Annotated in this window: 76 protein-coding genes and 3 pseudogenes (1 of these 79 running past the window's edge); 69 read left to right on the forward strand and 10 right to left on the reverse strand. The window is 47.4% G+C overall.

The genetic code is table 11. The features are described 5' to 3' along the window. Positions 1-247 precede the first annotated feature (247 nt). The 60 genes from SBI19_RS21270 to sigK all read left to right on the forward strand — a co-directional run bounded on the left by SBI19_RS21270 (position 248) and on the right by sigK (position 36079). Positions 248-721 (forward strand): nucleotidyltransferase domain-containing protein, encoded by a 474-nt coding sequence (locus tag SBI19_RS21270; RefSeq protein ID WP_317971529.1) that lies wholly within the window; start codon positions 248-250, stop codon positions 719-721. Positions 722-918: 197 nt separating this feature from the next. Further along, positions 919-1083: a hypothetical protein gene (locus SBI19_RS21275; protein ID WP_317971530.1), complete on the forward strand. Its 165-nt coding sequence runs from the start codon at positions 919-921 to the stop codon at positions 1081-1083. A gap of 168 nt (positions 1084-1251) precedes the next feature. Then, a complete protein-coding gene (locus SBI19_RS21280) occupies positions 1252-1740 on the forward strand; it encodes an NUDIX domain-containing protein (protein WP_317971531.1) in 489 nt (162 codons plus the stop codon). A 22-nt stretch (positions 1741-1762) separates the two neighbouring features. Then, a complete protein-coding gene (locus SBI19_RS21285) occupies positions 1763-2404 on the forward strand; it encodes a hypothetical protein (protein WP_317971532.1) in 642 nt (213 codons plus the stop codon). A 33-nt stretch (positions 2405-2437) separates the two neighbouring features. Next, a complete protein-coding gene (locus tag SBI19_RS21290) occupies positions 2438-3199 on the forward strand; it encodes a Nif3-like dinuclear metal center hexameric protein (protein ID WP_317971533.1) in 762 nt (253 codons plus the stop codon). 13 nt (positions 3200-3212) lie between these two features. Next, a complete protein-coding gene (locus SBI19_RS21295) occupies positions 3213-3860 on the forward strand; it encodes a hypothetical protein (RefSeq protein ID WP_317971534.1) in 648 nt (215 codons plus the stop codon). A gap of 34 nt (positions 3861-3894) precedes the next feature. Next, positions 3895-4353 (forward strand): signal peptidase II, encoded by a 459-nt coding sequence (lspA, locus tag SBI19_RS21300; protein ID WP_317971535.1) that lies wholly within the window; start codon positions 3895-3897, stop codon positions 4351-4353. A 20-nt stretch (positions 4354-4373) separates the two neighbouring features. Further along, the gene (locus tag SBI19_RS21305; protein WP_317971536.1) at positions 4374-5180 is read left to right on the forward strand and encodes a DUF4184 family protein; all 807 of its coding nucleotides are present in this window, start codon (positions 4374-4376) and stop codon (positions 5178-5180) included. Positions 5181-5210: 30 nt separating this feature from the next. Beyond that, positions 5211-5729, forward strand: a complete 519-nt coding sequence (locus SBI19_RS21310) for a DUF4259 domain-containing protein (RefSeq protein WP_317971537.1) — start codon at positions 5211-5213, stop codon at positions 5727-5729. A gap of 4 nt (positions 5730-5733) precedes the next feature. Further along, positions 5734-6399: a ribose-5-phosphate isomerase RpiA gene (gene rpiA / locus SBI19_RS21315; RefSeq protein ID WP_317971538.1), complete on the forward strand. Its 666-nt coding sequence runs from the start codon at positions 5734-5736 to the stop codon at positions 6397-6399. A gap of 41 nt (positions 6400-6440) precedes the next feature. Further along, entirely contained in the window at positions 6441-6869 is a 429-nt protein-coding gene (locus tag SBI19_RS21320) for a GNAT family N-acetyltransferase (RefSeq protein WP_317971539.1), read from the forward strand. Between the two features lie 20 nt (positions 6870-6889). Then, positions 6890-7342: a macro domain-containing protein gene (locus SBI19_RS21325; protein WP_317971540.1), complete on the forward strand. Its 453-nt coding sequence runs from the start codon at positions 6890-6892 to the stop codon at positions 7340-7342. 615 nt (positions 7343-7957) lie between these two features. Further along, positions 7958-8347 (forward strand): hypothetical protein, encoded by a 390-nt coding sequence (locus SBI19_RS21330; protein ID WP_317971541.1) that lies wholly within the window; start codon positions 7958-7960, stop codon positions 8345-8347. A gap of 39 nt (positions 8348-8386) precedes the next feature. Then, the gene (locus SBI19_RS21335; RefSeq protein ID WP_317971542.1) at positions 8387-9118 is read left to right on the forward strand and encodes a metallophosphoesterase family protein; all 732 of its coding nucleotides are present in this window, start codon (positions 8387-8389) and stop codon (positions 9116-9118) included. Positions 9119-9177: 59 nt separating this feature from the next. Further along, entirely contained in the window at positions 9178-9507 is a 330-nt protein-coding gene (locus SBI19_RS21340; protein WP_317971543.1) for a DUF3024 domain-containing protein, read from the forward strand. Positions 9508-9533: 26 nt separating this feature from the next. Continuing rightward, positions 9534-9989: a GNAT family N-acetyltransferase gene (locus tag SBI19_RS21345; RefSeq protein WP_317971544.1), complete on the forward strand. Its 456-nt coding sequence runs from the start codon at positions 9534-9536 to the stop codon at positions 9987-9989. Beyond that, positions 9990-10439 (forward strand): HD domain-containing protein, encoded by a 450-nt coding sequence (locus SBI19_RS21350; protein ID WP_317971545.1) that lies wholly within the window; start codon positions 9990-9992, stop codon positions 10437-10439. It begins immediately after the preceding gene. Between the two features lie 121 nt (positions 10440-10560). Continuing rightward, positions 10561-11067, forward strand: coding sequence for a GNAT family N-acetyltransferase (locus SBI19_RS21355; RefSeq protein WP_317971546.1), 507 nt, complete (start codon positions 10561-10563; stop codon positions 11065-11067). 36 nt (positions 11068-11103) lie between these two features. Continuing rightward, positions 11104-11796 carry an HAD family hydrolase gene (locus SBI19_RS21360; RefSeq protein ID WP_317971547.1) on the forward strand — a complete coding sequence of 231 codons (693 nt, stop codon included), beginning with the start codon at positions 11104-11106 and terminating at the stop codon, positions 11794-11796. Positions 11797-11838: 42 nt separating this feature from the next. Continuing rightward, entirely contained in the window at positions 11839-12429 is a 591-nt protein-coding gene (locus SBI19_RS21365) for a DinB family protein (RefSeq protein ID WP_317971548.1), read from the forward strand. A gap of 39 nt (positions 12430-12468) precedes the next feature. Beyond that, entirely contained in the window at positions 12469-12990 is a 522-nt protein-coding gene (locus SBI19_RS21370; RefSeq protein ID WP_317971549.1) for a GNAT family N-acetyltransferase, read from the forward strand. A gap of 37 nt (positions 12991-13027) precedes the next feature. Further along, the gene (locus tag SBI19_RS21375; RefSeq protein WP_317971550.1) at positions 13028-13495 is read left to right on the forward strand and encodes a GNAT family N-acetyltransferase; all 468 of its coding nucleotides are present in this window, start codon (positions 13028-13030) and stop codon (positions 13493-13495) included. A gap of 17 nt (positions 13496-13512) precedes the next feature. Continuing rightward, positions 13513-14070 carry a GNAT family N-acetyltransferase gene (locus tag SBI19_RS21380; RefSeq protein WP_317971551.1) on the forward strand — a complete coding sequence of 186 codons (558 nt, stop codon included), beginning with the start codon at positions 13513-13515 and terminating at the stop codon, positions 14068-14070. Between the two features lie 90 nt (positions 14071-14160). Further along, positions 14161-14826: a hypothetical protein gene (locus tag SBI19_RS21385; RefSeq protein ID WP_317971552.1), complete on the forward strand. Its 666-nt coding sequence runs from the start codon at positions 14161-14163 to the stop codon at positions 14824-14826. Positions 14827-14953: 127 nt separating this feature from the next. Next, positions 14954-15565, forward strand: a complete 612-nt coding sequence (locus tag SBI19_RS21390; RefSeq protein ID WP_317971553.1) for a hypothetical protein — start codon at positions 14954-14956, stop codon at positions 15563-15565. 30 nt (positions 15566-15595) lie between these two features. Continuing rightward, a complete protein-coding gene (locus SBI19_RS21395; RefSeq protein ID WP_317971554.1) occupies positions 15596-16081 on the forward strand; it encodes a GyrI-like domain-containing protein in 486 nt (161 codons plus the stop codon). 147 nt (positions 16082-16228) lie between these two features. After that, the gene (locus SBI19_RS21400; protein ID WP_317971555.1) at positions 16229-17005 is read left to right on the forward strand and encodes a GNAT family N-acetyltransferase; all 777 of its coding nucleotides are present in this window, start codon (positions 16229-16231) and stop codon (positions 17003-17005) included. A 38-nt stretch (positions 17006-17043) separates the two neighbouring features. Then, positions 17044-17502: a hypothetical protein gene (locus SBI19_RS21405; RefSeq protein WP_317971556.1), complete on the forward strand. Its 459-nt coding sequence runs from the start codon at positions 17044-17046 to the stop codon at positions 17500-17502. 53 nt (positions 17503-17555) lie between these two features. Then, entirely contained in the window at positions 17556-18023 is a 468-nt protein-coding gene (locus SBI19_RS21410; protein ID WP_317971557.1) for a GNAT family N-acetyltransferase, read from the forward strand. A 15-nt stretch (positions 18024-18038) separates the two neighbouring features. Beyond that, on the forward strand, positions 18039-18605 hold the full coding sequence (locus SBI19_RS21415) for a nucleoside/nucleotide kinase family protein (protein ID WP_317971558.1): 567 nt from the start codon (positions 18039-18041) through the stop codon (positions 18603-18605). A gap of 13 nt (positions 18606-18618) precedes the next feature. Next, positions 18619-19050, forward strand: coding sequence for a GNAT family N-acetyltransferase (locus SBI19_RS21420; RefSeq protein WP_317971559.1), 432 nt, complete (start codon positions 18619-18621; stop codon positions 19048-19050). A gap of 505 nt (positions 19051-19555) precedes the next feature. Further along, the gene (locus tag SBI19_RS21425) at positions 19556-19984 is read left to right on the forward strand and encodes a hypothetical protein (protein ID WP_317971560.1); all 429 of its coding nucleotides are present in this window, start codon (positions 19556-19558) and stop codon (positions 19982-19984) included. Beyond that, entirely contained in the window at positions 19981-20406 is a 426-nt protein-coding gene (locus SBI19_RS21430; RefSeq protein WP_317971561.1) for a hypothetical protein, read from the forward strand. The genes SBI19_RS21425 and SBI19_RS21430 overlap by 4 nt, the downstream gene beginning before the upstream one ends. Before the next feature lie 34 nt (positions 20407-20440). Further along, positions 20441-21004, forward strand: coding sequence for an NUDIX hydrolase (locus SBI19_RS21435; RefSeq protein WP_317971562.1), 564 nt, complete (start codon positions 20441-20443; stop codon positions 21002-21004). Positions 21005-21135: 131 nt separating this feature from the next. Continuing rightward, a complete protein-coding gene (locus SBI19_RS21440) occupies positions 21136-21720 on the forward strand; it encodes a DJ-1/PfpI family protein (RefSeq protein WP_317971563.1) in 585 nt (194 codons plus the stop codon). Between the two features lie 98 nt (positions 21721-21818). Continuing rightward, a complete protein-coding gene (locus SBI19_RS21445) occupies positions 21819-22421 on the forward strand; it encodes a hypothetical protein (RefSeq protein WP_317971564.1) in 603 nt (200 codons plus the stop codon). A 12-nt stretch (positions 22422-22433) separates the two neighbouring features. Then, complete coding sequence (locus SBI19_RS21450) at positions 22434-23246, forward strand: aminoglycoside adenylyltransferase domain-containing protein (RefSeq protein WP_317971565.1); 813 nt, start codon at positions 22434-22436, stop codon at positions 23244-23246. Between the two features lie 23 nt (positions 23247-23269). Beyond that, positions 23270-23830 (forward strand): AAA family ATPase, encoded by a 561-nt coding sequence (locus SBI19_RS21455; protein WP_317971566.1) that lies wholly within the window; start codon positions 23270-23272, stop codon positions 23828-23830. A gap of 70 nt (positions 23831-23900) precedes the next feature. Continuing rightward, positions 23901-24215 carry a hypothetical protein gene (locus tag SBI19_RS21460; RefSeq protein WP_317971567.1) on the forward strand — a complete coding sequence of 105 codons (315 nt, stop codon included), beginning with the start codon at positions 23901-23903 and terminating at the stop codon, positions 24213-24215. Between the two features lie 37 nt (positions 24216-24252). Next, entirely contained in the window at positions 24253-24789 is a 537-nt protein-coding gene (locus SBI19_RS21465; RefSeq protein WP_317971568.1) for a YfiT family bacillithiol transferase, read from the forward strand. A gap of 63 nt (positions 24790-24852) precedes the next feature. Further along, a complete protein-coding gene (gene purN / locus SBI19_RS21470) occupies positions 24853-25455 on the forward strand; it encodes a phosphoribosylglycinamide formyltransferase (RefSeq protein ID WP_317971569.1) in 603 nt (200 codons plus the stop codon). A 33-nt stretch (positions 25456-25488) separates the two neighbouring features. Continuing rightward, positions 25489-26148, forward strand: a complete 660-nt coding sequence (locus SBI19_RS21475) for a hypothetical protein (RefSeq protein ID WP_317971570.1) — start codon at positions 25489-25491, stop codon at positions 26146-26148. A gap of 66 nt (positions 26149-26214) precedes the next feature. Beyond that, positions 26215-26595, forward strand: coding sequence for a hypothetical protein (locus SBI19_RS21480; RefSeq protein WP_317971571.1), 381 nt, complete (start codon positions 26215-26217; stop codon positions 26593-26595). Between the two features lie 58 nt (positions 26596-26653). After that, on the forward strand, positions 26654-27040 hold the full coding sequence (locus SBI19_RS21485; RefSeq protein WP_317971572.1) for an HIT family protein: 387 nt from the start codon (positions 26654-26656) through the stop codon (positions 27038-27040). Positions 27041-27330: 290 nt separating this feature from the next. Continuing rightward, entirely contained in the window at positions 27331-28044 is a 714-nt protein-coding gene (locus SBI19_RS21490) for a class I SAM-dependent methyltransferase (protein WP_317971573.1), read from the forward strand. A 26-nt stretch (positions 28045-28070) separates the two neighbouring features. Next, the gene (locus tag SBI19_RS21495) at positions 28071-28787 is read left to right on the forward strand and encodes a GH25 family lysozyme (protein ID WP_317971574.1); all 717 of its coding nucleotides are present in this window, start codon (positions 28071-28073) and stop codon (positions 28785-28787) included. Positions 28788-28816: 29 nt separating this feature from the next. Beyond that, positions 28817-29356 carry an NUDIX hydrolase gene (locus tag SBI19_RS21500; RefSeq protein ID WP_317971575.1) on the forward strand — a complete coding sequence of 180 codons (540 nt, stop codon included), beginning with the start codon at positions 28817-28819 and terminating at the stop codon, positions 29354-29356. A gap of 126 nt (positions 29357-29482) precedes the next feature. Next, positions 29483-29761 (forward strand): DUF4269 domain-containing protein, encoded by a 279-nt coding sequence (locus tag SBI19_RS21505; RefSeq protein WP_317971609.1) that lies wholly within the window; start codon positions 29483-29485, stop codon positions 29759-29761. Beyond that, positions 29754-29843: an avidin-fold protein gene (locus SBI19_RS29675; protein WP_483312320.1), complete on the forward strand. Its 90-nt coding sequence runs from the start codon at positions 29754-29756 to the stop codon at positions 29841-29843. The genes SBI19_RS21505 and SBI19_RS29675 overlap by 8 nt, the downstream gene beginning before the upstream one ends. 40 nt (positions 29844-29883) lie before the next feature. Continuing rightward, positions 29884-30408 carry a hypothetical protein gene (locus SBI19_RS21510; RefSeq protein ID WP_317971576.1) on the forward strand — a complete coding sequence of 175 codons (525 nt, stop codon included), beginning with the start codon at positions 29884-29886 and terminating at the stop codon, positions 30406-30408. 26 nt (positions 30409-30434) lie between these two features. Further along, positions 30435-30869, forward strand: coding sequence for a GNAT family N-acetyltransferase (locus tag SBI19_RS21515; protein ID WP_317971577.1), 435 nt, complete (start codon positions 30435-30437; stop codon positions 30867-30869). Between the two features lie 83 nt (positions 30870-30952). Then, positions 30953-31321 carry a glyoxalase superfamily protein gene (locus SBI19_RS21520; RefSeq protein WP_317971578.1) on the forward strand — a complete coding sequence of 123 codons (369 nt, stop codon included), beginning with the start codon at positions 30953-30955 and terminating at the stop codon, positions 31319-31321. 6 nt (positions 31322-31327) lie between these two features. Next, positions 31328-31870: a GNAT family N-acetyltransferase gene (locus tag SBI19_RS21525; RefSeq protein ID WP_317971579.1), complete on the forward strand. Its 543-nt coding sequence runs from the start codon at positions 31328-31330 to the stop codon at positions 31868-31870. A 58-nt stretch (positions 31871-31928) separates the two neighbouring features. Next, the gene (locus SBI19_RS21530; RefSeq protein ID WP_317971580.1) at positions 31929-32123 is read left to right on the forward strand and encodes a hypothetical protein; all 195 of its coding nucleotides are present in this window, start codon (positions 31929-31931) and stop codon (positions 32121-32123) included. A gap of 11 nt (positions 32124-32134) precedes the next feature. Next, positions 32135-32374 carry a hypothetical protein gene (locus SBI19_RS21535; protein ID WP_317971581.1) on the forward strand — a complete coding sequence of 80 codons (240 nt, stop codon included), beginning with the start codon at positions 32135-32137 and terminating at the stop codon, positions 32372-32374. Positions 32375-32390: 16 nt separating this feature from the next. Further along, positions 32391-32870, forward strand: coding sequence for a DUF1572 family protein (locus SBI19_RS21540; protein ID WP_317971582.1), 480 nt, complete (start codon positions 32391-32393; stop codon positions 32868-32870). A 413-nt stretch (positions 32871-33283) separates the two neighbouring features. Then, the gene (locus SBI19_RS21545; protein WP_317971583.1) at positions 33284-33472 is read left to right on the forward strand and encodes a PLD nuclease N-terminal domain-containing protein; all 189 of its coding nucleotides are present in this window, start codon (positions 33284-33286) and stop codon (positions 33470-33472) included. Positions 33473-33512: 40 nt separating this feature from the next. Further along, complete coding sequence (locus SBI19_RS21550; RefSeq protein WP_317971584.1) at positions 33513-34430, forward strand: ABC transporter ATP-binding protein; 918 nt, start codon at positions 33513-33515, stop codon at positions 34428-34430. Next, positions 34427-35200, forward strand: coding sequence for an ABC transporter permease subunit (locus tag SBI19_RS21555; protein ID WP_317971585.1), 774 nt, complete (start codon positions 34427-34429; stop codon positions 35198-35200). Before SBI19_RS21550 ends, SBI19_RS21555 begins: the two co-directional genes overlap by 4 nt. Before the next feature lie 180 nt (positions 35201-35380). Next, positions 35381-36079 carry an RNA polymerase sporulation sigma factor SigK gene (gene sigK, locus SBI19_RS21560; RefSeq protein ID WP_191206655.1) on the forward strand — a complete coding sequence of 233 codons (699 nt, stop codon included), beginning with the start codon at positions 35381-35383 and terminating at the stop codon, positions 36077-36079. Between the two features lie 194 nt (positions 36080-36273). Here the strand turns inward: sigK and SBI19_RS21565 are convergent, their stop codons facing one another. Both SBI19_RS21565 and SBI19_RS21570 read right to left on the reverse strand, forming a co-directional pair. Next, positions 36274-37086, reverse strand: coding sequence for a rhodanese-like domain-containing protein (locus SBI19_RS21565; protein ID WP_317971586.1), 813 nt, complete (start codon positions 37084-37086; stop codon positions 36274-36276). Between the two features lie 35 nt (positions 37087-37121). Then, positions 37122-38936, reverse strand: coding sequence for a glycoside hydrolase family 27 protein (locus SBI19_RS21570; protein WP_317971587.1), 1815 nt, complete (start codon positions 38934-38936; stop codon positions 37122-37124). Positions 38937-39061: 125 nt separating this feature from the next. Here SBI19_RS21570 and SBI19_RS21575 point away from each other — a divergent pair, with 125 nt between their 5' ends. Together SBI19_RS21575 and SBI19_RS21580 are read left to right on the forward strand one after the other, a co-directional pair. After that, the gene (locus SBI19_RS21575) at positions 39062-39886 is read left to right on the forward strand and encodes an AraC family transcriptional regulator (protein ID WP_317971588.1); all 825 of its coding nucleotides are present in this window, start codon (positions 39062-39064) and stop codon (positions 39884-39886) included. A 73-nt stretch (positions 39887-39959) separates the two neighbouring features. Continuing rightward, a pseudogene (locus tag SBI19_RS21580) lies at positions 39960-40178 on the forward strand (sigma factor-like helix-turn-helix DNA-binding protein); the annotation flags it as partial. An 85-nt stretch (positions 40179-40263) separates the two neighbouring features. Here SBI19_RS21580 and SBI19_RS21585 read toward each other — a convergent pair. After that, positions 40264-41166 (reverse strand): NAD-dependent epimerase/dehydratase family protein, encoded by a 903-nt coding sequence (locus SBI19_RS21585; protein ID WP_317971589.1) that lies wholly within the window; start codon positions 41164-41166, stop codon positions 40264-40266. A 3-nt stretch (positions 41167-41169) separates the two neighbouring features. Further along, positions 41170-42405: a class I SAM-dependent methyltransferase gene (locus SBI19_RS21590; protein WP_317971590.1), complete on the reverse strand. Its 1236-nt coding sequence runs from the start codon at positions 42403-42405 to the stop codon at positions 41170-41172. A gap of 146 nt (positions 42406-42551) precedes the next feature. On the opposite strand from SBI19_RS21590, the gene SBI19_RS21595 reads away from it, so the two are divergent. Next, positions 42552-42725, forward strand: coding sequence for a hypothetical protein (locus SBI19_RS21595; protein ID WP_317971591.1), 174 nt, complete (start codon positions 42552-42554; stop codon positions 42723-42725). Positions 42726-42804: 79 nt separating this feature from the next. On the opposite strand, the gene rfbF is transcribed toward SBI19_RS21595, so the two are convergent. After that, positions 42805-43572 (reverse strand): glucose-1-phosphate cytidylyltransferase, encoded by a 768-nt coding sequence (gene rfbF, locus SBI19_RS21600; RefSeq protein ID WP_317971592.1) that lies wholly within the window; start codon positions 43570-43572, stop codon positions 42805-42807. Beyond that, a complete protein-coding gene (locus SBI19_RS21605; RefSeq protein WP_317971593.1) occupies positions 43569-44342 on the reverse strand; it encodes a glycosyltransferase family 2 protein in 774 nt (257 codons plus the stop codon). The genes rfbF and SBI19_RS21605 overlap by 4 nt, the downstream gene beginning before the upstream one ends. Positions 44343-44697: 355 nt before the next feature. On the opposite strand from SBI19_RS21605, the pseudogene SBI19_RS21610 reads away from it, so the two are divergent. Beyond that, positions 44698-44813, forward strand: a pseudogene (locus SBI19_RS21610) (sigma factor-like helix-turn-helix DNA-binding protein); the annotation flags it as partial. A 104-nt stretch (positions 44814-44917) separates the two neighbouring features. On the opposite strand, the gene SBI19_RS21615 reads toward SBI19_RS21610, so the two are convergent. After that, entirely contained in the window at positions 44918-46996 is a 2079-nt protein-coding gene (locus SBI19_RS21615; RefSeq protein WP_317971594.1) for a sugar-binding protein, read from the reverse strand. A gap of 210 nt (positions 46997-47206) precedes the next feature. After that, positions 47207-48457 carry an MFS transporter gene (locus tag SBI19_RS21620; RefSeq protein WP_317971595.1) on the reverse strand — a complete coding sequence of 417 codons (1251 nt, stop codon included), beginning with the start codon at positions 48455-48457 and terminating at the stop codon, positions 47207-47209. A 196-nt stretch (positions 48458-48653) separates the two neighbouring features. Here SBI19_RS21620 and SBI19_RS21625 point away from each other — a divergent pair, with 196 nt between their 5' ends. From SBI19_RS21625 to SBI19_RS21640, 5 genes and pseudogenes are all read left to right on the forward strand, one after another. Next, entirely contained in the window at positions 48654-49682 is a 1029-nt protein-coding gene (locus SBI19_RS21625; protein ID WP_317971596.1) for a LacI family DNA-binding transcriptional regulator, read from the forward strand. Positions 49683-50178: 496 nt separating this feature from the next. Next, a pseudogene (locus SBI19_RS29680) lies at positions 50179-51135 on the forward strand (endo-1,4-beta-xylanase); the annotation flags it as partial. A 45-nt stretch (positions 51136-51180) separates the two neighbouring features. Then, positions 51181-51909, forward strand: a complete 729-nt coding sequence (locus SBI19_RS29685; RefSeq protein WP_483312321.1) for a cellulose binding domain-containing protein — start codon at positions 51181-51183, stop codon at positions 51907-51909. A 259-nt stretch (positions 51910-52168) separates the two neighbouring features. Continuing rightward, the gene (locus SBI19_RS21635; protein WP_317971598.1) at positions 52169-53212 is read left to right on the forward strand and encodes a glycosyltransferase family 4 protein; all 1044 of its coding nucleotides are present in this window, start codon (positions 52169-52171) and stop codon (positions 53210-53212) included. Next, positions 53209-53955 (forward strand): YheC/YheD family protein, encoded by a 747-nt coding sequence (locus SBI19_RS21640; RefSeq protein ID WP_317971599.1) that lies wholly within the window; start codon positions 53209-53211, stop codon positions 53953-53955. The genes SBI19_RS21635 and SBI19_RS21640 overlap by 4 nt, the downstream gene beginning before the upstream one ends. 102 nt (positions 53956-54057) lie before the next feature. Here the strand turns inward: SBI19_RS21640 and SBI19_RS21645 are convergent, their stop codons facing one another. Further along, on the reverse strand, positions 54058-54816 hold the full coding sequence (locus SBI19_RS21645) for a glycosyltransferase (protein WP_317971600.1): 759 nt from the start codon (positions 54814-54816) through the stop codon (positions 54058-54060). A 151-nt stretch (positions 54817-54967) separates the two neighbouring features. Next, on the reverse strand, positions 54968-55595 hold the end of the coding sequence (locus tag SBI19_RS21650) for a UDP-glucose dehydrogenase family protein (RefSeq protein WP_317971601.1). The gene runs 668 nt beyond the window's last position; only the last 628 of its 1296 coding nucleotides appear in the window; its start codon lies off the right edge, out of view; its stop codon occupies positions 54968-54970.

The raw sequence follows: 55595 nt of genomic DNA on the forward strand, positions 1-55595 counted from the left end.
GTTGGTAGAGCAACTGACTTGTAATCAGTAGGTCGTGGGTTCGACTCCTATCGCCGGCACCATCTTTTACAACGGATATCCCGTTCTAAGACTTTAAGTCTTGGATCGGGATTTTTTGTTTTCTGTTTATGATTATGGAATATGATGGTAATATTGTAGTGGGTAAGTGATTGATAAACTGACCGAAACCAGGGAGTTGGGAAAGATAGATAACAGAATCTTACATGCGTTTGAAAGAGTGTATTCGATGTTGAAGGACAAAGAAGTGGATTGGGTTCTGACAGGAAGTTTGAGCTTCTTTATACAGAGCATCGAAACCGACGTGAATGATATCGATATTCAATCCGACAAGGATAGCATTTTGAAAATCCAAAATGTTCTGGATGACTATATTACTCGAGAGGTCGTTTATAGTGAGTCGACTAATATTCGCTCTTACTTCGGTAAAGCTATGATCGATGATGTAATGATTGAACTCATGGGGGATATCGAGCGTTGTAAGGATGGAGTGAATTGGACCGCGCCATTGAATATAAAGGAAAATCGTATCTGGGTGCGATACATGAATATGGACATTCCAGTATTGGATTTGATGTATGAATATGAGGTTTACATCGAATTTGGAAGATATGAGAAGGCGAGAATGATTTTGAGTCATATGGAGAAACAACGAATGGATGACAACCTAATAGGGAGAAGGGGAAGTGTAAGTCGTCGATGAATAGAAAAAGAAAGCCATTTGTTGCGGGACTTCTATCATTGATTGTTCCAGGTCTGGGACAGATGTACAATGGACAGTAGTAGAAAGCAAGTTTACTCTATCTTATGTTAGGAGTTGCGGTGAGTTACAGTCCTGATGAGTTTGTGAAATTTAGAATCAGGGCGGATAACGATGCAACCAAAGAAGAGGCCAAAAGCATGGTAGAAGGCTTTATTAAAGAACTCGAGAGTCAGATCGTTCCTCATCTCGAGGAATTCTATGCAACACATAGCGTTCAATTCGATATTAAGTCGAACGAGAATGGAGCAATTCTATATAAGGGCAAAAAGGAAGACGAGACAGATATTTGGTGGCAGTTCTAATGTACGGTATGTTAGTGCATTGCATTGTATTACCAAAGACTTTCGTATATCTATTAAACTATGTATAATAATGGAATACTTGTCATACGAAACACGACGAGGCCTATGATACGAACTATCTATGCCGAATCGTGTTTCTTTGTTTTCGAAGAAGATGGGAGTCGTACAATGAAACCTAAGATGGATCAATGGTATGAACTAGAAGATATTGATCACGAACTTATGAAGTTCGCAGTTATTATTGCTACTTTCCATAACCAGTTCATCATCATTCATAACAAGAAACGTGGAGGCTGGGAGATACCGGGAGGCAGCAGAGAAGAAGGCGAACCTATTATACATACGGCAAGTCGAGAATTGTTCGAGGAAACAGGGGCTGTAAGGTTTGAGTTAACACCATTCGGAATTTATGAGTGGAGAGGCAGCTACGGGATGGTTTTCTGCGCAGAAGTAGAGGAGCTGCAGCCATTGCCTGCTTTTGAGATCGAAGAGATTAAGTTTGAAGACGAACTGCCTGAAGGAATGAATTTCGGAGAGATGTTCTATTTATTCCATGACAAATGGTTGGAACGTAAAAATTGGAGGCTCACGACTCACAGCATTGCTATCAAGGGAAATTCGAATCAGGAGATGAGTACATTTGAATCAAGAAGCTAAACCGAGTATGAAGGGGCTGTAAATGAAAGTTCAAGACCAAGAAGTTCCTACTATAAATGAATTCATGCAGGCCTTTTTTCAAGATTTCAAAGATGCATTGGTGAAATGGGATCTTGTTATCCGAGACAATTTCATGAGCTCTGATCATAAAGATACGTTCTATTCGAATTATGGAAAAGGACTAGACACCTGGTCAATTACCGAACCGATCATTAAGTTTCTCGCCTATACTGAATTATGCAAGGTGTACAAAATTCGGCCTGAGGATCATGCGTATAACGACGGTCGGATGCTGGATTACTCCGTGTACATACAATCTGATGATCATGATACTATCAGCGAGATCGGAATCGAATTGAAATGGGGTGCCTTTACTCGAAAAGGATTACAGAAATCATCCTCGATAAGGTCGTTAATCAATGATTTTGTGAAGATGAAAGAACTGCAAAATGACCACAAGTATTTCATCCAGCATTCCATCTCTTCTCTTGAGCTCGAGTTGCAAATAGAAGCATTAAACAATCAAATTACAGACGAAGTGGATGGACGTCTGATTCGAAAATGGATACCTCGATTAATCGATATAAAATCTTTCGAAATCGTTGGTGCCATGAATGAGGCTAAGAGATTCAATTTGCTGTTATGGTCGGTTGAGAAGAGGTAGATGAATGCATCACTAGGGATAGGAGGAATGAGGATGAACATCCAACAGTTCAAATCGTGTATAGGTGAGTTATTCGGACAGCTGCTTCTTGATTTTCAGGAGGATGAGGAATATGGTTACAGCAACTTCACAGCGGCTGATTATCGAACAATAGGATATGCGACTAACCTTACACCTGAGATCGTCCAACAGGCAGCCCAGCATAAGGTTGATCTGATTATAACCCATCATGATGCGTGGGGTTTTGTATATGGGATGAAAGAGCGCTGCATGGCCTTGCTGGAAGAGCATCATATTGCGCATTTCTATATTCACCTGCCGCTCGACTATGCGGAGTTCGGTACTTGTCATTCTCTGCTTCGGCTATTAGGCGCGAATGTAGTTCAACAATCGCAGCACGTCAATGGCGATAGCAGTATCGGAATTGGGGAGCTCGAGCGTTCAATTACGCTGGAACAATTGGCTGAGACGATGAGAGAGCTATTAGGCGAGAATATTTTTGTTCAACCAAACAGTAACCGGGACGTAAGACGAATAGGGATGGTAACTGGGGCAGGGAATAGCACGAATCAGTTGAAGGAAGCAATGGAGAGCCAATGCGATGTATATATTACTGGCGAGAAAACGTTGTATACCGTTCAATATGCGAAGTTTATCCAAATGAACCTCATTGTTGGAAGCCATACCTTTACCGAAATATTCGGAGTAAGGTCGCTTGCCTGCAAGATTCAAGAGAAATTTCCGGACGTCGAAGTGATACAATTATTAGAAGAACATAACGAAGTGATGTCATAGCCCGAGACTTCAGATGGGAGTGATCATAATCAAGAAAGGTTATTATTTCATCATCGTCATCCTTGCAGCCATGCTGTTAATATCCCAAACGCATTTGAAGGAATCTTTTGGAGACCAGATATTCGAAGGAATAGGCATTTCACCTTGGAGCAAGAGCAATCAGAATGGTATGCATTTGCCGGTCATCCTTGCCCTTTTTCTTCTCTGTATCGGGGTAGCTGGGGCTCAAAGAACGCTTCGGGATCGTCATCCTAGAATAACAAGATCTATACTGATTGGTTGTATTGCTTTCTTTGTTGTTTTTCCTTGGGCGACGGAAGGGTATATGTTCGTAGTGAAGTACAATGCTTCTGATATTGCTTCCACCGAAGTATCTAACGGTAAATGTAACTTCGTTTCGAATGAGAATAACGTCAATGCGGATTGTTCATTCAAGATTTATAATTACGGCAAAGCGGACGAAGTCGTCATCAGACCGATACTCCCAACGAACTGGAATCGAAATGTAGATATCGTTTTTGAAGCTAACACATTATCGCTTGATCAACATAGCAAACAGAATATTACGATGCGTTTCAATGGCATTCAGAACAATGGAAGCGGATTTAACGGCTGGGGTCAAGATATTGACCTGGAAGTGATTTCGACGAACAAACGCTAAACAAGACAACAAGAAAAAAGTCCGAGGTGATCCTATGTTTTATATGATTCTGCTGCTTGTCGTCCTTATTGATCAGAGCGCAAAAATATGGGTTCGACTTCATATGGAGCTTGGACAATCAACTCCGGTGTGGGATGGATTTCAACTGACGTATTTTGAGAATACCGGTGCTATGGGGAGCAGCTTTGAGGGGTATGGGCGGTATTTTGTCATTCCTGCTGTTCTTGTTGCGGTGTGGGCAATTCGTCTTTATCGCCAAGGTAGACTAGATGGATGGATGTTGAAGTGTGGTGCGGGAATCTTCGTTGGCGGTGCAATCGGTAATGCGATTGATCGTGTTCTGTATGGACGTGTCACCGATTTCTTGGATTTCGGCCGTGGCATATCGAATCTGGCGGATCATGCGATCAGCTTAGGGATGGTATGTATCCTGATCCATACTTTAATCATAAGCCCAATAAGTCGAAGAAGATCAAAGAGGGTAACCACGTAGCGAACTTTTCCAAGCAATGAATGGAGCAAGCATGCTTCATATCTGGTAGACATAAGGGAGGGATCGATACGCCGTTTACTTTCGCGCATCCTTTGTACGCCTTACCGGTGAAAGCGGTCAGGCCGCGATATTTGACTGTGTCCGGCTTGATTCTTGGCAGCATGTCTCCTGATTTTGAGTATTTTCTAGCGCTCGAGCCTCACCAGACGATCGGTCATACCATTGAAGGGCTGTTTATTCAAGCGATCCCATTGTGTGTCTTATTCCTAATCCTCACTCACCTTTGTATCAGATCATTCAGTTCTCATCTTCCTTCGATCGCTCATCTCGACGTCAGAGCTTACCAGCGAATTCGATTAATCGACCTACGCAACTACAGAAACTGGTTGGTGTTCTTACTATCCGTTATCGTAGGATTTTATAGTCACCTATTCGTAGACGCATTCACACACGAGAGCGGTTATTTCGTACTGCGGCATTCATCGCTTCAGTCTGAAATTGGTGCAATTCCGTTGTACCAACTGCTCCAGTATGCATTGTCACTCATCGGGCTGGCGGTCGAGTTTATTTGGGTAACATGGATGCTGTTTAGAACGCCGGTACCAACACACGCGGGCAGCGTGAAGAAGATCCCTTGGATGAGTAAAATAACTTACTGGGCGATTGTTCTCCTCATCGCATTGGGGATCGTTGCTGCTAAGCTCGCTTGGACAACGAGCACGAATACGATCGGAATTATTGTCGTTGCTCCAATATCAGGCGTGCTGGCGGGCATCGTTGTAGCGAGTTTAATTCATAGGAAAGAGATTCGGATTCGGAGTACATAGCCATTCATCTACAATTCTAGGAGGGTTACATTGGGAGCCTGGGGAGTCAAAACATTTGAAAATGACAGCGCGCTGGATTGGATCTCTGAATTGGAAGATGACAAGGATTTAAGCATAGTCGTGTATAAGTTCTCAGAGTTCAATCATGAGTATCAGGATAGCCCGGCTGAGACTCTGGACAGTGATTTATCTTCTGAAGTATTAGCGGCTGTTGAGATCGTTGCTGTGTTACGTGGTGCACCAGGAGGGGATATCCCCCCAGCTATCGAGAGATGGCTGAAGAAGAAGAGCTATGACAGAAATTTAGTATCGGTTTTCAATGAGATGATGAAAAGTGATGCGGTCGATGATGAGACCAAATTGCAGTGGAAGGCGTTCAGCAAAGAAGAAAAGTGGAAATATATCGTCAGCGCATTAGCCGATGATGCGGTAAAACTGATTGAGATCATTCTTAGCCAGTCCGAACTAAAGGATTTATGGGAAGAAAGCGACAAGTACGAAGACTGGTTGTCAGAAGTTAATTATCTCAAATCCAGATGTGGAGGTTGATCGAATGAATGCGAAGAAAGCAGCAGCGGATAAAGCGGTTGAGCTTATACAGAACGGTATGACTGTTGGATTGGGGACGGGCTCTACCGCGTATTGGGCGATCCATCGAATTGCAGAGCGAATCAAGGAAGAGGGACTGCAATTAAAAGCTGTTTCAAGCTCGAAGAACTCGGAGGAGCTGGCGCTGCAGTTAGGCATACCGATCATCCCGTTCGCTGAAGTGGAATCAATCGATATGACGATTGATGGTGCGGATGAAGTCGATCGGGACAATCATTTGATCAAAGGCGGCGGAGGCGCACTGCTGCGGGAGAAGATTATCGCATCGAACAGCAAGCGATTTGTCGTCATTGTCGACGAGTCCAAGCTGGTCAAGACGTTAGGCAAGTTCCCGCTGCCGATCGAGATCGTTCCATTCGCAGCGGAGTTGACCATTCGACGGCTGGAGCAGCTTGGCTGCAAGCCTGTTATACGAAAGGCTGAACAATCGACTTTCGTTACGGACAATGGGAATTGGATTGTCGATTGTCATTTTGATGAGATCGCAAGTCCCGGTGCGCTAGGTGATCGGATCAAAACAATCCCCGGTGTCGTCGAGCATGGTTTGTTTATTCAGATGGCACACACGGTCGTGGTTGGACATGCGGATGGAACGACGAGCGTTATATAAGCGACATATTCGGCGCCTATGCGACGATAGGAGGTTCCGTGATGGAAGTGATATACAATGATTATCTTATCAGTGATGATAAGTCGAAGATTAACACTGAGGCGGTCATCGCATTTTTGACGAGAAGTTATTGGGCCAATACAAGACCTCCTGAACGGACGATCCGAGCGATTGAAAATTCGTATTGCATCGGCGTATCCTATGGCGATCAGCAAGTTGGATTTGCGCGCGTTGTGACGGACTGGGCGACATTCTTCTATCTTTGTGATGTGTATGTGGATGAGGAGCATCGTGGCAAGGGGATAGGCAAGAAGCTAGTCCAGTCGGTCATGAATGTGGCGGAATTAGAAGGACTGACAGGGCTTCTAGGTACCAAGGATGCACATGGACTCTACGAGAAATACGGGTTTGTTCGGGACAGTGAACGGTTTATGAGACGTCCCCCGCAATGGACCATGCATTCGAAATAACGTAATAGGGAGAGCGGTTAATGCCAGTCACAATTGTTAACGGCGATTTGTTGAATGCGACGGAAGACATCATCGGGCATCAGGTTAACTGCCAAGGTGTAATGGGGTCCGGCGTGGCCCGAGCATTGCGGGATCGATACGTGAATTTGTATCCATCGTATAAGCGGTTTTGCAATCAATACGAATCACATGAGCTGCTTGGCAAATGCCAACTCGTTCAAACAGGTTCTAAATTTACGGCTAATTTATTCGGACAACTGAATTACGGAAGGCAGAATGTACTCTATACGAATTATGAGGCTTTGAAGCAAAGTCTTACTGTACTGAAGGAAGAAGCTAAGAAGAGTGGACATTCGATCGCATTGCCATATAACATCGGCTGCGGGTTGGCTAATGGAGATTGGAATGTCGTTGAGCCGATGCTGCAGGAAGTGTTTGCGGATTATGAGGTTACGTTGTATAGGTTGGGATAGATCGTTTGTGGCTTTGTCATTGTGAAGGGAGTAATCGGTTGGAACATAATAAGGATTCTATTTATTTAGATCCATGGGAGCCTGCTCAATCCGAGACATATGTGCAAGAGCTGTATAGAGAGCTTGGTAAAGATCATGTTCTATTTGGTATACCTCTACAAATCGTTGCAAGAAGATTCGATTGTGATGATGTCTTGTTTAAGTATCTGCATGAGGCTAAGTATGCTCAAGTGCATCTGACGTGGCGTGGTAGCACGGAGAAAGATCCTAAGTGGCCTATCACAATGGTTTATGATTCGTTCGAGAAATGGAGATCGGAATCTATGCTCCCTGACCATGTTAGTTGGATTGGTTAGATAAACAAGGAATTATGAAGCTGAACATTGAATTAGATGAGTTCAAGGTCATTGTCGAGCAAGTGATCGGAAGAAGTGACTGACCTCTATTTTGACATAAAGGACTATCCCTATGACCTTCAAACTATATCATTATTATGATAGAGAAATAGGACCGTTCCGAAACTTATCTAAGCTTCCACAGGAACAATCAGAAGAGATATCCAGACAGATTCGTGCGAATGGAACGACCTTTGCCAGTCGCCGTTCGGAAGAATATATGAGGATAAGACGAGAACTGGAGGCTGCTGCACGAGAACAGTTTGTCATGAAGGGTGGGAAACCGCGCAACACATACCCTCATTACATGACACTCGGAGCTTGCTATTGGCTGAAGTCGTGGTATCCGAATTCTGACGTACTGGAGATTCCTTGGGATCATTTTGCGGAGGAATCGGTTAGTTTTACATACGGTGATTTATTTCCCACCATGCGTTATCGAGATGACAGGCCTTATCGGCAGCAGATGTATACGAAGACAGGAATTGTTGAGCTCATTGAGAGGTACGGTTTTCCGCAGGATTGGAACCGGGACGGGGACAAGGGGCCAGAACGATACATTGAAGCTCAGATTTGGGATGAGGAAGTCATTGGGCGGTATTTATACTAGAAGAACATGCAAGTCGTTTGTTGAGTAGGAGGTAATCGGATGGATCGAATTGCTGTCATATCAGATATTCATGGGAACTTGCCGGCTTTGCAGGCTGTGCTGGAAGATATTAATGCGCGTCATGTTGCGATGGTTTATTGTCTTGGCGATCTGATCGGCAAAGGGCCGAGTTCGGATCTTGTGGTGGATCTTGTTCAGCGGACATGCGATAAGGTAATTAAGGGCAATTGGGATGATTTCGTATCCAAACCGAGTGAGTTCGAAGCCGTGCATTGGCATCAGGCTAAGCTTGGTCCGGAGAGATTGACTTTCTTAAGTCAATTGCCATTCGGCATTGAATGGTATATGAGCGGGCGGCTTATTCGGTTGTTTCATGCTTCGCCTCGCAGCGAATACGAGCGCATTCAACCGTGGGATCCAGAGGAACGGAGGATGTCTCTATTCGAAAGTTCAGAGCACTACGAGCAGCAAGCACCAGCAGACGTAGCCGGTTATGGCGATGTACATAATGCATATGTGCAAAATTTTGCCGGCAGGACATTGTTTAATGCGGGCAGCGTAGGAAATCCATTGGAAATCCCTCAAGCTTCGTACGCCATCCTTGAAGGCCGATTGAATAGTAAGGAGCTTGCAGCCTTCAGCATTCAGTTGGTGAGAGTTCATTACGACATTGAACTAGCCATCAAACAAGCAGTGGATGAGGGAATGCCCGATCTTGAAGCGTATGTACAGGAGTTAAGAACGGCGCAGTATCGCGGGAAAAAGGGCTAGTCGCTCACAGTAACAGTAACGGCATTAATTCAACATACATCATATAGAGGTGCATCAGCTTGGACGATTTTACAAAGAAACGTATTGAAAAAATTATGAATGTGTATATCGAACAGAAGGTCCCAAAACATATTCGAAATGAAATTAGGCTGAATTATAAGATAAGAGGAAATAATGTAACGCTAGTTGAAGAGCGGCCAGCTTTCATGAGCAAAGAGTGGGTGGAGTTAACCGTGGCTCAGTTCCGATTGGAACAGAACCAATGGAAAGTGTATTGGAGAGATAGCAAGAAAAAGTGGCACTTCGTGGAGGACATCACTCCTGCAGATAATTTCGAAACACAGCTGCTGATCGTAGATGAAGATAAGAGAAACATGTTTTGGAGTTAAATGCCTAAGGAAAGGAACTGGGGTTAATGGACTTTCGCGTCGTAAAAGTGGAGCCAGACCAGATCCCCATGGATTTGCTGTTGTTAGCTGACCCTTCTCAAATCCAAATCGAAAGTTATATCCGTCGAGGCCATTGTTACTTGGCGTATGATCATGAGCAGATCGTTGGCGAGTTTGTACTGCTGCCCACTTCTCCGCATACCATTGAGATTGTGAATGTTGCAGTGGACGAGCATTGTCAAGGCAGAGGAATTGGCAAAGCGCTTGTAAGCAAGGCGATACAGGAAGCAAAAGAATTGGGCTATCCAACCATCGAGATTGGGACAGGCAATTCGAGCATTCACCAATTAAAGCTTTACCAGCGATGTGGATTTAGAATTGTCGGCGTCGATGTGGATTATTTCATACGTAACTATGAGGAAGAGATCTATGAAGACGGCATTCCATGTCGAGATATGATACGGCTTAGACTGGAGCTTTAAATGGATCATCCTGTGCGGGATTTGGAGGTGGACGTATTGCATATTGAGTTGGCGATTGCTATTGCGCTGGAAGCGCATAAAGATCAAGTGGACAAAGGCGGAGCCCCTTATATCCTGCATCCGTTAGCGGTAATGAATCGGGTTGAGACGTTAGAGGAGAAAATCGCAGCGGTTCTTCATGATGTTGTGGAGGATAGTTCCGTTACGCTTGAGCAGTTGAGAGCGCATGGGTTCTCTGATGAGATCATCGATGCGATCGGCCGGCTGACCAGATCCCAAGAAGATAGTTATGAAGCATTCATCGAGAAGACGAAAGGAAACTGGATCGCTAGAAACGTCAAAATCGCGGATATCAAAGAGAACATGAACTTGTCTCGGATTAACAATCCGACCGAAAGCGACTATAACCGTTTAGAAAAGTATAAGAATGCACTTGCAAGACTCGAGTAACGGATTTGCGTGATTGTATTCATGGAGAGGACTGTCGGCTGCGTCGGCAGTCTTTCCTATAGGTTCGGTTGTAATAGGTGGATGAGCGGGGCTTTTCAATTATGTAAAGCGGGTGACGACAGTGGAACAATTGGAACAGCAGCTTAAGATTAGACATGCAACTAGCGACGAAGCGGCTGATGTATTGGAGCTGTGGCTGATGTCCGCTAGATGGTTAAATGCGAAGGGGATTTACCAATGGAGACCGGAGCACTTTAGGCTTGAGCACGTCGTGGAGTTTATGAACGATGGGGCGGATGTCTACGTTGCGGAATACCAGGGTGCTATTGTGGGCACGTATGTGTTGACCTGGTCGGATCCTTTGATCTGGAACGAGTTGGACCATAACGGTGCAGGCTACATTCATCGGTTTGCTGTGAACAGAGATTACAAGGGACTAGGGATTGGAGAGCAGCTCATTCAATCCGCGATCGGAGAGATCAGACAACGGGGCAAAACGGTCGTACGGCTGGACTGCATGGCGGAGAATCCAAGATTGAATCAATATTATCGGGATCTTGGCTTCGGATTCGTTCGCAGATTGGAATTTGATAATTGGGCCGCGAATTTGTATGAGATTGTGTTGTGAGTAAAATGGTACCAATTCAGTTGGTGAGGAGCTAATATGAGGATACAAGCGATATTCTTCGATTTGTTCGAAACGCTGATCACTGAATTTGCTGACGGTAAGCGAATCTCGAATCGCCAGTATGATTATATGCAGCTGCTAGGTCTATCTGCTGAGGCATTCAAGCAGGAGTGGCGCAAACATCAGGATGCTCGAATGAGAGGGAAGCTTGCTTTGTTCGATGAAGTGATCCGCACGATAGTAGCATCACACAACCTAATAGTGAATGAAGGGAATATCGAGTTCCTCTACCAAGAGAGAGTGAAGGAGAAGCACATTCCTTTTAAGCGGGTCCATACGGAAGTGTTGGAACTCTTGCACTACTTGAAGCAGAACGGAATAAAGATTGGCCTCATCAGCAATTGTACGGAAGAAGAAGTCAGAGGCTGGCACGATTCGGTGTTTAGCGAATACTTCGACGATACAGTCTTCTCCTATCAAACAGGGTGGTGTAAGCCGGATAAGGAGATCTATATGCTGGCTTGCACACGAATGAATGTTCAGCCGGAAGCCAGCGTCTTCGTCGGAGATGGCGGCTCGAATGAGCTATCCGGCGCAGCGGATGCGGGGCTTAACGTATTCCATGCAATCTGGTTCCAATCTTGGATAAAGAGTGACTTTGCTGAGCTTAGAAGTCCGGGAGAGTTGATTGTTGCGCTTGAGCGCTTGCAGCAGCAACCGGTCGAGTGACTTAATTCCATCAACACGGTGTGAAGGAAGGGAAGACACGACATGTTTGCTTTTGACAAGCTGGAAGTCATGACGGTTCAACAAACTATTCAGTTTATCGATCAGGCACTGTCAGATACTCTTAATCTATATCAGGAGTGGTATCGAATAGACTCGGAAATGCTTGGTTTCCAACCGGCAGCGGGCTGGCGTATTGAGCAAATCTTGGAGCATGTGACGCTGACCAATTATTATTTGCTCATACTGATCCGGAAGGGCCGGAGGAGAGCGCTGGAGCTTGCAAGCAAGGTTGATCTGGAACAAGAGGTTGCGAGTTATGAGAACAATCTCGGTGCGCTCGATCGTATTGCGCAAGATCAGTCGTTGAAGTGGATTCGACCCGATCATATGGAACCGACAGGCGATAAATCACTTGCTGAGATACAATCGCTGATGATCGAGCAGATCAACGAATGCAGACAGATACTTGCTGAAATCCCGAACGGTGAAGGAATATTGGCGAAGACAACGATGACTGTGGCTGACCTCGGCAAAATTGATGTCTATCAATATATTTATTTCTTATGCCAACATGCTAGAAGGCATATCTCGCAGATGGAGCTAGTGAGAGAGGCGTACTGGAATCGATTGTAAGGTTTGGTTCTAAGAGCGACATAGCACAGAGGTGACAATATGACAGTCCGTATTCGAACGGAAAACGAACGCGATTACGATCAAGTCTACCAAGTAAATTGCACAGCTTTCGGAAATCGCGAGGATGAAGCGAAGTTAGTTGAACGGATTAGATCCACTTCTTATTGGGTGCCGGAGCTATCCCTTATTGCGGAGCAAGATGATGAAATAGTAGGACACTTATTGCTGAGCAAAGCCGCAGTGGTAGATGGCGAAACGCAGCACGAGGTCATCGTCCTTGCTCCGATTGCGGTTAAACCCGAGTATCAGAAGCACGGTATAGGCAAGCAGTTGATCCGGGAAGGGTTGGAGCGCTGTCGGCAGCTTGGTTATTACATCGTATTGTTGATCGGCCATCCGTCATATTATCCCCAATTCGGATTCCAGCCGGCTCGTTCGTATGGACTAGAGCTGAAGCAATTCGAAGTGCCTGACGATGTGTTCATGGTATGTGAGCTGAAAGAGAATGAATTGCTTCATCTCCGGGGCGAATTGAAGTATCCGGCCGCTTTCTTTGGTTAAGTTAACCGATTGTAATGCATGAGAGGGAGATCGCTGTATGGAATACGTAGAGATAACGAGCGACTGGTCGGAGGAAATCACTGCTATCAGAGGCGATAGAATTGTCTCAAGAGGAAAGGTGCATATGGTGCAGCATTTGGCCGGATATGCAGCTAGAGAAGAGGACCGCATTCTAGGACTCATTCTATATGACATCCGCAATAACGAATGTGAAATTGTTGCTTTGAACAGCTACAGCGAGAATTGCGGCATAGGGACGAGACTTATTGAATTGGTGAAAAATAAAGCGATATCGCAGCATCTTAACAGGCTGTGGCTTATTACGACTAACGATAACATTAAAGCTATCCGGTTCTATCAGATGAGAGGATTCGATATGAAATGCATTCATCCGAATGCAGTAGACGAAGCAAGAATGATTAAACCGACAATCCCTTTGATTAGTTCGGAAGGAATCCCGATTAAACATGAAATCGAATTCGAAATCAAACTAGCAGCGATGTAGGAAGGATGGCATCCATCATGTTCAACTATCGAATCGACGATTCATTGTGTCTTACCCTATTAGAAACAGGAGATGCGGATGCCTTATATGCACTGATCGATCGGAACCGTGACTATATTGGGCAGTGGCTGAAGTTTCCGAGTATGACGTTGTCTGTGGATGATTCTGGAGCGTTCATCGAGCGGACGCGTCTGCGTTACGCGAAGGATGACGGATATTGGATCGGCATATGGGAAGGCAGTCAGCTCGTTGGTTCTATTGGTTACTTGTATATGGATCAAGATAATCGGAAGACAGAGATCGGTTACTGGCTGGGGCGTGAATTCGAAGGTAGAGGCATTATCACAAGAGCTATTCAAGCACTGATCCAATTCGCGTTCTCTCGCCTTCACATGAACAAAATTGAAATCGGAGCAGCGTCCAGCAATGCGAGGAGCCGTGCGATTCCCGAACGGTTAGGTTTCCAGCGTGAAGGCGAAATAAGAGATTACGAGTTTATCAATGGTCATTATCTGAATCGTGTTATCTATGGTCTGACAGCCAGCGAATGGGACGCTCGTACAGACAGTAATTAAGCGGAAGAGGTATGGAGATGGAACATTTACTAGCCGTGCTCAATCAACATGAAGTTGATGCTGTGTTACGGAATAATGGAGGATACGCGTTTGCCTTGGCCGATGGTACATTTCGCTATATCCGATCAGCTTCATAACGGGACACCTGCGCCGGAGTTGTTAATTGGCAGTATAGGTCCAGACGCAATCCATGCGAGAGGCAGCATTTCGCGAGAAGAGAAAGGCCTTACGCATCTCGTGTATCAGGGGATTATGCCGACGAAGGAAATGATTGGGGACAAGTACGATTCCTACGTTTCGATGAATACGACGAAGGAGTGGCGCGACTTTGTCCTGGGCTATTTCTCGCATATTTACACCGACCTCAGATGGACAGAAACGTTATATAGCGATTTCGAGCTGGCGTATGGCGGCGAACCGAATGCACAGCGCGGGACCTACAATTCCGAAGTAAGCCAGGTGGAATTCGATCTGATCCGATCGACGGACCGTTTGGACAAATGGATTAAGCTTCTTAAGGGGACGGAAGGCTATTCGATCGACCCTTATGTAACCGGGCAGGAAGTCCGCCAATATCGGGATGAGAAAATAGCTTGGCTGCTGGAAGCGGGTAATGAGCCGCGGATCACGCCGGTTTATTTTACATTGGAGCGAGTGCTGCAGTTCATTGATCAGACAGCGATGGAAATTCGGGAGCTTTTGAGCGAACGATTGCCTGCCATTGAAGAGTTCATTGAGGAGAGACGAGTGAAATGAAAGAATTTCCCAGTTAGCAGCGGATAGATTGGCGCTCCGTCAGTTGAAGCGCGATGATGCTGTAGATGTGGTTCTTGCATATGGATTCGAGCATATGAAGTTGACCTAAGGTAAGGAGGCTATCGCTGTGGGAACGAGCTTCGGCAACATGCATGTCATGACAGATAACCTTGATGATGTTCTTGAGGCATTAACAAGTTTGTTAGAGGATAAGGAGCAGCCCGTTATTCCTGCAGGTAATCTGGATGGATTCGAATCGTTGCTGGCAGTGGCGTATCGCGGAAGAAATATCTTCTACCTTGGCCAATTGCAGCGGGGTTTCGTAAGCATTCTCAACGATTACTTCGATTGGGGAGAGGTTGAAGCGGTTGGTGAAGAGTTATCCAGTTATATACAAGCTCCTGTTATGACGATTTCATACTTTGATGACGGTGTGTTCACGATGACAATCTACTCCAATGGTGAGGAAGTAACCGGTCAAGTATGGTGTACAGAAGGAGCTAGATTTGATTATGAACTAGAGGACAAGAAGGCGGACATTAGCGTGCTTACGGAGTACTTGGGACACCAGCACTTCGACCGATTGAATGAGATTATGGCTATGAGCGATTGCGAGAAGGCTGTAGAAGCGCTGCAGGAGCTGCTTCAAATACCGTTGTGGATCAAGTCGGATTGGTTCGACGATATTCAGGACCCAGAGCTTGAAGGCAAATATGCGAAGTATGATTTGAATCGTTAATGATCTGACCATGATGCGGAGGCGAATGTAGTGGAAAGCAAAATCATGCAGAGAGATGGTTTGTTATTGGCAGGACTGGCGGTTAATGTGACGCTTGGAGATGTGGAGAGTGGGTTGACCATTCGGCTTGGCGAACAATTCCTTGCAAGAAGACACGAAATTAGGAATGAAATTAACGCTAGAGAAGTATTCGGCCTGTCTACCGATCCAGACGATTACAATCCCGAGACGGATCCGTTCGAATTCTTCATCGGTGTGGAGGTATCTTCTGTCGATAATTTGCCGGACGGCATGGTTTATCGGGAGGTGCCCAAGAATGAATATGTCATATTCTCGTTCGAAGGTCCGGCTGAGAACGCCGGCCCCGTCCATCACTATCTGTATTCCACATGGCTGAACAACAACGATTACAAACTGGCGTCCCCCTATAATATTGAAGTATATGATGAACGGAACAAAGGACCGAAAGCAGTAGAATCGGTAACGGATATTTATTTTCCCGTTGTGAAGAAGTAACAGGGGAGAGATGAATAGCTTCGTACTATAGCGTCAGCCAACTGGCGCTTTTTTGGTTTGACAAGAAAATAGTGCCAATAGATCGGGGATGGGATACAATACCAATATGTGTAAGGCGTATATCACAGCATGCAAGGAGTTTATTGGATGAAAGAAGTTCTAGTGGTCATAAGTGCGCTCATTATAACGATGGGTAGTTTCGTAGGCTTCGCAGATGACAGTTTACTCATTATTACAATCAGCGTAGTTGGAGGCTTCATTCTGTTCGCATTAGCCTTCATTATTGAACGGCTCGATCATTTGAAGCCAATGACAGCTTCATCGTCGGTTCCACTTGCTCATTCCGCATCTCAACCAACAGCCGAAGTAGATCGGACGCCTGTGAAGATGAAAGCGAGTGGTGAGAACGATGCAGTCGAGGTGGTCCAGGTGACGGAGGACCAGAAGACGATCCTGCGTCAGCTGATCGAACTCTATGAATATGATTTTAGCGAGTTTAATGATGCAGATGTTAATGCGTCCGGGCATTACGGATACACGTACTTGGATCACTACTGGACGGAAGAGAAGAGACGCGCTTATTTTGTCAAAGTAGATGGCCGGTACGCGGGGTTCGTGTTAGTGAATGATTATGTTAATAACCTAGTAGATGAAGACGCTAGGTCAATCGCAGAGTTCTTCATTATGCGCAAATACAGACGACAAGGGATCGGGAAGTTGGTCGCTGCCAGAGTGTTCGATACATTCAAAGGTACGTGGGTTGTGCTGCAGCATGGCAATAATGTGGCTTCCCAGCAGTTCTGGACTCGAACGATCCATGATTATACAAATGGCAGCTATAGCGAACACGATGTAACGACAGAGCATTGGACGGGTAAGGGAATTGTGTTTCGAAACGGGGCTGCGGACAACGCAGTAGATTGAATTGATTCTATTAGCAATGTGCCGGAAGGATCAATGACATGAGAGATAAAATTTTATTTATCATGACGCATATCGTCGGATCAGCTATACATAAAATCGGTCGAGCCGGCGAAATGGTCTGGCTCTCGATCGGTGAACCGACAACAACCAAAGGGCTGCTCAGTAGAAGAACGTCTTACCCCTATGCGATCCATCTGCAGTGTCCATGGGTATTCACCTACGAGGGCAATGTATGGATGGAAGACGACGATTTATTTGATATGAATGGGCAATCGAGATTTGACTATTTGATGGATGGGATACCGCTGCCGCTGCGTATTACTGCAGTTGATGCGGACGAACGCGGGGGATTTCAACTGAAATTCAACGGCAGCTGGATGCTACGAGCGTACATTCCGCAAGAAAAGCCTGAAGCCGAGCTGTGGAGATTCATTGAGTATATGGGCAGCGAGGAAGAGAGCAAGCATTTCGTAATCTCTGGCTCTAGTATGGAATAGAGGAATTGGCGTTTCAATTAGCGCTGGCAGCTCGCAGGGCGGAGGTGATTAACATGGAGTTTAGAAAAATAACATGGGAGAACTTCATACCATGCATCGAACTGCAAGTTACAGAGGAACAGAAGAGCTATATATCATCGAATCAGCATGCTCTCGCCGAAGCCTATATTGCCCAGGATGAAGGACAGGACATTATTACGTTCGCGATCTATAAGGACGAAACACTAGTTGGGTTTATAATGATGTATTACGACGACGGATCTGGTAATTTTGATTATAGCTCGTATGGGATTTTCAAAATGATGATCGATCAACGGTATCAAGGTCAAGGCTATGGCAAGGAGGTTGTTGCGCAAGCAATCGCCTACTTCAGAACATTCCCGCGGGGCGCAGCCAAGGTAGCGGAGCTTACCTACAACCCGGAGAACGCAGCGGCTAAGAAGATTTATGATTCATTCGGTTTTGTGCAGACTGGAAAAGTATTGGATAGTGGTGAAGTACATGCGGAACTTGTGTTGTAGGCGAGGTGGAACATCATGCATATACGAAGGCCTATCATTATAGCTATCGCTGCCGTCGCGGGCGGAGGGAAAACGACTGTTGCTTCGCGTCTAAGTCAACGTCTCGCGAATGCGAAAGCACTATATTTTGACGAATATGATCTGGAAGCGCCTGAAGATATCATCGAATGGGTAGAACGGGGAGCTAACAGTAATGAATGGAATGTCGGTCCGATTGTTGCCGATATGGAGAAACTCGTCAGCTCAAGTGAAGTGGAATATATTCTGCTGGACTATCCGTTCGGAAGGTCGCATGATCATTTGCAAGCGATCGACTTCACGATATTCCTCGATACCCCGCTGGATGTAGCATTGGCACGAAGAATATTGCGAGATTACGAACTTGCGAATGCGGAAGAGATTAAGAATGACATGCAAGTTTATCTACAAAGAGGCAGATTGGGTTATGAAAGCATGCTGTATACGATTAAGCCGATATCGGATGTTGTCATTGACGGGACATTGCCTGTTGATGAAATCGTTCGGATAATAGAGAATGAAATAGCCAATCTGAAACAATCAACAATACATGCTAATCACTAAGGAGACTACACCTATGAGCCAACAACAATATGTAACTGAACTAAGACTTCCGACATTCGAAGAATACAAAGCGATTTGTAATTCAGTGGGATGGACGGATTATATGAATTGGGATGTAGTCGAGCAATCGATTGAGCGGTCGCTATTCGGCGTTGTCGTCCGATTCGGCGACGAAACGATCGGTATGGGACGAGTCGTCGGCGACGGCATGATCTATTTCTACATCCAAGATATTGCGGTTAAGTCGGATCATCAGGGCCAAGGTATCGGACGTAAGATCATGGATGCAATTACGGACTACTTGAAAGAGCACGCACCGGAGAAAGCGTTCATTGGCTTATTTGCCGCGCAAGGCAAAGAGACATTTTACAACAAGTACGGCTTTAATCGGCATGACGGGATGACGGGAATGTTCGGCGTTGTTCACGAGGGTGAAATTAAATAACACGGAGCTTGATCCCCCGTTTAGGGGACCGTAGAAATATTTAATGAACTGTGTTTGCCTGTGCTGCTCGTCGCTTGTGATTCGTCCAGCTACACTGTATCAAATCTCATAAACGATATGAAGGAGGAAGTTAATATGTTTCAATTGTCAACAGCGATCATACAGGTGCTGAGCATAGGGGGTCTGGCATTAGCAGCCTATGTCATCTATTTAGTTGTAAAAATCCTCAAGAAAAATGCCTCGTAATGTTCACGAACATTAATCCGGTCAGCTTCAATAGCTCGAGAGAAAAGCTGATGATGAAACAAAGGGGTTGCCATACATAATGGCCAGCTGTCCCTATAGTCAAGGTAGCTTGGCATTACGCCGGCTAGCTCCAATTTCATCGGAAGAGATTTGATCAATCGAGCAGGGAAGATCAGCCATGTATAGAAAGAAGTCTTGAGCATGTAGAATAGGCAGCCATTGCCGTAATATTGCTATTGGAAGGAGCCTGTTATACGAGATGTTAGTGAAGCTTATGAAAAGTATTGTCGCCCTCACTCTATTGGTTACAACAGCAGCTACACCTACTTTTGCCGCAACGAAAACGTCCTCGATTACGGTTAAGTTCGTAAGCGCTGAACTCATTGAGAACAACTCTGTCGGCAATGAATGGGAGACAGAAGGATTCGTGAATAATAAAGCACTTAGTGAGGGAATGTCCGTGACGCTTAAACTCAAAACAACAGACTCCCTCAAGATTAAGGTCACCGCATCCGAGTTGGATAAGATTCCGGACATCGGCTCAGCCAATCTTACCGTTAAGGCTTCTACCATTTCGAAGAAAACGACCAAGAGCCTTAAAGTTATCGTGAAAGAGAATAGAGGACGCTATTCCGGGAATACAGCCGAATGGAAGTTCACCTTCGAGATCAGTAAAGCATCATCATGATAAAACATCGTAAACGAATCCTCCTCCTACTTGGCATCCCACTTCTACTGGCAGCACTTTATCTACTAACCTACATTCCGCATAAGCTTATCCATATTGCTCCAACTTCGGTGTCGAAGATAATCGTCTTCAATGGCAGCACAGGCAAGCAGATCGAAATAACAGAGCCCGATCATATTCAGCATATTGTTGATAATCTCAATGGAATAACCTTTCATAAGGGTAAAATGTCGCTCGGCTACATGGGCTACAGCTTCCGAACAACCGTGTACGACAACAAAGGGAAAGTAATCAAACGGTTCATAATAAATACACCGGATACGATTCGTTACCAAGGATTTTTCTACAAAGCCCCAGGTAATCAGATCGACTACGACTACATCGAGAAGCTGTTCGATCATTATCCGATGATATGGCCGTGACGGCCGACTATGATACGGAAAGGTGACTTACATCATGAAGACTATCGAACTAAGCCATTACCCGACTCTTGCTAGTGCCATACAATGGGGTCCTGTAACGTCAACCTTCGAGCTAGGAACGAATGCGGATGAAGCTTTAGTTAGCAACGTAAGCATCATTCCTTGCGTTGGCGACCAGTATGTTATTTTTGAGATAGCAAATGGTGGTTGGGAGCTGCCTGGCGGTACGTTAGAACAGGGAGAGTTTTACCTGGATGGGCTTCGGCGAGAGATGATGGAGGAACTGGGGGCGGAACTTATCACGTTTCATCGCTTCGGATACTTCAATTGCAAGTCAAGCGCCGACAAGCCGTACAGACCTTATATCCCCCACCCTCACTTTGTGAGATTGGTTGGTTACGGCGAAGTTCAGATCGTTGGCAACCCGCTAAACCCCGAGGATGGTGAGCAAGTCATAGCGGTGGAAGTAGTCGACATTGATGAGGCGGTGGCACGCCTCGAGAGCTGTCAACGGCACGATATCGCTCAATTGTATAGGCTGGCCCATGACATCCGGCGAGAAATATTGAACGAAGCTAAAGATTCGATTAAATCGTAACGAACAGCAGGTGGAATGTCTTTACAAATATGCGGTTGCTGATTATTATTAGTAAAACACAAAAACATCAAGTGCAGGCTTGATGTTTTTTCATTTTCAGCGGACGGAAATGCAAGACTGGGGGACTGTCGATGAAGATTGCATATGTACTATTTGATGGCTTAACGTTTCTCGACTTTATCGGACTCTATGACGTCGTCTATCGGTTTAACATGTTCGAGGAGACGAAGGGAACCACTTGGGATATTTGCGGTTTGACGGAAGAGATCACAGATGAGCTTGGTCTGACGATCAAGGTGGGCAAGATTAAACCGGACTTGTCTGAATATGACCTCGTGTTCGTTCCAGGCGGCATGGGTACGAGGGCGCTTCGCTATAATGAGGAGTTCATCTCATGGCTGAAGCAGGCGGCGAACGTGAAGTACCTCGTCTCCGTGTGCACAGGGTCGCTGCTGTTTGGCGCAGCTGGATTCCTAACGGGTAAGAAGGCGACGACACATCCCTTCTCATACGAGCTGCTAGAGCCCTATTGCGACGAAGTGATTCAAACTCGGATCGTTAAGGATGGCAATCTCATTACAGCGGGCGGTGTATCGACGTCCATTGACCTAGCAATCTATCTCGCAGAGCTGTTCATTCATAAGGACGCAGCGGCTGCAATCAAGAAGCAAATCGATTACCCCTATGAAGTTCAAGGCATTGTGGAAGTGAACTGAACATGAAGGTCTGCAATTGACGTTGCAGACTTTTTTGTTCCATTCAACCGTTTGTCATTTCCGGGAAAATGGTAAGAGAGGAATAAAGGGGCTGCAGCATGACGATATACGAACTTGCAGAGAGAACGAACAATACGGCCTATCAAATCTTGCGCGAGCTTAAGCTGCTGGAACGTTGGAAGGAAGTCGGCGAGCCGATTCTCGTAGGCGCGGCAGCTTATCGATTGATGATCAGTCCGGACATCGATATGGAGATCTATTGTGAAATGCCGAATGCTTCCGCTGGATTCGAAGTGCTGGCGCAATGTGTGAAACATCCGAATGTGATTGCCGCGAAGTACGTCGACCTGCTCGATACGGAAGATCAAGGCATCTATTATCAAATGAAATATCGTCACGATGACGGCATCGAGTGGAAGCTCGATATGTGGCTAATGGCACATGATCATCCCGGTCCATGCGCGAGGGATTTGGTCGAGCCGCTAAAGACGGCATTGACGGATGAGACGCGACGCTCGATTCTGGAGATCAAGCAGCAGATCGGGCAAACGTTGGGCTTGAAGGTGCCATCGATTCAGGTCTATGAAGCTGTAATCGATGATAACGTTCGGAGCTTTGACCAGTTTCTAATCTGGCAGGCTGCTCATAATGCCTCAGGACTCACAAGATGGAAACCCGAATCAGTACGAAAGAATGATTGAAGGATGAGATCGATGGTCGATAAGCTGCCTCCTCGTGTACAAGAGGTACTCACCTATTACTTGGAACAGATAAACAAGCGGCAGGCCGGCTTGATTCAAGGCTTCTATCTGTATGGCTCAATCGCATTAGATGATTACTATCCGCATTGCAGCGATATCGATTTCGTTGCTGTCACGGAGATGCGACTAACGGACGAACAATATTTGCTCGTGATGGACATTCATAAGAATGTAGAGAAGAGATTCCCGAGCTCCCGCATGGGAGGCATCTATGTGACTTGGGCAGACATGGGTAAGCTGCATGAACACATCGAACCATTCCCGTACTATTCGGACGGCAAGCTGAAGCGGGCGGGGTATTTTGAACTAAACCTCGTCACTTGGTACGAATTGAAGCATCATGGAATCCGGCTCATCGGTCCTGCAATTGAGGAACTTGCTCTTGAAATCGACATGAATCCGTTCATTCGTAACATGCACATCAACCTGAATACCTATTGGGCGAATTGGATTCACCGAGCGACCAATCGATACCGGCCATACTCCTACATCGTGTGGCTGCGGGGAACAGAGATCGAGTGGGGTGTCCTTGGCATTACCCGATTATGGTATACCTTCCGTGAACACCAGGTGACGAGCAAGGCGGGTGCAGGCAAATACGCATTAGCGTATGTTCCGGAACAATGGCATCTTATTGTACAAGAGTGCATTCGCATACGACGTGGCGAAGGGGCATCACTCTATCGGTCGAGAGCGAAGCGTAAAGCTGATGCGATCGCGTATATGCAATACATCATGAAGCAATGCAATGAGATGTTTACATAGGGAATTAGGCAGGGGGACTCGAGATGAAACTTATCATCCTATTCGGACCGCAGGCAGTTGGCAAAATGACCGTCGGGCAAGAGCTGGAACGTATAACGCCGCTCAAGCTGTTTCACAATCATATGACGATCGAGCTCGTGTCTCCCTTCTTCAGCTATGGCACCCCTCCTGGCAAGCGGCTCGTTCGCCAGTTCCGCCAAATGATATTCGAAGAGGTCGCACAAAGCGACCTGGCGGGCATCATATTCACGTTCGTCTGGGCATTCGATCTCGAGTCGGATTGGAATTATATCCAAGAGATTCGTCAGTTGTTCGAATCTCATGGCGCGGAAACGATCTTCGTCGAACTGGAAGCGGATGTGGAAGAACGGCTTGCACGAAACCAAAGCCCGCATCGATTGGCGCATAAGCCGACCAAGCGTGACATTGCGTTCTCGGAAGGCGATCTTCTACGTACAATGGAGAACCATCGATTGAACTCGATCGAAGGAGAGTTCGAGGGCGACAACTATATGAGAATCAACAACACCGAGCTATCCCCGGAACAGGTTGCTGTGATGATTAAGAAACGATTCCAGCTGTGAGCTTGTCGAAGGAAGAGGAAGGAGACGGCTGAAAGAACAGTTTGATACGAACAGCGAGGGGGAATCAGGAGTGCCTTTCTTTGAACGCACGAATCGGATGTATAAGGTGTTCTTCACGCTCAGCTGTTTGTTTCTATTAATAACGATTATTGCGTACTCGCTTATCCGTCCAGACATACTGAATCACTTAATACGTGCGATTTGGACCGGGATATTCTTCACCATGACAATCTTCTTCCTCGTACTTGGTATCGTGTTGAAGAAAATCGCAGAGGATGCGGAGGATGATCTGACTTCGCTGACGAGACAAGTGTCGGAGCTGCGAGAAGAAATAGAGAAAGGTAAGTTGGTTCAACGCAACAAGCAGTACTCCGATGCACAGTGACAGTCAGCAGCAGCAGTTTATATAGAAAGAGAGGGTTATGATGATATTAAGCGACCAATTGCGCTATCCAATTGGTTCATTCGAACCAAACACCTCTGCATCATCGGACAGTCGGCAGCAGCTTATCCGGCAGATTAGTGGTATAAGCGCTGCACTACGGCTGCTGGTACGTAATCTTACGTTCGAACAGCTGCAAGTGCCGTATCGCCAAGGTGGATGGTGTATTCAACAGATCATTCATCATATGGCGGACAACGATATGAATGCCTATCTCCGGTTGAAGCGTGCACTGACGGAAGAACAGCCGAAGGCGTCTTCCTACCGTGAAGACCTCTTCGCTGAGCTAAACGACTATAGCGATGCATCAATTGAGCTGTCCATCGCTTTACTGGAAGCGCTGCACAATCGATTGGTTATCGTGCTGAAGAGTCTCAGTGAAGATCAATTCCAGCGCACCTTGCAAACCGGACTGCTCGGCATCATTACGATCGATATCGCCGTTCAGCGGTTCGAATGGCATAATCGGCATCATATGGCGCAAATCCAATCGCTCATTGAACGAATGGGTTGGTGATTCAAAGCAACTGTAAATTTTCCTCTATTCCGACTACTTAATCTTAGTTAGGAGAATCATGTCATGAACCAATTAAGGCTTGGTTTTATGTCATCACACGGCGGTTCGAACATGCAGGCCATTCTGGATGCAGCTTCGGATGGACGCCTTAACGCACTTCCAGCGGTATTAATCTCGAACAACTCCACTTCCACCGCGATGGAGCGGGCGCGCCAATACGGAATGCCTGCTTATCATTACTCCTCTGTTACTCACCAAGAACCGGAGACGCTCGACCGGCAAATCTTACAGACATTGAAGAAGCATGAGATCGACTATTTGCTGCTAGTCGGTTATATGAAGAGGCTTGGTCCAGCAACGCTGGACGCCTATGCAGGCCGAATCATTAATATTCATCCGTCCCTATTGCCCAAGTATGGTGGACATGGGATGTACGGAAGATACGTACATGAAGCCGTGCTGCGCAGCGGCGATCGCGAGACAGGGGTTACCGTTCATCTAGTGGACGGAAAGTATGATACCGGCGCCATCATCAGTCAATGTACGGTTAAGGTTGAGGAGGACGATACGGTCGACAGCCTAAGCGCTCGAGTATTGGAACGAGAGCATGAGTTTCTAGTAGAGACGCTTATCCGAATCGCGAACCAAGAAATCACCGTTGGCTGATGATCCAAGGTCCAGCTGTGAAAGCGAGGTAAAATGACGAGTCTGAATTGTGCCTACCATGAGGAGCGAGAATCAGTCAAGCCATGCACGGCTTGCAGCAAGCTCTTATGCGAAGACTGCATTCACGTTGACTTTACGGATTACTGCTGGAGCTGCGGATACGAGCAGGAGCAGAAGCAAATTGAAGAAGAGAAGAGCTTGGTATACCCCGCCTTTCTTGAACATAAGGTCGTCTATTATGTGCTTCACCAAGCATTCTCTGCATTTGGTGCCAGCTTCATCTGCTCGTTCATGTCCTTAATTATATTGAGCATTGCAGCAGGTCCAGAAGGAATCGTTATGGTGATGTACATCAGCTTGTTCATGCTGGTCATTACGTCTACTTATGGGGTCATTTGCTCCATGCTGATTGATACGATTGCGCATTTCTCCAGGTTTATGCGGAAGAGAAGCATTCAAGGTGGTTTTTATTTAGCAGGAGGGCTGCTGTTTCCATATTTATCGGAAATGTCGAATGATTCGGAGTTGTTTATGTACTTGCTTCTAAGCGCTGGGGCGGCTCTTCTATTCTTCTTCCTGCAGACCATACGCCTGGATAAACGGCTGGTCATTAGCGTTGGAATATTGTCATTGTTCGTGATTGTGCTTGTGAATTGCAATTTCTTGTTCTTGATTAAAGACGTGCTGTTCTAATAGGGAGGTGTTGCATGAGTGGACAGATGAGGAAAACTCGCATTCTACCTAATTGGAGCTGCGGTCGTGCTGCTACTCCTGTATATCCTGATCGATATAAGGATGGTAGCAAGCGTGAAGAGCACGATTCGAACACTCTATCTGCATCCTGAACAGGATCAGGTCATGATCGATGAAGGTTATGTGACCCAAACGGCATTGAGGAAGTTTTTCCGGCGAGGAATCTACCCGTCAAGCAAGGCTGAAGATACCGTCGTGTTCCGTCTAAGCGTAGGCAGCGGCCTTCATTATTTAGTAGGAGGAACCGTGTGGGTCAACTACACATTCAAGGGCGTTAACCCGGATACTGGACTATCCAGTTACGGCTCGTCTAATGTGCCCATTCGACTCAAGGTTAAGCTGGATCATGGACATTGGAAGATTACCGACAAGCATGAAGAACCATAAAAGATAGCCGGTTATACCCGACAAAAGGGATACGCTAATGATAAGGGAGAGGTCGTTCATGTGTTGTGAATATTGCTATATTACGCTGGAGCACCAGCATATTATGATGGACAATGAAACTTGTATGTATTTGCAGTTGAAGCAGCCGGATATCGAAGGCTCCGGCATCATTATTCCGAAGCAGCATCGCGAGACGGTGTTCGACCTGACGGATGAAGAGTGGCAGGACACATTCGCATTGCTTCAAGAAGTTAAGATTATGTTGGATGCCGAATACCAGCCGGATGGCTACAACGTCGGTTGGAACAGCGGCAGTGTAGGCGGTCAGCATATTAACCATGCGCATCTTCACGTCATCCCAAGGTTTGCAGACGAACCGTATGCTGGCAAGGGGATTCGGCACTGGTTGAAAAGCAAAGACAATCAGCGCCCCGTCGTGAAGTAGGAGGAGATTCACCTGAAATCGCGTAACATCGTTCTTATTGGGATGCTCCTGTCCTTACTCATTCCTGCTGCTTTGTTCTTCATTATGATGATAGGAATAGACCAGTCTGTGCCGGATGATTTCCAGTACCATGACAACTATTTTGTTGTTATGCATTGGAGTTGGAGCTCTTATTGGCAATTTGCTGTTGCACTGTTTATCCTATATGCAATCATTGTTGCTGTTGTCCGGAAACTGGTTGCAGCAGCTCGTAATCGTCGTAGTTAACAATAGAGTCAGGAGAGCTGTGCATGAATCGCGTGGAGCATATTCGTCTGGAAGAGAAGCGATATCACGATACTTGTTACGACAATTACAACCTGTTCGAGCCTGGCTCCTGGCTGCATAAGCCGGTGAAGTCGGTATTGGATCAACTCGAACAGTTCGCTGACTATTCCCTTGTGAACGTGCTCGACCTAGGGTCCGGAATTGGACGCAACAGCATTCCAATTGCACAGTCGCTGCAAGGCAGATCGGGGCGTGTTGTGTGCGTCGATCTGCTTCAATCAGCGATCGACAAGCTGCTGGATTACAGCAGGCAGTATGAAGTGCTTCCGTTTATCGATGCAAGGCTGTCGGACATCGAGCATTTTGTTATTGAGCCAGAATCGTATGACTTGATCGTCGCAATGTCCACCCTCGAACATCTGAGCTCCGAGCAGGCGTTACAGATCAAGCTGCAAGAGGTTGCGGCAGGCACGAAGTCATCAGGAGTGAACTGCCTCGTTATAGGTTCGAACATTCAAGAGGTTGTGATGGCAACGAACGTCGAACTGGATCCGATGTTCGAGATTAATTTGCCAACGGATCGCATGCTGGAGCTGCTGGACACGCAATATGAGGGATGGGAGATACAGAAGCGGTTAGTCAAGCGACTGGTTTATGAGATCGATCGGGATGGTCAGCCCGTCCGATTAACGTCGGATTGCATTACATATGTGGCGAAGAAGTCTGTTCAAGAATAGCCTTTGTCTAGGAGATACGCGGAGCGATGATTAAGAAGCGGTTTAGATATACGAAGACCCTCATCATACTGCCGGTTCTCCTTGTACTCGGATTGTTGGAGTACCGAGGCGTAATCTGGCATAACAGTCTGTTCGCGTCACGCTATGAGGTGAAAGGGATTGATGTGTCGCATTTCCAAGGCATGATCGATTGGAATCGCGTCGGCGCCGATTCCAAATGGCAGTTCGCCTATATGAAGGCGACTGAAGGAATGGATATGACGGATGATCAATTCGCTGCAAATTGGGAAGGAGCGGGGCGCGCCGACTTGAAGCGGGGCGCCTATCATTTCTTTACGACGCAAAGTACCGGATTGGATCAGGCGAACCATTACATCGATGTCGTTCCTAAGGATCGTTCGAGTCTTCCGCCAGTGATCGATATTGAGATCGCCTTGGATAAAGATGCGGATGTTATTAGGGAGCAGTTATCGGTGCTGTGCGCGAGGCTGGAAACCTTTTATAACAAGAGGCCCATTCTGTATGTGACATACGATACATTCAACACGTACATTGCGGGTCACTTCGAGGATTACGAGATTTGGATTATGGATATCTTTAAATTTCCGACACTGAAGGGCGATCGGGAGTGGACGTTCTGGCAGTACAATCATCGAGCTAGAATAATAGGAATCCAAGGCTTTGTGGACACGAATGTGTTTCATGGAAGCCAAGAAGATTTTGCAGCGAAATACAACTATTGAAGAGAACGAACAAGGAGCATCTGACAGCTATGATTAAGTACACCATTGGTTTCATTAGACAAGGAAGCAGGATTCTGTTGTTGAATCGCGAGAAAGCAAGCTGGATGGGCGCATGGAACGGTGTCGGGGGAAGCATTGAGCCGAATGAAACGCCGCGGGAAGGGATACTTCGGGAAATAGCGGAGGAGACGGGAGTGGCAGTCGAATCCGTTCAATTCAAGGGCATTGTCACGTGGATCGTCGATGGGAAGATAACCGGCGGCATGTATGCGTATGTGGCGGAGCTGCCTGAGGACTATGCGTATGCGACACCGATTAAGATGGACGAGGGCATTCTGGATTGGAAAGAGATGCAGTGGATTCTGCATCCGAAGAATGTGGGGTTAGCTGCTAACATCCAAGGAAGTCTCGAACGGATGCTGTTCGACCCGGCTTGTTACGAGTACCGCTGCACCTATGATAATGGCAAATTATTGCAGCAGCAGTTCATCGCGCTCGATGAGGAGATTGAATTCGAGGAGGCTGACAAGGCTGTTGACCGTATGCTAGCCGCTTGCTCGGTTAGCTAATCGAAGAAGCACTAGTCTTACACTTAGGAGGCAGTCGGCAATGGCGCTTGTAGCCTTATTCTTGTGGGCCATCTGCCGCTACGGATTATCGATCAAGAGGAAGAATGGGAAGATGCTGTGAAATGGATGAATATTGATTATCTTAAGGCAGGAAGCATCGAACAAGACGAAGTCTACCACCTCCTTACGAAACACAAACTGCTCGACACTCTTCAAGATTATGACCCTATTCTTGTCGGCACTGTGCCGATCGGTGTTCATACCTCCTCCAGCGATCTGGACATTATTTGCTGCATTCGCAACTTCACAGCTTTCGAACAGCTGATTCAGAAGCGTTTTTCATCTGAATCAAGAAGGCGAGTTGATGACAGGGGTTTGCAGGTCTACACCGGAATGGATGCCTAACGGCAAACTCCGGTTGCACGAGCAGTGGGAATGGACATGCAAGGACCGTACCAGCGGCTGCTCGATCATAGAAGAGTACTAGGCATTAAGAGGTTGCGAAGTGGCGCGGGGGTGTTCGGTCGTTGAATAGCTTATATGTAAGAATAATGGTTGTCGTCGCAGCAACTTTGTTGACTTTGTTCATTGCAGCGCTGCATGGATGCACCTCGAAGATCGACAATCAGGAAACATACTATCGTCTCAATCGCAACCTGGATGCAGCAGGCGTGCAGTTCTATCAACGAGAGGCTGAAGTAGTCAATTTGTTAGGGGATGGCGAGTATATGCCGGGCTTCGGCGGGCATGGAAGGGACTACAAGGACAAAGGCATTCGGGTTAGCTTTATAGATGACCCAGACGGCATGATGTACGGCCGAGTAAGTTCAATTGATTACTATGGTGCCGATTGCTCCATCTATGGCATTAAGCAAGGGGATGCGATTACAGAAGCGGAGACTGTATTGCTCAAGCAGAACTATAAGAAGCTGGAGAATCAAGGCTTTGTCTACAAGAATGGAGAATACTGGATCATGCTGCAAGGCAACCAACAGGTGAATGCCATTTCGGTTGATTTTCGAGATGAAAGGTTAATGGACCGAAACTATTAATAAAGCGGAAGATAGGGGGATATTCGTTGGCTGCTATTCGATTATATGAACCTTCCGATCTGGCGGCGGTCGCCGATCTGATGGGAGATTTGGGGTATCCGAGCACAATAGCGGATATGGAGCGGCGGATGAATGTGATGGCATCGAATCCGTTCTGTCATACCTTCGTTGCAGAGCAGGACGGGCAAGCGGTTGGGATGATTGGTATACGGATCTCGACCAACTACGAGGTGGATGATGTTGTGACCTACATCTCTGCACTTGTTGTTAAGAGTAACTACCGGGGACAGGGCATCGGCAAGCAGCTTATTCGCTTCGCTGAGGACTGGTCGATACATAATGGTTCTAATGTGTTGTACCTCACGAGTGGGATCAAAGAAGAACGAAAGGCTGCTCATGCATTCTATCAGAGCTTGGGATTTGAGATAACCGGCTATCGGTTCGTGAAGAAGCACAAGTAGATCATGACGCATAGTGACAGCAATCCGTCTGTAGCAGATAATAAGATTATGGAAGACTCTAACAATTTGGAGGTTGACGGCTCATGCAGCTGAACACGATTGTACCCATTCTTCGCATGTTGGATGAGAATAAGGCGAAGGAGTTTTATATTGATTTTCTAGGGTTTCAAGTAGATTGGGAGCACCGATTCGAGGCGGATTTTCCACTTTATATGCAGGTATCGAGAGGGAACATCGTCCTTCACATTAGCGAGCATTATGGTGACTGCTTGCCAGGTGGAGCTATTCGCATTCAGGTGGAAGGGATCGAGGAACTGCATAAAGAGATTTCGGACAAAAAGTATAAGTACGCGCGTCCGGGTCTAGAAAGCATGCCTTGGGGAAGCCGAGAGATCAGCATAACGGACCCGTTCGGCAATCGAATTATTTTCTACGAACCAATTACGGAGTGAATCGACATGATCATGTTCCAGCAAGATCTACTGACAGTAAGAAGATTGGAGCTTGAAGATGTACATCTGCTTGAGCGTTGGTTATCGGACCCCGCGGTGCTCGAATTCTATGAGGGCCGGGATCGGCCGCATGATCGCGCGCTTGTGATGGGCAATTTCTATAGCAAAGAAGACGATGAGGAAACCCGCTGCATCATCGAATACGACGACGAAGCGATCGGTTATATTCAGTTCTATCCGCTTGATGATGAGGGAAGAGAAGTATATGACTATAGCGATGTACCCGGCGATATCTATGGCATGGATCAATTCATTGGCGAGCCCAAGTTCTGGAATCGCGGCATCGGGACGAAGCTTATTGAGGCAACGGTGAACTTTTTGTTCAACGAGAAGCATGCGGTGAAAGTCGTGATGGATCCACAGACGTGGAATGTGAGAGCGCTGCGAGTTTATGACAAATGCGGCTTCAAGCGTGTCAAGTTACTGGAGAAGAACGAGTGGCACGAAGGCGAGCTTCGGGATTGCTGGCTTATTGAACGCAACCGCTGAAGGGACTGTTGTACTCGCTCATAATGATTCCGAGATATAGAGAAGAGGTGCGCCCGCGATGAATAAATGGCTCAGGCGATGGTCGTTTGTAGTAAATCTGATCATCGCATTGATTTGCTTCTGGATCGTTCCGACGTATGTGTTTCATTCGCATCATTTTCTAACCTATGTCGCGATGTTTGTCGTTGCCGTACTCATCTCGGATCTCATCCTGCATAAGGGCAAGCTCTGGCGGCCCAATCGAAGGAAGTAGGGGCTGTGTGCATGCTGGATGTAACGTTGATTCCGTACAATGATAAAAATATCCTTGTTCAGCTCATTCAGCTGTATCGCTATGATTCCAGTGAATGCGATGGCCGCGCCTTCAATGAGCATCGGGTGTATATGTACAAATATCTAGACCATCAGTGGACGGATGAATACCGTCGTCCCTGCTTGTTTCGCATTAATGGCGAGATCGCGAGAGACGGATACGAATTCGTCAACGAGATGTACTTGGTCTAATGAAGGAGCTGTGCACATGAGTATGGATCTATCGTTCAATCAAACCTGGTTGGCCGGCAAATTCGAAGAAATTCGCCGCCGTTTGCTGCGGGCCATTGAGCAGCTTAATGACGAACAGCTCAATTGGAGACCCAATGAAGCTAGCCATAGCATTGTTACACTGATTCGGCACATGGACGGCAATATGAAGGAGCGGGTGGAGAAGGGGATTTTGCTTCGGGAAGTTGTACGTGACCGCGCACTAGATTTCGTGCCAAGCCCACTGACGAAGGATGAACTGCTCGTCATCGTTGATCAACGGTTTGGTTTTCTTATTGAAACGGTCAAGCTGCTTACTGAAACGGAATTGATGCGGAAGCAGACGGTTCGTGCGAAGGAGCGGACGAATCTCGATATGCTGCACCAGTGCGCCGCTCATTACTCCGAGCACATGGGACAGGTCTTATACATAGCGAAGCTGTGCTTGAACGATGCATATAAATCGACCTCTATATAATAACCGAGTACATGGAGACACAGTAACGCTCAATGCAATTGCTGTGAAGATGATATTGCCAGCTCCGTGTTCAACTGCTCGATTAACGAGGAAGCGTCTCAGCTGATGGTGAATAGTGTCCGCTTTGATCGATTGAGCGATGAACCTGTGCTGATTGTGAAGTTCAATCGACCTGTTCAGCAGAGATAGAAGGTCGGGCCTCGATTGCGAGGTCCGACTTTTTTGCGTTCTCATTTTTCTCCAGGGACGTCGATGTTGAAAGTTAGATGCCCGATCGATTGCATCTATTTACATTTACGCGTTTGACTGTTATATTATATATATAACAAGTACATTTAATAACACAGTTCCAAGCCGTAGATATAGATCTACCAAGGAATGGCGATCCTTACTTATAGAAGGGGGGGTTATCGATGGATTGGAAGCTTGTGCTGCCGATTATTATTCTTCAGTTTTTGCTGCTCGTCATCGTGCTGGTAGACATTATTCGCCGAGATAGCAGCCGTATTCGAGGGCCTAAGATTGTATGGGTGTTGGTCAGTTTGTTCATCTCCATGTTCGGTCCGCTGGCTTATTTGATTTTTGGCCGTAAAAAATACTAAGGCGCCGCGTGCTAAATATGCAGCGACTAGGAGCGATAACGTGTCTATTCTTGTATGCAATAAACTCGCGAAGACGTTTGGCGATGTGCAATCGTTGAAGGATGTCTCCTTCACGATTGAAGGCAAAGGCTGCGTCGGCTTTCTTGGCGCCAACGGTGCGGGCAAGACGACGACCATTCGGATCATTACAGGGCTAGCCAAGCCTTCGGCTGGTTCGGTCAAAGTAGTGGGCTTCGATGTGATGAAGGATGCGATCCGCATTCGGAAGGAAATCGGTTACTGTCCGCAGGCTCCAGCCTTCTATAATGATATGACCGCCGAGCAGTGGATGCATTGGGTCGGGCGAATCTTCAAGCTTGGGAAGAAAGAGATTGCGGACCGATCCGAAGAACTGCTGAAGCTGTGCGGGATATGGGATGCGCGGCATCGATCGATCGGCGGCTTCAGCGGCGGGATGAAACAGCGTCTTGGCATTGCGCAAGCGCTCATTAATCGGCCCAAGCTGCTTGTGCTCGATGAACCGGTATCGGCGCTTGATCCGATGGGCCGTTATGATGTGTTGATGCTCATTGAGAAGCTAAAGGCTGATATGACGATCTTCATGTCTACGCATATTCTAGACGATGTGGAGCGGGTAGCCGATCACATTGTCATTATCGATAAAGGCACGGTACTGCTGTCTCAGCCAATGGATGAATTAAAGCGCAGCTATAAGGAGTCCATGATCCACCTAACGATAGAACCGACGACAGTGGATCTAGTTGGCATTTTGCAGGCGGAGTCTGTGTTCACGAAAGTGCATCAAGAGGGGAATAGCTTCACGATCGAATGTGACGATATCGGTGCTGCGAACGTGAAGCTGCCGCAGCTGCTCGTCGGTCACGGCATCCGTTTCACGAACTATCGGGTGGCGGAGGCGAATTTGGAGCAAATATTCATGAAGGTGGTTCAGTCATGATCGGGTTCATGCCTATGTTGTCGAAGGAGCTTCGAGAGCTGGTGAGCAGTCTGAAGATCCTATATATCCCTATCGTGTTTACGCTTCTGACGATTACGCAGCCGATTACGATGAAGATGCTGCCTTCGCTGCTTAAGAATACATCCGGTCTGCCGGAAGGCACGATTATTCAAATTCCAGAGCCGACCGTCATTGAAGTGATGGGCTCGCTGCTGCCTAAGTTCGGTTCGCTAGGCAGTATTATCATTATTCTGATCATCATGGGCGAAATCGCGGGCGAACGGGCGTCGGGTGTAATGGCGATGGTTTTTGCGAAGCCGATCAGCTATGTGGGGTATTTTGCAGCCAAATTATTAGCAGGATCGCTGCTTGTGATTGGCAGTCTATTCGCGGGCATGATTATTTCCACCTACTACACCGAGATCATGTTCGGCAAGGTTGACTGGCTCGATACGCTGCTGGGGACGCTGCTGTATGTGCCGTATATTCTGCTCGCTGTTTCGATTACGCTGTGCTGTTCGGCAAGCATGAAGAGTCAGGTCGGCGCGGGCGGCGTGGCGTTCGTACTATTTCTTGGGTTGACGATGGTTCCGCAATATCTTGGCAGCTTCCTGAGTGACGTATCGCCCAGCCATCTGGCGGACACGGCGAGTCAGGTCATTATGAACAACGCCGATACGCAGATTGTGGCGCCGCTTGTCGGTACTTTGGTGCTGTGTGCGGTGTTTATAACGGCTGGAATGCTGCTGCTTCGGAGGCAGGAAGTGTAAAGTTCTGTTCTAGATTGAAGCAGCAGATTGAGGCAGCAACAACCTTTTCCCCATGTACATGCACGTCTGGGCGTGCGCCTACATACAATGTAGAACCGACTTCAAAGCGCGCTGGGAGAGGCGAGTCATTTCGACACGGATCGCTTCACGCCGGCCTACCAACATGGGGGTGTACGGTTCATGGGATTGTTCGCTGCTGTTGCCTTGTTCATTAAACAGCTGTCGCTGCTCGTCTCTTATGTCAAAAATAATGCGTTTCCGCAGCCGCTGCATGAGGAAGATGAATTAAAACATCTTCAGCTGATGGCCGAGGGGAACCAGCACTCGCGTAATTTGCTGATCGAACACAACCTTCGGTTGGTTGCGCATATCGTCAAAAAGTTCGATAACACGGGAGAGGACCTGGAGGATCTGATCTCCATCGGAACGATCGGCCTCATCAAAGCGATCGAGAGCTTCCAGCAGGGCAAAGGCACGAAGCTTGCAACGTTCGCCGCTCGCTGTATCGAGAACGAAATACTTATGCATTTGCGGTCACTGAAGAAGACGAAGAAAGACGTCTCCCTGCATGACCCGATTGGAACGGACAAAGAGGGCAACGAAATTACGTTGATCGATATCCTCGGCTCGGAAGCTGACGACGTGGTCGAGAAGGTGCAGCTGAAGATCGAGAAGAGCAAGATCTATCGGAATCTCGATATATTGGATGATCGCGAGAAGGAAGTCGTCGTGGGGCGGTTCGGCCTGGAGCACGGCGGGGAAGAGCGGACGCAGCGGGAGATTGCGAAGGAGCTGGGGATCTCGCGGAGCTATGTTTCACGGATAGAGAAGCGGGCGCTGATGAAACTGTATCATGAGTTTTATAAGGCGAAGAAATAAAGAATGGAAAAAAGAACGTAATCCTAGGAAGACTGTACTTTACAGTCTTCTTTTTCATATGCGAAAGCAATAAAGAACCTTGCACAGGACGGACAAAGTTAATCTGACTCGTATGTGTCTTCTAAATAGGTACTCAGGGAGTGAAAAAGCCCCCACCTTATCGTAAGTAAGGTTGGGGCTATTACAATTGAACGTTATTCTTGTTTACTTACTCGTCTGGTTGTGTACGGATACTGCTCAATACCTGGAATCGTGTACACTCTGCTGTAGCCTGCATCTATAAGGACTTGGGCCGCTACAGAACTTTTATACCCCTTTTGGCAGTAAAGGATTAATGGGGTATCCTTTCTAACACATACCGAGAACGGATTATTTGATATAACAGGTAATGGCATACAAACGCTTTCCTGCAAATGATCTGTGTTATAATCCTCATTCGACCGCACATCAACAAGCATTGCGGTATTATCGTTTAACATCAACTCCCACGCTTCATCGGGGGTCAGATTCTTACTTTGAAATACTCTGCCCTTAGGCTGACGAATACGCTGCTCCCTATCAAGCATTCTAGCAACAACTTCTGCAGCTTCCGCACGTGTTAAGCTGCCTGCAGCGTCGAACATGTTATGCTCACGCCCGAGCATGATACCTTTCACATACATCTGCGCAATATGCATGACGCAGGTACGACAGGAATATAAGTCCCTAAGTTTTTCTGCCGCCGACCATTCGGACTCATCGCTTTCTCCGAATTCTGTTAAAAGCGCCTCATGAACGATTCTTGCAGCGGAACGGCGCTCAATGGGATTGCTTATGTTTGTAAGATCATAATCCTCAATTATTCCCTTATGCAACGCGTAATCCATATATCCTGATGACCAACTGCCGCGCGTTGGCTCTATATTGCCTCTACTGCTTCTAATTACCATGGTCACAAATTGTTCAGTGGTAACATGATCCTCGGGATGAAATTTGCCTTCCGCATCAAAATCTATCGCTGTTTCCATTTCATTTCTCCCATCTATTGAGCGAAGGTCCCAAGTTAAACAGGAGTAACTCTTACGGTAAAATTGTCATAGGCGTTAATGCCTGTAACAGAGAAGGTCCTTGAAAGGTTCGTTGAAACCTCGCCTGTCCATAAATCCCTTATGGAATAGCCTGCGGCATTTTTGAATTTCTCCGCATTAATCATTTTATGCCCGATATAATCGATAATGCGGCTTACATCAACGGAATGCTCCTTCGTGTCTCTTGAGTCGCTGAGATTTATAAAGGACAATGCAATATCTCCGTTCGCAAGAGGCTTAACCAGAATATCGACGCGGTTGTTGTTGGAAATATATGACTTATCGGGATTGGCATTATCGATAGAGCAGTAAATTCTTTTGGCTTGAATACCGAGGTCATCTTGATTCAATGCGATAATATTTTGGTTCGCAATAATCCTCCATAGCTCGTCACCCTTTGTGACCCGTCTTAAATCCAATCCAAGCATAATCGGAGAATTCATCATACACCACATTGTCATATGGGTTTTACTCATCGTAGTTGTGATTCCGTTCATACCGATGACCAGCATGTCGGGATCGTTCCACCCCTTGTAAAGTCCGGAAAACTCATCCATTATAACCGCCTTACTGTATTGCGAGGTTATGCTTGCGGTATTGTTTGAACTCCATTCGGCGGAGCCCGGACTGCCGTCAGAGCCGACATGGAAGGTTATATCGTTAAGAATACGCCATGAGTCTCCAACCTTGTATCCCCAGTTTTGCGGCTGTGTTTTCCCCCATTCGCATATGGAGAATACGACATCATGGTCAGGGTCAGCCTTGTTTAAACCCTCTAGCAAAGCCGCATATGAATTAAGGGTATTTTCCTGCCTTCTGTGATTCATAAGACGTAGTATATTTTCTCCCTCATTTAAGGATACCGTTATTTCCTCCGAGTCTACAAAGGTTGTTGTACTTTGGGTAAGAGGAAGCAGATTATCATAATATCGAGTTTCATTCTCTGCGTTTCCTGCTGCAAGCTGAAGCCAACGTCCCGTGCCGTCTTCCTCACCGCTTGCGTAATTTATGGTTACGGCGTATTGTCCGCTTGCCGGTGCGATCACAGAAAACGCAAGTTCGCCCCAGCGGTCACCCACAGGTGTCGTACCCACGTTTGTTCCGTCGAAAGTGCCAATGTTTGTCACATAGTCGCCGCTGTTTTTTGATGCACCTTGGCCTAATAGCACACCGTCCTTAACAGCATTTAATGTTATTTTCAGAGCTTCACCGGTAACCGTTATGCTTCTGATATTCGGTGCATAGGAATATTTTGAGTTTTTTGAGTCTGAGAACGTTGCATTGTCCCAAAGGTAGTAGCAGTTATCAACCTTTATAAAGTCAACTCCCCAGTCTGAATAAGACCTCGTGTCGATATCCTCATAGCCGCAGGTGCCTACCGCAGAGCCTGCACATAGATTTGTACCGATATCGTTGTACATACCGAATTTTAGTCCCTTGCTGTGAATGTAATCGGATAATGCCTTAAAGCCGCTTGGAAATTTAATCGTTTCATTTGAAAGGAATCCGTTTACGCGTTCGGACTTATAGCAGCCGTCGTCGAGCACTACATACTTGTATCCCAGATCCGCAAGACCCAAATCAACCATTGCGTCTGCCATTGCCTTTGTGAGTGCTTCATTGTTCTTGCTGCCAAAAGCATTCCAACTGTTCCAACCCATGGCAGGGAGGCGTCCCTGCTTTTTATCTAAAAGCACCTTGCCGTTCGAGAAGGCCGGAAACATATAGTCAGAATCCGTGATCACGTCGGGCGCAGTCCTTGAGGTGGTTCTAGCAGATACTTTGTTCATAGGAAATCCTCCTTAAGCGCTTACTTTTTTATTGTTATGATAGGACAAATAAAGGTGTTGATAAATGTGTTTTTATCGAGTGATTATGGGGAAATGTGATATAGTAATTTCGGGAGATGGATTCAATGAAACTCTTTTATGCAAAAAGCCCTTTAATCTCATCTGATATTTATCCCATGCAATATGGTGAACAGCAGTGTGATAACGGATATTCCTTTGGTCCTGCAGTCCGTAACTTTTATCTCATCCATTACATTTATAGCGGGCAAGGCGAATTGCATATTAATAACAAAGCGTATAAAGTGCACGCAGGACAGTTTTTTCTGATTTATCCGAGGCAAACTGCATATTATAAGGCAGATGACCATGAGCCGTGGCTGTATCGCTGGATTGAATTTGACGGCAGCTTTTCGGAGAAGATTATGTCTGTGACAGGCTTCTCATACGACAACCATGTTATAACGGATGATAGTGGCGTCGGAAACGCACTGAAAAATATAATAGATTTAGGCTGGTCCGACTTTGAAACAATCATGAGCCACTTTTGGCCATTTATCGCGGCACTTACGAAGGGGAAATTATTGAAGAAAGATGAGAATACAGCAGAAACATATGTCTCTTATGCAAAAAACTATATAAGAAGTAATGTGCACAAAAGAATATCCGTTTCCGAAATTGCACATTTTTTAAATATAGACCGCAGCCATCTGGCACGTATCTTCAAAAGCATATGCGGCATAAGCACACAGCAGTTTATCATTTCTTTTAAGATGGACATGGCTTCGCAATCGCTCAAAAACAGCAGTATGACCATTAAAGAAGTGGCCTATAGTTTGGGATATGACAATCAGATGGAATTTTCGAAGCTGTTTAAAAAGCACTTTAATATGACGCCCACACAATGGAGAGAACAAAAATTCTTTCAACAGTCCATAAATAACTATGAATGAATCCTTTTTCTTAAAATGGGAGGTTCGTTCAAACCTTCATGATCATACGGATGGCAAAGCGTTCAGTAATCATATGAAGATCGAGAAAAGCAAGATTTATCGAAACCTCGATATATTGGATGATCGTGAGAAGGAAGTCGTCGTGGGACGGTTCGGGCTCGAGCATGGCGGGGAAGAGCGGACGCAGCGGGAGATCGCGAAGGAGCCGGGGATCACGCGGAGCTATGTTTCGAGAATAGAGAAGCGGGCGCTGATGAAGCTTTATCATGAGTTTTATAAGGCGAAGAAGTGAGGAATAAGCTGGTTACTTAGATTTCTTAAGTACCAGCTTTTCTTTTTTTATCTACGATTTTCAGCAGGAATCTAATTGTAGAGGATCATAGTGATGAATTAGCCCTACACCACGCGATCGTGTCATCTAACCCGGAGTCCAAGTCGAACGCTGGACGCCACCCGACCTCGGTAATGAGTCGTTCTGTCACGGCTTCCATGAACAATGCTTCATTCACCGGGAAGGGGATAGCGCCGAAGCGAACCAACTCCTGCCCGCCCAGCTTCGCTGCAATTCGGAGCACGAGATCTCTTACCTGCACGGACTGCCCGGAAGCAATGTTGACGGTCCCCCGAACATCGCTGTCCAGCAGTGCTGCGAACGCATCCCCGGCATCGGCGGCATGCATATAATCGCGGTAATGATACCCGTCCGTGCAGGCAACATCGTGCCCCATTAACAACGAGTGAATAACGGAAGATACGAGCCTAGCCGTATGATCGCCCGGTCCGTATACGAAAAATAATCGCCCCCACGCATGGCTGATTCCGGCTGTCGCAGATAAAGAGGCCAGAAGCTGTCGCATTGCATTCTTCGTAGCTGCATAGGGCGTCGCATACGAACAGGGGGTCTCATATTCTGATAGCTGGCCATAGCTCCAATCGTATTCGGCACAGCTGCCGGCCATCACGACGCGCTGCCCGCCATGTCGGGCAAAGGCGCGAAGCAGCGCTAAGCTTGCTTGTACCCACGCATAATTATTGAGTGAGGTCCAGCATCGGCCCGGTTCAGTCTCCCATGCGAAATGCAACAGATGCGTCGGCTTAATGCCTGCTACCAATCGATCAGTATCTTCTGGATTAAGCAGGTCTGCTGTGTGCCACTGGGTATGAGGCAGAGAGCCGCTCTTACGGCTCACAATATGCACGTCATATCCGCGTTCGATTAACCGCTCGACAGCAAAGCGCCCGATCCAACCGTTCCCGCCGGTGACTAGCACCTTCTTCATCCTCTACAACACCTCGATTGTAGGGATCATCACGATGAATTGGCCGCCCCACGCTCGGATGTAACTCATCTGCGTCATAATTTCGTCCTTCAGATTCCATGGCAGGATCAAGACGTAGTCCGGCTTCGACCGCTTGATCTCGTCAGGGCTCAAGATCGGTATTCGGGTGCCGGGCAGATAGAGGTTCTGCTTGTAGGGGCTGCGATCCACCGTATACGCCACAAAGTCCTTGCCGATCCCGCAATAATTAAGCAGTGTGTTGCCTTTGGCAGGCGCACCGTAACCGACAATTGTCTTCCCTTGCTGTTTCGTATCAAGAAAGTATCGAATGATGTCGAGCTTCAATTGCTTAATGTCGTCTGAGAAGCGCAGGTAGGTCTCGAGCCGGTCTAATCCGGCAGTTGCTTCTTGTTCAAGAATGGAGGAGACACTCGCAGAGATCAGGCGGGAGCTGTCTTCGGCATGGTTCATATAGATGCGGAGCGATCCTCCGTGCGTAGGCCACTGCTCGACATGGAAGAGGCGGAGCCCGTGGGAAGCCATAATTTGCTTAACCGTAAGAAGGGAGAAGTAGGAGAAGTGTTCATGATAAATCGTGTCAAATTGCTTCTTCGCGATAAGCTCCATCAGGTGGGGGAACTCAATCGTAATGACGCCATGCTCTTTCAACACTAGCTTCAATCCTCTTACGAAGTCATGCAGATCCGGGACGTGAGCGAGTACGTTGTTCGCAGCGATGAGATCGGCCTTCCGTCCTTCCATAGCCAGCTGCTCTGCCAGCTTCACGCCGAAGAACTCGACGATCGTCGGGATGCCCTTGTCCTGTGCAATGGCTGCCACATTGGCAGCAGGTTCAATGCCGAGTACCGGAATATTATGCTTCTGAAAATATTGCAGCAAATATCCGTCATTGCTCGCAATCTCCATCACTTGCGAATCGCCGGATGTTAATCCGAATCTAACAACCGCCATGTCGGCATAGTCTTGCGCATGCTGGAGCCAGCTTTCCGAATACGAACTGAAATAAGCATAATCGTCGAAAAAATGGGACGGTGTCTCGAACAGTGCCAATTGGACGAGGAAGCAGCTTGGGCAGACGTACGTGTGCAGCGGATAAAAAGGCTCCATCTTCTGCAAATCTCTAGCTTTCAAATAGGAGTTGGCAAGCGGGGAGAGGCCCAGATCGACGAAGGTATGATTCAACTCCGTATGGCAGTAGCGGCAATTCATTGGGTTCATAGATCATACTCCTCTAAGTCTTGATAATGCTTGATCTGGCTAAGCGTATAAGCGGATATGACTATTCCGGCTGCTTGTGGCTATTCAAGCCATGCTCATGGAACGATCTGCGATACGATTCCGTGACCAGCTCGGAGCAACCTTGCTTGCACTGTACGGATCAATCAGCCGGCGCTTCTGACAAGAGGTGGGGAATCATTAATATCGCCGAAGTAACTCTTGCAGCCGTTCGCTGCTACCGTGATGTGGAACATGCTTGGCACGGTTGCCGGCGGCAAGGAACAGCCGATGACATCGGCACCGAGCGAATGGAGCTATAACGTCAGCCATGTGCCCTTGAACCCGGTATGCCCGGTGAGGAACGCTCTCTTGCCTGCCCAGAAGGTTGGGCTTGGCATGTTACCATACCTTCCAAGGGGCAATATTGGATTTCCATAATTCCTCGAGCTTCATTCGATCTCGCAGCGTATCCATCGGCTGCCAGAAGCCTTGGTGGCGATAGGCCGCCAATTCGTTCCGGCTGACGAGGTGATGGATCGGCTCTTTCTCCCACGCATTGGCGTCGCCGTCGATGAACGGGAAGACTCCAGGCTCCAGAATGAAGAAGCCGCCGTTAATCCAGCTGCCACCTTCGTCCGGCTTCTCCGTAAAGGAAATCACTTGATCCTTCTGGATGTGCAGTGTCCCGAATCGACCCGGAGGTTGAACGGCAGTCAATGTCGCCAGCTTGCCATGCGCCCGGTGATAGTCGATCAGCTTGCCGATATCCACATCACTAAGCCCGTCCCCATACGTGAAGCAGAACGATTCATCGCCGACGTAAGGTTGAACCCTTTTTAATCGGCCGCCGGTCATCGTGTCCTCGCCTGTATCAATCAAGGTGATCTTCCATGGCTCTGCATGGTTGTGATGGATGACACGCGTATTGCTGCTCATATCTATCGTTACATCGGACATGTGCAGCAGGTAATGGTAAAAGTATTCCTTGATGACATGAGACTTGTAGCCAAGGCATATGATGAACTCGTTAATGCCGTAATGGGAGTAAATCTTCATAATATGCCATAGAATCGGTTTGCCGCCGATTTCGATCATCGGCTTGGGCCTAAGATGTGTCTCCTCGCTGATTCGTGTCCCGTACCCCCCTGCGAGAATGACTGCTTTCATGGTTGCATCTCCCCGAATACTCGCTGATATTCCGGATGATAACGGAGATCCTCCGTGCTAGCAGCATAATGCTTATAGGCGCCTTCCAACTGAGCCGCAGACAGGAGATGATGGACGCCCATCGACTGTTGGATCGAGTTGGCTGATAGGGTCGGGCCGATCTGCAGTTTTCTACGCCGCATGGCATCGTTCCAAGGACTGAACATGAACTTGAGAATAAGTGCTGGTCCTGGATGCGGCACTGACGGATGATACGTGAGATGCCTTCCTGCCATATATTGGCCATTTTCGAAGCGATGAATGAACCTTCCACTCGTGTATACGGGTTGATCGACACCGGGAAATATGCCGTGATGCCGTTGCCTAACAAGCGGAATGTTATAGATCGGATCGCGATAACCGAACTTCGGATCATCAATCAAGAAGATGCTTCGAATGTTATACATGTGGTGTCCCAGCACATTGAGAGAATGGAAGAAATGATCTCTGCTGGGGATACAGAGGAATTCGGTCGTATTCAGTGCCATTTTCCACCCGGGCACTTCCGATTCAATCCTCATCACTTCACGATCGACCTCGAGTGCATCGAACTCGGGGCATGTTGAATTCCGAACTTCCCAATGCGGCGCGAACTTCTTGCATATCGCAACGGATTTGTCCGTCGAGCCTCGATTAATGAGAATGCCGTGCTCGAATATTTGAGTGTGATGCTTGAGCCACCAAGGAAGCAAATACTGCTCATTATAGAAATGAGATATGATTGTCGGCATAGCGAATCCCTCCCTGCTCAATTGAATATCAACCAAAGCTGATAGACGATGAGACTGATATCTATTAAAATATGTACGGTCCTCCCGGCTTGCATCCGCAGCCGCATGAGATTAGGCATATTTTTTGATAGAAACTTGTTGTACGATGGCATAGAACGGATAATGATACTTATTTCCGATAGAGAGAGGGTTAACAGCAAGAGAATGGATGCCAACACAACACTGATTACGGGCTGAACGACCGGGATTGGATTCGAGCTTGCGGCTCAGCTTCTTCAGCTTGCAGTCAAAAAGTTCGATAATACGGGAGAGGACCTGGAGGATCAAATCTTCATCGGAACGATCGGATTGATCCGAAGAGCGGACGCAGCGGGAGATCGCGAAGGAACTGGGGATCTCTCGGAGCTATGTTTCGAGGATAGAGAAGCGGGCGCTTCGTTGTATCATGAGTTTTATAGGATGAAGAAGTGAAGAATGGCCGAGGGCTCTGTGAGCTGCTCGGCCATTATCATGATCATTTATTATCGAGAAAACCAGTCTACCTATATATCGTACTAGAAAACGGTACCAGCTCTTTAGTTATCAAAGAGATCCGGCAAGATGTCGTAAATATACTGGTTCACCCAATTCCAAGCATGGGTGCCGCCATCGGCGGCGATAAAGTAGAAGTTCCCTTTCTTCGTATCCGATGAATAGACGAAGACATCGGTTAACTGCTTCATCGCGTCGATCTGAGGCTTCAGGTTCGGATATGCAATATCCTGCGTGCCCGTGGCGCTGAAAATGTAGTAATCTTGCGGTTTATACCCGGACGCTCTTGCAACGTTGGCCAGATATTCCGCCGTTTCCTTCGGCTGAAGGCCGCCGCCTCTCTGCTCGAGGACCCAGCTATCCCCGCTTAACGGCAAATAGTACTTGAAATAGTCCAGAGCATGGATAAAGGTATACCACGTCGTGACCGAACCCATGGAGAACCCGCCGAATGCCCGATGCGCTCGGGAGGCTTTCAAATCGTCCAAGCTTCCGGACCCGGCATAGGTATTGTACTTGGTTTCCACCAGCGGAACAACCGTATTGATCAGTTCCTCATGGAAGAGGGCGACATCATTCTTGCCTCCGTAGAACGTTGGCGTCACTACGATTAGCGGTTCAATGTCTCCATTCGCAATCATGTTGTCGAGTATCTTCTTCAATTCTTTGCTCTGGCCAGGCCCGCCGAAGAGGAGATTCTCATTCTCGCCTCCGCCATGCATCAAATAGAGGACATTGTACTTCTGATTTGGATTGGAAGCGTCATAACCGTTCGGAAGATAAACATTTAGTTTCTTGTCGTCCATACCGCCGTTTAAGTTAGCAGATTTGTACGATAAACTTTCAATCGTCCCCGATTTGCCGCTTTCCATGCGATATTCATCCGGAACCGGCTTGAAATATTTCTCGTTCGCCGCTTCATCCGTCATTTCCAGCTTGCTGACCGCATCCTTGATAGCGGCATATTGACGATCGATTTGCTCTTGGGTCACTTTCCGGTCTTGGAGAACATTTTCTGCGAAAGCTGTGCTAATCGCATCTGTAACGATACTTGCATTTTTATAAAGCTTGAGATCGAGCTTCAACGTGCTTTTGATCAAATTGATGAGATCGTAGGCGTTCAGTCCGCTGACATCGCCTTTGGTCTTGCCGGCAAGCAAGATTTCGCCGAACTTCGTCGTATCGTTCCAGGCGCTGCCGGTCGAATCGAATACGTTGATGGTGCCGACTCGCTCCGATCCCTTCGCGTCGTTCACCTGCAACTCGATGCCAAGCAGCTTTCCGTTGTCCGGTTTCGTATTCAAAGCGATTCTTGCTTCAATGATATATCCGTCTTTCGTTTTTCTAGCAGTTGTGTAGAATCGCTCAGCATTTCCGTTGTCCACGGACAGCACATTCTCGTAATTCACACGAAAATGCATATCGTCTGCGCCGTATTCCTGCGACTTGTTATTGTTCTCATCAAGAAATAACTCCATGGAATCTTGCATGTACGGCGTTCCGGATTGTACGGATAAGTTTCGATCTTTAACCTCTGCAAGAATGTAGAGCGCGCGATCATCCCATAATGCCTTAAACGTTGCGGATGTGTCGATATTGCTTGATACATATTTAGGTGAAACCGCTTGCGCTTTATTCCACACGGGATCCGTATTGCCGTCTATGACTGGCGATCCGAAATAAGCAACCATTCTACCGCTGGAATCAAATCCGTTCTTGTCGACAGGTACTTGTACTGGTTCCGTTGATTGGTTCACATGGGCCTCCTTGACTGTGACTTTCACGGCGAGAATATCCGTTTTATGGTTAACCGTTATTTTGCAAGTAATGGTTGCAGAACCGACCGAAGATGCTTTAACGAGTCCGTTCTGATCCACGGCTGCCACTGATTTCTTGTCGCTGCTCCAAGAATAACTTGCACCGGAAGGCTTGTTGACGATCTCCAATGCGAAGGATTCGCCGACAGACAGTGAGAGGGCGCCTTTCTGCTTAAATGCAGGTTTGCCTTTGGCAGCAGCAGCGTAGACATCGGTCGATGGACCAATAAAACTTACAGATAACAAAGATACAATTGCTAGAATCATCATAATGGGCTGCAGCAGTAACTTCTTCCTCGTCTTCACAATAATCTCCTCCTATTTCTATGCGGAGTACGTGTTTCTTCTTCCGAGTCGCTCTAGCTGCCTCTCAAGATCCCTTACGATCACACCCTTTCAACAATTCGTTACATTGCAATTTCGTTTTAGCAAAAATGAGCTTACGCGTGAATCTTAACGCCACTTGTTCAATATGTCAATATAAAATCCGAGGTCGCAGATGGCATTGCCTAAACCTTAAATCTTAATGCCCGGATCCGTTCGCCGCGATCTTTCCATATAAGCGAACGCCGACAAAGCTGCAATCATGAGGGATCCGGCAAACAGGAAGATCCACCGCATCTCGAATAAGTCGGACAATACCCCCCATCCCGAGGCTCCTGCGCCAATCCCGAAGTCCATTGCAAGATAGAATGTGGCGTTCGCCTTCCCGCGGTTTGCTGGATCCGTGTTGGTAACGGCCATCGCATTGAGCTGAGGGATCAGACATCCGCTCGTGAAGCCGAACAAGACGGCCCCAATGATCAATTCCCACAATGTACTTGAAAAACTGATTCCCGCCAGCGCAATCCCAAGGCCAAGGAGATTGACGGAAATGACGAAGCGATGACCCATCCTTGCGGTCCACGGACCGACGATGAAGCGAGAAAGCGCCAGTGCAGCGGCTTGAACGACGAAAAAGACACCAATATGGCGTATGCCGCTGCCGATTGCGAATGACGGGAGGAATACCATGACTGCACTCGTTGCCAATGATACAAACAGAACGATTACCGAAGGAGGGACAGCTCGAGGTTCCACGAGTTTATACCAGTGTCTTGCCGTGTCCGGCGATTGCCGCTTCGACGGGGGCTGCATAATGTGCGCTTCCAATTCCTTGCGGCGCATGTTCTTATCGGATTCAATTCGCACGCTGATCAGGAGGGCGATCAGCGAGACGACTCCAGTCAAGTAATAGAGTACGGAATAATCGGAAACCTCCAATAGGTATAGTGTGGCAGGCGGCGCAATCGCCACGGCCAGTGTTCCGAAGAGTCCGAAATAAGAGATGCCCACGGTCATTTTGTCTTCTGGCAAGACGTCTGAGACCATCGTACTGGTCGCTGTCGAACTTGCGGAGAACGATATGCCGTGTAAGATGCGCAGGAAGATTAGCGCAGGTATAAAGGCGACAAAGCCGTATAATACAGTCGATATCGTATAAACGATAACTCCCCATAATAGGATGGGCTTTCGTCCATATGCATCGAGTGTTATGCCGATAAACGGTCGCGTCAACAGCGCTGCCAACGTAAAAAAGGTCATAGACAGCCCGGCCAGCGCATTGCTGCCTCCCAAGTGAAGGAAGAACAGTGGCATCGAAGTTATCTGAACTTGCGTACAGATTCGAAGCAATGTTGTCACGATCGTCAGTTTAATAAAATCCGCCGTCCAAATTCTCGTGCCTGCTAACGGCTTATCAATAGCACGTATGAGAGGTGTCGTCATGCTCTGACCTCCTGAGGGATATAAGACGAAGTTGCAATATCGTTTTAGCAATTTGCAACTAAGATGGTAAGGGGAATGATGACTAAAGTCAATAGAGGCGACATATTCAAGCCGGCAACCATAGATGCTAGGATTGACTTTTCCTGTGCTTTTCCGTATTAATGGAGTATTAAGAATAGGGAATGGACGGATGCGTATGTCTACGATTAAAGAAATCGCCGAGAAAACGAAGCTTTCCGTAGGAACGATTTCGATCGTGCTCAACGGTCGCGGTGACGAAATGCGCATCTCAAAAAAAACGCAGCAGCGGATTCTGGAGGCTGCGCAAGGAATCGGTTATGTACCTAATATATCGGCAAGACGTTTGAGACAATCTGGTGTTCAGAATCTTCCGGTCATCGCGACGTTCTGGCCGTCGGACCTTTCTTCCGACTTGTTGGGGCGTTTTTTCACGGGAGCTCAGAGTTCGATTTTGGAACAAGAGTATGCGTTCGAGATGACGATCCAACCTTTCAAGCGTAATAACATCCATAGAATAAAGGAAATTTGCGATAGCGGCATGTATCATGGCGTGATTCTTACGGGCATCTCCGCTGAGGACCAACGCTATTTGGAAGACAATCCGCTAAGCGTTCCTACCGTGCTGTTCAATCGCAAGAGCAGTACCTACAGCTGCGTCCATGTCGATACGTATGAGATCGGCCGCAAATCGGCTGAATTGTTTGCGAGCCGCGGTCATAAGAAGGTTGGCACGATTGTGCCTGACCATCTCGTGAGGTCGGAGAACAATTTGCGCTTCCGAGGGTTTGTCGAGTCGTGCGCCAAATACGGACTCGAGCTGGAGGAGAGGCATATCCAGGCTGCTCCGATGACGATGGAAGGCGGGAATGCGGCAGCCAGGAGGCTGATAGAGGGAGGCGGCGAACTGCCGACAGGCTTGTTCTTCCCGTTGGGAATCATGGCTGTCGCAGCCCTTCCTGTGTTCCATCGCGCCAATATCTCCATTCCCGACGCTATGGAGATCTTGACGTACGGCGACCATGATGCCGAGAAATACAGCGTTCCGTCGCTTTCGTCGGTCAAGCTGCCCGTTGAAGAGATGGCAGCCGCGTGTATCCGCTTGGCAATGGGACGAATTCTTGATCCCCAAACGAAACCGAAAACCGTCGTGTTCGAGACGCCGTTCATCTTCCGGGAATCTTGCGGCGGCTTCAGCAGGGAATAGCATGACCGAATGGAACGGATAAAGAGGGTACGAGAAGGAAGTCGACGCGGGACGGTTCGGCTGCAAAATCTCGGTCTCCCAATGTAAGACCATAAAGGGCTGTTGCCAAGGTTTGGATAACCTTTCGGCGAGAGCCCTTTTGCTATATCGGTTGTATTTGGAATCAATTTGTAATCGTATGAATGGCATCTATTAACTGCCGAACTATAATAACACCTAAGCCCAAACGGAAGGCGAGCCTGGGCGTCGTTTCATAGCGCGTCCAAGGCTGGAGAAGGTACACTTCGCCGAATCTATAGTTTTTAGGTGAAATTCTAAATTTTGTTAACTATATGTTCTTTATTGACCCTCTTATAATTAAACTTGTAAGCGTTATCAAATATTGGAAGGGGATGATTGCCAGAGACTGTGCGACTGGATGACGGCATCTTGCGCGCCTACAGATCAGGCATAATTGTGAGTAAAATAATTACCCATTAATAGGAGGCGACAATTAATGTTATCGGCTAAATCAAAGTCATTGAATTTGATGCTTACGCTCACGATGGTAGTATCCTCGTTCCTGTTTGTGACGTCAGCGCAGAAAGCGAATGCCAGCCTCGCGTCTGGCTCCAAATTCCTCGGCAATGTCATCGCAAGCAGCGTCCCATCTAATTTCAGCACGTATTGGAATCAGATCACGCCGGAGAACGCGACGAAATGGGGCTCCGTTGAGAGCGCCCGCAACACGATGAACTGGTCGCAGGGGGACACGGCTTATAATTATGCGAAAACAAACGGCATGCCGTTCAAATTCCATACGCTCGTCTGGGGAAGCCAAGAGCCGAGTTGGATCTCAAGCTTGTCGGCTGCCGATCAGAAAGCGGAAGTGACGGAGTGGATCAAAGCGGCAGGAACGCATTACAGCGGTGCGGAATTCGTTGACGTCGTGAACGAACCGCTTCATGCGAAGCCTAGCTTCCGTAACGCAATCGGCGGCGACGGAACGACGGGCTGGGACTGGGTCATTTGGTCTTTCGAGCAAGCGCGTACAGCATTTCCGAATTCGAAGTTATTGATCAACGAATACGGCATCCTTAACGATCCGACTCAGGCCGCCAATTATGTCACCATTATCAATTTGCTCAAATCCCGCGGGTTGGTCGACGGAATCGGTCTTCAAGGCCATTATTTCAACTTGAACGATGTGTCGGTCAGCACGATGAACAGCGTGCTGAGCACGCTGACCGCGACGGGTCTGCCGATCTACATTTCCGAACTGGACCTTACCGGAGACGACGCAACGCAGCTGGCGCGTTATAAAGAGAAATTCCCTGTTCTATGGGAAAATCCGAACATTAAAGGGATAACGCTCTGGGGATACACGGAAGGCCAAACTTGGACGTCGGATTCGTATCTGGTTCACTCCGACGGCACGGAACGTCCAGCTCTGACGTGGCTGAAGCAATACCTGAGCGGCAGCACGACGACGCCAACGGCTCCGGCAGCGCCTGCGGGCTTGACGGCAACGGCTGGCAACGCGCAAGTATCGCTCAGCTGGGCCGCTTCGAGCGGCGCGACGAGCTATACGGTCAAACGGGCAACAACGAGCGGCGGTACGTATACGAACGTAGCGACGAATGTCACTACGACGAGCTACACGAACACGGGCTTGACGAACGGCACGACATACTATTACGTCGTCAGCGCTGCGAATAGCGCAGGCACGAGCGCCAACTCGGCACAGGTAAGCGCGACGCCTGCGTCTGGCAGCACGGGCGGCGGAACAGGCACGACCGGAACGCTCGTTGCTCAGTACAAAGTGAATAACAGCAACGCGACGGACAACCAAATCTACGCTACGTTCAACATTAAGAATACGGGCACGAGCGCTGTCAGCTTGAGCGGCTTGAAGCTGCGGTACTATTTTACAAAGGATAGCAGCGCCTCGCTCAATTTCTACGCCGATTACGCTCAGATCGGCACTTCCAATGTGAGCGGCGCATTCGCTAGCGCGACGGGCACGAACGCTGATACGTATCTGGAAATTTCGTTCGGCGCCAATGCCGGTTCGATCGCGGCTGGCGGACAGACGGGCGATATTCAGATCCGCGTCGCGAAGTCTGATTGGTCGAACTTCAATGAATCGAACGACTACTCGTTCGACGGAACGAAGACGGCATTCGCCGACTGGAGCAAAGTTACGATTCTCCAAAGCGGCACGGTCGTCTGGGGCGCGACGCCATAAAACATAGGCCATAAGCCATAAGCCATAAACCGAATTAAACTCAAAAACCTCTGACCATCATGGTCAGAGGTTTTTGAGTTTAATCCCTCCACACTGTCCCTGCATGCCCTAATTGTTGATCCCAGCTATAGATGCCTAACAACGCGCTGACTAGAAGCGAATACTGTAATAACTAAAACGGGCAAGAAGGGAGCCTCCAATGAGACTGTTAATTTTTGCCCCGGAACAGATCCCTGTCCCCCCGAAGAGGGGAGGGTCGGTGGAGAACTGCATCTACCAGATTGCTAAACATATGCCTGACTCGCATCGAGTCACAATTATCAGCAAATGGAGAAAAGGGCTTCCTCGGAAGATGGAAACGGGCAATATAACCATTCTACGAGTGACTGGCAGTACGAAACAAGCTTACCTTAGTCATGCAATTAGGAGAGCGAAACTTGCAGGAAGTTATGATTTTATCCAAATTGATAATCGTCCAAACTTCGCTCGTTCGGTTCGCCGCGCCTTTCCTGGAATTCCGATCTCCGTCTTCATGCACTCTATGACATTCGTCTCTTCTCCAATGACAACTTGGCGCGCTGCTAACTCGGCATTCCGTTACGCGGATTTAATCGTCGGCAATAGCCGTTCACTCGAAGAAACGTTAGCGACACGATTTCCTGCCCATCGCCACAAAATGAAGTATGTACACCTGGGAGTGGACATTTCTAAATTTCATCCGAATAGCAGAAGAAAAGAGGGACCGTTTCATATTCTATTCGCAGGCAGGCTTATCCCGAGGAAAGGAATACCCGTTCTGCTCAAGGCTTTCAGAATAGCAAGAAAAGAGGTGCCTGGACTGCGGCTGTCCATCGCTGGCGGATCACAAAAACCCGCATACGGTGTGCATCTGCGACGAATCGCTCGCGAACTCCATGTTCCGGTACAGTTCAAAGGGAACTTGTCTCGCTCGCAAATGCCGGCGTTTTATCGCTCAGGCGATTGTTTTGTCTGTCCTTCTCAGCAGCATGAAGCGTTCGGGCTTGTCAACGTTGAAGCGATGGCGTGCGGATTGCCGGTCATTGCTTCGGATATTGGCGGTATTCCCGAAATTGTTGAGCATGGACGAAATGGATACTTGGTGGGAGAGTACCATAAGCCAAGCCGGTTCGCTGAGTATTTGATAAAAATGGCACAAGACGACGGTTTGCACAAGCAGTTAGCCGTTCAAGCAAGGAATGATGCAAAGCAGCGGTTCGCTTGGTCGCTAACGGCGAAGAAACTGATAAAGATGTATAGCATGAAAAATAAGGAGGGAAGATGAGCTTGCCTCGTCATGTCAGCAGCAAATGGAAGAAAACCGCTGCGCTCTTAAAGGATCATTTTTTATCGGATTTTGTACCTGAGACGGTTGCAATGAGCAAAATATCGCTTAGAACCTTATTAAAAAAATACGGTATGGTGTATATCAAGCCTGTCGTTGGGACGTACGGAATCGGCGTTATGCGTGTCGAACGCACAGAATCGGGGTATCAGTTCCAAGTCGAAGAACAAGTCCGTACCTTTAAGAATTTCGGAGACATGTACGCTTCCATTCTAAAGAACACCAACAAGAAAAAATATCTCGTTCAGGAAGGCATTCATTTGCTTAAGCATAAAGGAAAAAGGTTCGATCTTCGAGTGATGACACAATATGCGCCTAATCGTCGATGGGAGACGACAGGCATCATCGGAAGGGTGGCCGCTAAGAATAAAATCGTGACGAACTATCACAGCGGCGGTAAAATTCTCACTGCAAATCGGTTGTTGGCTCGTCACACAGGCGATGTTGAAAGTCAATTGAAATCCCTTTCGAAACTGGGAGAGAAGGCTGGCAAAGCCATGCAGAAAGCATTCCCAGGCGTCTATGTGATAGGAATCGATGTCGCGCTTGATCAGTCGCTCCGGCCATGGATATTAGAAGTGAATACAAGTCCGGATCCGTATATCTTCCGCAAGCATCCCAATAAGTCCGTATTCAAAAAAATCATGCGATATGCCGATTTGTATCCGAAGTCGGAAGCCTGAACCTATCAGTTCCAATTGAAATCTTAAAAACTGTTTTGTTGAAAAAATCAACCCAGTACCGGATCGGTACTGGGTTGATCCGCTTGTAAGAGCCGGTCGATATTAATTGACGTAGCGGGTGAAATCCTTCGTCCGGCGTACAAGCTTGCAATGCCGCATATAACGACGCGTGCTTTTTTTCTGCGTGTGGCGGTTCCAGTCTTTGCTGCGGATGCAGACATAATGCCGTTTGGAGACGGAATAGATGCGAAAGCCTCGTCGAATGCAATTCGATAGCCAGCGGGCATCCGAGCCGGCCTTCCGATTAGTCGCAAATCTGACCCGGCGCCATACCGATTTGCGAAATACAAGCGTACCGCCTTTGACGTTGCGCTTGTATTTGCGTTCGCCTCCGCGGCGGAACACCATCAGCGCCTGCTTTTCCTCGAAATAAAGAAAGGCGGTATGTTTGCCGACGATATGCGCTTTGCCTCTTTTGATTGCGCGGGCGGCTTCCCTTAGAAACTTAGGTCCGTAGTAATCGTCGTCGTCAAACTTGGCGATGAGGCCGTCTTCTGCTAACTTTATGGCGTAGTTCAGACAACTACCGAGTTTATATTTCTGGGGAAGCTGAAATACGCGGACTTCGTTTTCCGGATATTGATTTGCGCGCTCTTGATAGGCGTTGATGTCCATTTTGTCATTGTTCAAGACGATGATCATTCGTTTATCCTTCCAGAGCTGTCGATCGTAATTGTCGAATAGGTTATCCATGCACGAGGGTCTCATCGTACAGGCGATCACGGTGATCATCTTAGTCTCATCTCCATACCGAACTTGTATGTAGGATATGAATAGACTGCTGTACAGGGCACGGCGCATTTATTTAAATTTGCAGCATGACCCAAGGCGGTTGATTGTTAGGCAACCTATTCTATTGCTGTGGGGCCCAGCATGCATGACAAAGAACTTTACTTTTCCCCGCAGAGAAGCCTGAGGAAAAATAAAGTTCTGTCTGTCGAGCTAGAAATTCTTAATGCTCATTGCCAATGCCTCGGTAATAAAAACCGAGTCCCCGCATCACCTGAGCATCCATCATATTGCGCCCATCAAAGAAATTAAGCTGCCTGAGCAGACTCTTCAGGTTCGTCCAATCCAGCTGTCCAAACGCTGTCCATTCCGTACACAAGATGACGGCATCCGCGTCGTGCAATGCTTCTTCCGCCAAGGAACAAACCGTCACTGCTTCATAAGAAGGTTGAGCCGGCAATGTTGCAACGGGATCAAACAACTTTACGTTGGCCTGTTCGAGCAGCAGATCATGGATCATTCGTAGAGCTGGCGCTTCTCGAATGTCGTCCGTATCCGGCTTGAACGCAAGCCCCAGAATCGCGATGTTCTTATTCGCAAAGTCGCCCAAGCGCGTCCTGGCCTTGTCGAGCAAATAAGCATATTGCGTGGCATTGACTTCCATGACTTGTTCCAAAATACGAAGATGCACTTCTTGTTCCTTTGCGGTCATAACTAGCTCTGAAACATCTTTGGGGAAACAGGAGCCTCCGTATCCCAGTCCGGCTTGAAGGAAGCTTGGACCGATTCGCGGATCAAGTCCCATTCCTTGGGCCACCTCATTGACGTTGACATTTACGACATCGCACAGT

Origin of the sequence: Paenibacillus sp. CCS19 (genome assembly GCF_033239625.1) — a bacterium.
In the GTDB taxonomy this organism is placed as follows: domain Bacteria; phylum Bacillota; class Bacilli; order Paenibacillales; family Paenibacillaceae; genus Paenibacillus_T.

Coding starts and splice junctions, on each gene's coding strand:
- SBI19_RS21270 (WP_317971529.1), top strand. CDS start 248: ATGTTGAAGGACAAAGAAGTGGATTGGGTTCTGACAGGAAGTTTGAGC.
- SBI19_RS21275 (WP_317971530.1), top strand. CDS start 919: ATGGTAGAAGGCTTTATTAAAGAACTCGAGAGTCAGATCGTTCCTCAT.
- SBI19_RS21280 (WP_317971531.1), top strand. CDS start 1,252: ATGAAACCTAAGATGGATCAATGGTATGAACTAGAAGATATTGATCAC.
- SBI19_RS21285 (WP_317971532.1), top strand. CDS start 1,763: ATGAAAGTTCAAGACCAAGAAGTTCCTACTATAAATGAATTCATGCAG.
- SBI19_RS21290 (WP_317971533.1), top strand. CDS start 2,438: ATGAACATCCAACAGTTCAAATCGTGTATAGGTGAGTTATTCGGACAG.
- SBI19_RS21295 (WP_317971534.1), top strand. CDS start 3,213: ATGGGAGTGATCATAATCAAGAAAGGTTATTATTTCATCATCGTCATC.
- lspA (WP_317971535.1), top strand. CDS start 3,895: ATGTTTTATATGATTCTGCTGCTTGTCGTCCTTATTGATCAGAGCGCA.
- SBI19_RS21305 (WP_317971536.1), top strand. CDS start 4,374: ATGGAGCAAGCATGCTTCATATCTGGTAGACATAAGGGAGGGATCGAT.
- rpiA (WP_317971538.1), top strand. CDS start 5,734: ATGAATGCGAAGAAAGCAGCAGCGGATAAAGCGGTTGAGCTTATACAG.
- SBI19_RS21320 (WP_317971539.1), top strand. CDS start 6,441: ATGGAAGTGATATACAATGATTATCTTATCAGTGATGATAAGTCGAAG.
- SBI19_RS21325 (WP_317971540.1), top strand. CDS start 6,890: ATGCCAGTCACAATTGTTAACGGCGATTTGTTGAATGCGACGGAAGAC.
- SBI19_RS21330 (WP_317971541.1), top strand. CDS start 7,958: ATGAGGATAAGACGAGAACTGGAGGCTGCTGCACGAGAACAGTTTGTC.
- SBI19_RS21335 (WP_317971542.1), top strand. CDS start 8,387: ATGGATCGAATTGCTGTCATATCAGATATTCATGGGAACTTGCCGGCT.
- SBI19_RS21345 (WP_317971544.1), top strand. CDS start 9,534: ATGGACTTTCGCGTCGTAAAAGTGGAGCCAGACCAGATCCCCATGGAT.
- SBI19_RS21350 (WP_317971545.1), top strand. CDS start 9,990: ATGGATCATCCTGTGCGGGATTTGGAGGTGGACGTATTGCATATTGAG.
- SBI19_RS21360 (WP_317971547.1), top strand. CDS start 11,104: ATGAGGATACAAGCGATATTCTTCGATTTGTTCGAAACGCTGATCACT.
- SBI19_RS21365 (WP_317971548.1), top strand. CDS start 11,839: ATGTTTGCTTTTGACAAGCTGGAAGTCATGACGGTTCAACAAACTATT.
- SBI19_RS21370 (WP_317971549.1), top strand. CDS start 12,469: ATGACAGTCCGTATTCGAACGGAAAACGAACGCGATTACGATCAAGTC.
- SBI19_RS21375 (WP_317971550.1), top strand. CDS start 13,028: ATGGAATACGTAGAGATAACGAGCGACTGGTCGGAGGAAATCACTGCT.
- SBI19_RS21380 (WP_317971551.1), top strand. CDS start 13,513: ATGTTCAACTATCGAATCGACGATTCATTGTGTCTTACCCTATTAGAA.
- SBI19_RS21400 (WP_317971555.1), top strand. CDS start 16,229: ATGAAAGAAGTTCTAGTGGTCATAAGTGCGCTCATTATAACGATGGGT.
- SBI19_RS21405 (WP_317971556.1), top strand. CDS start 17,044: ATGAGAGATAAAATTTTATTTATCATGACGCATATCGTCGGATCAGCT.
- SBI19_RS21410 (WP_317971557.1), top strand. CDS start 17,556: ATGGAGTTTAGAAAAATAACATGGGAGAACTTCATACCATGCATCGAA.
- SBI19_RS21415 (WP_317971558.1), top strand. CDS start 18,039: ATGCATATACGAAGGCCTATCATTATAGCTATCGCTGCCGTCGCGGGC.
- SBI19_RS21420 (WP_317971559.1), top strand. CDS start 18,619: ATGAGCCAACAACAATATGTAACTGAACTAAGACTTCCGACATTCGAA.
- SBI19_RS21425 (WP_317971560.1), top strand. CDS start 19,556: ATGTTAGTGAAGCTTATGAAAAGTATTGTCGCCCTCACTCTATTGGTT.
- SBI19_RS21430 (WP_317971561.1), top strand. CDS start 19,981: ATGATAAAACATCGTAAACGAATCCTCCTCCTACTTGGCATCCCACTT.
- SBI19_RS21435 (WP_317971562.1), top strand. CDS start 20,441: ATGAAGACTATCGAACTAAGCCATTACCCGACTCTTGCTAGTGCCATA.
- SBI19_RS21440 (WP_317971563.1), top strand. CDS start 21,136: ATGAAGATTGCATATGTACTATTTGATGGCTTAACGTTTCTCGACTTT.
- SBI19_RS21445 (WP_317971564.1), top strand. CDS start 21,819: ATGACGATATACGAACTTGCAGAGAGAACGAACAATACGGCCTATCAA.
- SBI19_RS21450 (WP_317971565.1), top strand. CDS start 22,434: ATGGTCGATAAGCTGCCTCCTCGTGTACAAGAGGTACTCACCTATTAC.
- SBI19_RS21455 (WP_317971566.1), top strand. CDS start 23,270: ATGAAACTTATCATCCTATTCGGACCGCAGGCAGTTGGCAAAATGACC.
- SBI19_RS21465 (WP_317971568.1), top strand. CDS start 24,253: ATGATGATATTAAGCGACCAATTGCGCTATCCAATTGGTTCATTCGAA.
- purN (WP_317971569.1), top strand. CDS start 24,853: ATGAACCAATTAAGGCTTGGTTTTATGTCATCACACGGCGGTTCGAAC.
- SBI19_RS21475 (WP_317971570.1), top strand. CDS start 25,489: ATGACGAGTCTGAATTGTGCCTACCATGAGGAGCGAGAATCAGTCAAG.
- SBI19_RS21485 (WP_317971572.1), top strand. CDS start 26,654: ATGTGTTGTGAATATTGCTATATTACGCTGGAGCACCAGCATATTATG.
- SBI19_RS21490 (WP_317971573.1), top strand. CDS start 27,331: ATGAATCGCGTGGAGCATATTCGTCTGGAAGAGAAGCGATATCACGAT.
- SBI19_RS21495 (WP_317971574.1), top strand. CDS start 28,071: ATGATTAAGAAGCGGTTTAGATATACGAAGACCCTCATCATACTGCCG.
- SBI19_RS21500 (WP_317971575.1), top strand. CDS start 28,817: ATGATTAAGTACACCATTGGTTTCATTAGACAAGGAAGCAGGATTCTG.
- SBI19_RS21505 (WP_317971609.1), top strand. CDS start 29,483: ATGAATATTGATTATCTTAAGGCAGGAAGCATCGAACAAGACGAAGTC.
- SBI19_RS29675 (WP_483312320.1), top strand. CDS start 29,754: ATGCCTAACGGCAAACTCCGGTTGCACGAGCAGTGGGAATGGACATGC.
- SBI19_RS21520 (WP_317971578.1), top strand. CDS start 30,953: ATGCAGCTGAACACGATTGTACCCATTCTTCGCATGTTGGATGAGAAT.
- SBI19_RS21525 (WP_317971579.1), top strand. CDS start 31,328: ATGATCATGTTCCAGCAAGATCTACTGACAGTAAGAAGATTGGAGCTT.
- SBI19_RS21530 (WP_317971580.1), top strand. CDS start 31,929: ATGAATAAATGGCTCAGGCGATGGTCGTTTGTAGTAAATCTGATCATC.
- SBI19_RS21535 (WP_317971581.1), top strand. CDS start 32,135: ATGCTGGATGTAACGTTGATTCCGTACAATGATAAAAATATCCTTGTT.
- SBI19_RS21540 (WP_317971582.1), top strand. CDS start 32,391: ATGAGTATGGATCTATCGTTCAATCAAACCTGGTTGGCCGGCAAATTC.
- SBI19_RS21545 (WP_317971583.1), top strand. CDS start 33,284: ATGGATTGGAAGCTTGTGCTGCCGATTATTATTCTTCAGTTTTTGCTG.
- SBI19_RS21555 (WP_317971585.1), top strand. CDS start 34,427: ATGATCGGGTTCATGCCTATGTTGTCGAAGGAGCTTCGAGAGCTGGTG.
- sigK (WP_191206655.1), top strand. CDS start 35,381: ATGGGATTGTTCGCTGCTGTTGCCTTGTTCATTAAACAGCTGTCGCTG.
- SBI19_RS21565 (WP_317971586.1), bottom strand. CDS start 37,086: ATGGAAACAGCGATAGATTTTGATGCGGAAGGCAAATTTCATCCCGAG.
- SBI19_RS21570 (WP_317971587.1), bottom strand. CDS start 38,936: ATGAACAAAGTATCTGCTAGAACCACCTCAAGGACTGCGCCCGACGTG.
- SBI19_RS21575 (WP_317971588.1), top strand. CDS start 39,062: ATGAAACTCTTTTATGCAAAAAGCCCTTTAATCTCATCTGATATTTAT.
- SBI19_RS21585 (WP_317971589.1), bottom strand. CDS start 41,166: ATGAAGAAGGTGCTAGTCACCGGCGGGAACGGTTGGATCGGGCGCTTT.
- SBI19_RS21590 (WP_317971590.1), bottom strand. CDS start 42,405: ATGAACCCAATGAATTGCCGCTACTGCCATACGGAGTTGAATCATACC.
- rfbF (WP_317971592.1), bottom strand. CDS start 43,572: ATGAAAGCAGTCATTCTCGCAGGGGGGTACGGGACACGAATCAGCGAG.
- SBI19_RS21605 (WP_317971593.1), bottom strand. CDS start 44,342: ATGCCGACAATCATATCTCATTTCTATAATGAGCAGTATTTGCTTCCT.
- SBI19_RS21620 (WP_317971595.1), bottom strand. CDS start 48,457: ATGACGACACCTCTCATACGTGCTATTGATAAGCCGTTAGCAGGCACG.
- SBI19_RS21625 (WP_317971596.1), top strand. CDS start 48,654: ATGTCTACGATTAAAGAAATCGCCGAGAAAACGAAGCTTTCCGTAGGA.
- SBI19_RS21640 (WP_317971599.1), top strand. CDS start 53,209: ATGAGCTTGCCTCGTCATGTCAGCAGCAAATGGAAGAAAACCGCTGCG.
- SBI19_RS21645 (WP_317971600.1), bottom strand. CDS start 54,816: ATGCGCCGTGCCCTGTACAGCAGTCTATTCATATCCTACATACAAGTT.